The 56,685-nt window shown below is 71.2% G+C and carries 55 protein-coding genes (2 of these 55 cut by a window edge); 31 read left to right on the top strand and 24 right to left on the bottom strand.

Annotation, left to right across the window (positions count from 1 at the left end):
• Both AB0K15_RS06415 and AB0K15_RS06410 read left to right on the top strand, forming a co-directional pair.
• Positions 1-247 carry the 3' portion of an MFS transporter gene (locus AB0K15_RS06415; protein ID WP_364046227.1) on the top strand. It extends 1,103 nt beyond the left edge of the window, so the window shows 247 of its 1,350 coding nt (coding positions 1,104-1,350); its start codon lies beyond the left edge, outside the window; it ends in the stop codon at positions 245-247.
• Positions 247-1,011 carry an N-acyl homoserine lactonase family protein gene (locus AB0K15_RS06410; protein WP_364046225.1) on the top strand — a complete coding sequence of 255 codons (765 nt, stop codon included), beginning with the start codon at positions 247-249 and terminating at the stop codon, positions 1,009-1,011. The genes AB0K15_RS06415 and AB0K15_RS06410 overlap by 1 nt, the downstream gene beginning before the upstream one ends.
• A gap of 5 nt (positions 1,012-1,016) precedes the next feature.
• Here AB0K15_RS06410 and AB0K15_RS06405 read toward each other — a convergent pair whose 3' ends face one another.
• Positions 1,017-1,673 carry a TetR/AcrR family transcriptional regulator gene (locus tag AB0K15_RS06405; RefSeq protein ID WP_364046223.1) on the bottom strand — a complete coding sequence of 219 codons (657 nt, stop codon included), beginning with the start codon at positions 1,671-1,673 and terminating at the stop codon, positions 1,017-1,019.
• A 94-nt stretch (positions 1,674-1,767) separates the two neighbouring features.
• Here AB0K15_RS06405 and AB0K15_RS06400 point away from each other — a divergent pair, with 94 nt between their 5' ends.
• The gene (locus tag AB0K15_RS06400; protein ID WP_364046221.1) at positions 1,768-2,700 is read left to right on the top strand and encodes a shikimate dehydrogenase; all 933 of its coding nucleotides are present in this window, start codon (positions 1,768-1,770) and stop codon (positions 2,698-2,700) included.
• Positions 2,687-4,522 (top strand): TIM barrel protein, encoded by a 1,836-nt coding sequence (locus tag AB0K15_RS06395; protein ID WP_364046219.1) that lies wholly within the window; start codon positions 2,687-2,689, stop codon positions 4,520-4,522. Before AB0K15_RS06400 ends, AB0K15_RS06395 begins: the two co-directional genes overlap by 14 nt.
• A 6-nt stretch (positions 4,523-4,528) precedes the next feature.
• Here the strand turns inward: AB0K15_RS06395 and AB0K15_RS06390 are convergent, their stop codons facing one another.
• Positions 4,529-5,701, bottom strand: coding sequence for a citrate/2-methylcitrate synthase (locus AB0K15_RS06390; protein WP_364046217.1), 1,173 nt, complete (start codon positions 5,699-5,701; stop codon positions 4,529-4,531).
• Positions 5,702-5,893: 192 nt separating this feature from the next.
• Here AB0K15_RS06390 and AB0K15_RS06385 point away from each other — a divergent pair, with 192 nt between their 5' ends.
• The 7 genes from AB0K15_RS06385 to AB0K15_RS06355 all read left to right on the top strand — a co-directional run bounded on the left by AB0K15_RS06385 (position 5,894) and on the right by AB0K15_RS06355 (position 12,256).
• Entirely contained in the window at positions 5,894-6,964 is a 1,071-nt protein-coding gene (locus AB0K15_RS06385; RefSeq protein ID WP_364046215.1) for an isocitrate/isopropylmalate family dehydrogenase, read from the top strand.
• Between the two features lie 35 nt (positions 6,965-6,999).
• Positions 7,000-8,331 carry an MFS transporter gene (locus AB0K15_RS06380; RefSeq protein WP_364046213.1) on the top strand — a complete coding sequence of 444 codons (1,332 nt, stop codon included), beginning with the start codon at positions 7,000-7,002 and terminating at the stop codon, positions 8,329-8,331.
• Entirely contained in the window at positions 8,328-9,068 is a 741-nt protein-coding gene (locus AB0K15_RS06375; RefSeq protein WP_364046211.1) for an MBL fold metallo-hydrolase, read from the top strand. The genes AB0K15_RS06380 and AB0K15_RS06375 overlap by 4 nt, the downstream gene beginning before the upstream one ends.
• A complete protein-coding gene (locus AB0K15_RS06370) occupies positions 9,068-10,105 on the top strand; it encodes an Ldh family oxidoreductase (RefSeq protein WP_364046209.1) in 1,038 nt (345 codons plus the stop codon). The genes AB0K15_RS06375 and AB0K15_RS06370 overlap by 1 nt, the downstream gene beginning before the upstream one ends.
• Before the next feature lie 5 nt (positions 10,106-10,110).
• The gene (locus tag AB0K15_RS06365) at positions 10,111-10,944 is read left to right on the top strand and encodes an amidohydrolase family protein (protein WP_364046207.1); all 834 of its coding nucleotides are present in this window, start codon (positions 10,111-10,113) and stop codon (positions 10,942-10,944) included.
• Between the two features lie 94 nt (positions 10,945-11,038).
• Entirely contained in the window at positions 11,039-11,836 is a 798-nt protein-coding gene (locus tag AB0K15_RS06360) for a thioesterase family protein (protein ID WP_364046205.1), read from the top strand.
• A gap of 99 nt (positions 11,837-11,935) precedes the next feature.
• On the top strand, positions 11,936-12,256 hold the full coding sequence (locus AB0K15_RS06355) for a hypothetical protein (protein WP_364046203.1): 321 nt from the start codon (positions 11,936-11,938) through the stop codon (positions 12,254-12,256).
• A 3-nt stretch (positions 12,257-12,259) separates the two neighbouring features.
• Here AB0K15_RS06355 and AB0K15_RS06350 read toward each other — a convergent pair whose 3' ends face one another.
• From AB0K15_RS06350 to AB0K15_RS06340, 3 genes are read right to left on the bottom strand one after another with little or no spacing between them, the layout of a single operon-like run.
• Positions 12,260-13,447 (bottom strand): NAD(P)/FAD-dependent oxidoreductase, encoded by a 1,188-nt coding sequence (locus AB0K15_RS06350; protein WP_364046201.1) that lies wholly within the window; start codon positions 13,445-13,447, stop codon positions 12,260-12,262.
• 17 nt (positions 13,448-13,464) lie between these two features.
• Entirely contained in the window at positions 13,465-14,400 is a 936-nt protein-coding gene (locus AB0K15_RS06345) for an alpha/beta fold hydrolase (protein ID WP_364046199.1), read from the bottom strand.
• 14 nt (positions 14,401-14,414) lie between these two features.
• The gene (locus AB0K15_RS06340; RefSeq protein WP_364046197.1) at positions 14,415-15,377 is read right to left on the bottom strand and encodes an ABC transporter substrate-binding protein; all 963 of its coding nucleotides are present in this window, start codon (positions 15,375-15,377) and stop codon (positions 14,415-14,417) included.
• 234 nt (positions 15,378-15,611) lie between these two features.
• On the opposite strand from AB0K15_RS06340, the gene AB0K15_RS06335 reads away from it, so the two are divergent.
• Genes AB0K15_RS06335 through AB0K15_RS06325 form a run of 3 tightly spaced genes read left to right on the top strand, consistent with a single transcriptional unit; the run spans position 15,612 to position 17,948 of the window.
• The gene (locus AB0K15_RS06335; RefSeq protein ID WP_364046195.1) at positions 15,612-16,430 is read left to right on the top strand and encodes an ABC transporter ATP-binding protein; all 819 of its coding nucleotides are present in this window, start codon (positions 15,612-15,614) and stop codon (positions 16,428-16,430) included.
• Positions 16,427-17,194 (top strand): ABC transporter permease subunit, encoded by a 768-nt coding sequence (locus AB0K15_RS06330; RefSeq protein ID WP_364046193.1) that lies wholly within the window; start codon positions 16,427-16,429, stop codon positions 17,192-17,194. The genes AB0K15_RS06335 and AB0K15_RS06330 overlap by 4 nt, the downstream gene beginning before the upstream one ends.
• Positions 17,184-17,948: an ABC transporter permease subunit gene (locus AB0K15_RS06325; protein WP_364046191.1), complete on the top strand. Its 765-nt coding sequence runs from the start codon at positions 17,184-17,186 to the stop codon at positions 17,946-17,948. The genes AB0K15_RS06330 and AB0K15_RS06325 overlap by 11 nt, the downstream gene beginning before the upstream one ends.
• A 77-nt stretch (positions 17,949-18,025) precedes the next feature.
• Here AB0K15_RS06325 and AB0K15_RS06320 read toward each other — a convergent pair whose 3' ends face one another.
• Both AB0K15_RS06320 and AB0K15_RS06315 read right to left on the bottom strand, forming a co-directional pair.
• A complete protein-coding gene (locus tag AB0K15_RS06320) occupies positions 18,026-18,634 on the bottom strand; it encodes a MarR family transcriptional regulator (protein ID WP_364046189.1) in 609 nt (202 codons plus the stop codon).
• 49 nt (positions 18,635-18,683) lie between these two features.
• Entirely contained in the window at positions 18,684-19,220 is a 537-nt protein-coding gene (locus AB0K15_RS06315; protein WP_364046187.1) for a MarR family transcriptional regulator, read from the bottom strand.
• Positions 19,221-19,341: 121 nt separating this feature from the next.
• Between AB0K15_RS06315 and AB0K15_RS06310 the strand changes: the two genes are divergently transcribed.
• From AB0K15_RS06310 to AB0K15_RS06300, 3 genes are all read left to right on the top strand, one after another.
• Positions 19,342-19,905, top strand: a complete 564-nt coding sequence (locus AB0K15_RS06310; protein WP_364046185.1) for a flavin reductase family protein — start codon at positions 19,342-19,344, stop codon at positions 19,903-19,905.
• Complete coding sequence (locus AB0K15_RS06305; protein ID WP_364046183.1) at positions 19,902-21,380, top strand: 4-hydroxyphenylacetate 3-hydroxylase N-terminal domain-containing protein; 1,479 nt, start codon at positions 19,902-19,904, stop codon at positions 21,378-21,380. Before AB0K15_RS06310 ends, AB0K15_RS06305 begins: the two co-directional genes overlap by 4 nt.
• Before the next feature lie 140 nt (positions 21,381-21,520).
• Positions 21,521-22,336 carry a class I SAM-dependent methyltransferase gene (locus AB0K15_RS06300; protein ID WP_364046181.1) on the top strand — a complete coding sequence of 272 codons (816 nt, stop codon included), beginning with the start codon at positions 21,521-21,523 and terminating at the stop codon, positions 22,334-22,336.
• A 174-nt stretch (positions 22,337-22,510) separates the two neighbouring features.
• On the opposite strand, the gene AB0K15_RS06295 is transcribed toward AB0K15_RS06300, so the two are convergent.
• From AB0K15_RS06295 to AB0K15_RS06275, 5 genes are read right to left on the bottom strand one after another with little or no spacing between them, the layout of a single operon-like run.
• Positions 22,511-22,858, bottom strand: coding sequence for a cupin domain-containing protein (locus AB0K15_RS06295; protein ID WP_220239106.1), 348 nt, complete (start codon positions 22,856-22,858; stop codon positions 22,511-22,513).
• Between the two features lie 31 nt (positions 22,859-22,889).
• Positions 22,890-23,528 (bottom strand): DUF2848 family protein, encoded by a 639-nt coding sequence (locus tag AB0K15_RS06290; protein WP_364046179.1) that lies wholly within the window; start codon positions 23,526-23,528, stop codon positions 22,890-22,892.
• On the bottom strand, positions 23,525-24,334 hold the full coding sequence (locus tag AB0K15_RS06285; protein ID WP_364046177.1) for a carbon-nitrogen family hydrolase: 810 nt from the start codon (positions 24,332-24,334) through the stop codon (positions 23,525-23,527). The genes AB0K15_RS06290 and AB0K15_RS06285 overlap by 4 nt, the downstream gene beginning before the upstream one ends.
• Positions 24,331-25,248, bottom strand: coding sequence for an ABC transporter substrate-binding protein (locus AB0K15_RS06280; RefSeq protein WP_364046175.1), 918 nt, complete (start codon positions 25,246-25,248; stop codon positions 24,331-24,333). The genes AB0K15_RS06285 and AB0K15_RS06280 overlap by 4 nt, the downstream gene beginning before the upstream one ends.
• A gap of 47 nt (positions 25,249-25,295) precedes the next feature.
• Positions 25,296-26,654, bottom strand: coding sequence for an MFS transporter (locus tag AB0K15_RS06275; protein WP_364046173.1), 1,359 nt, complete (start codon positions 26,652-26,654; stop codon positions 25,296-25,298).
• 355 nt (positions 26,655-27,009) lie between these two features.
• Between AB0K15_RS06275 and AB0K15_RS06270 the strand changes: the two genes are divergently transcribed.
• Positions 27,010-28,551 (top strand): UbiD family decarboxylase, encoded by a 1,542-nt coding sequence (locus tag AB0K15_RS06270; protein ID WP_364046171.1) that lies wholly within the window; start codon positions 27,010-27,012, stop codon positions 28,549-28,551.
• 39 nt (positions 28,552-28,590) lie between these two features.
• Here AB0K15_RS06270 and AB0K15_RS06265 read toward each other — a convergent pair whose 3' ends face one another.
• Positions 28,591-28,884, bottom strand: a complete 294-nt coding sequence (locus tag AB0K15_RS06265; RefSeq protein WP_364046169.1) for a putative quinol monooxygenase — start codon at positions 28,882-28,884, stop codon at positions 28,591-28,593.
• A 153-nt stretch (positions 28,885-29,037) separates the two neighbouring features.
• Between AB0K15_RS06265 and AB0K15_RS06260 the strand changes: the two genes are divergently transcribed.
• From AB0K15_RS06260 to AB0K15_RS06245, 4 genes are all read left to right on the top strand, one after another.
• The gene (locus AB0K15_RS06260) at positions 29,038-29,679 is read left to right on the top strand and encodes a helix-turn-helix domain-containing protein (protein ID WP_364046167.1); all 642 of its coding nucleotides are present in this window, start codon (positions 29,038-29,040) and stop codon (positions 29,677-29,679) included.
• Positions 29,676-30,374 carry a HipA family kinase gene (locus AB0K15_RS06255; RefSeq protein ID WP_364046165.1) on the top strand — a complete coding sequence of 233 codons (699 nt, stop codon included), beginning with the start codon at positions 29,676-29,678 and terminating at the stop codon, positions 30,372-30,374. Before AB0K15_RS06260 ends, AB0K15_RS06255 begins: the two co-directional genes overlap by 4 nt.
• An 88-nt stretch (positions 30,375-30,462) precedes the next feature.
• Positions 30,463-30,954 (top strand): DUF3037 domain-containing protein, encoded by a 492-nt coding sequence (locus AB0K15_RS06250; RefSeq protein WP_364046163.1) that lies wholly within the window; start codon positions 30,463-30,465, stop codon positions 30,952-30,954.
• Between the two features lie 61 nt (positions 30,955-31,015).
• Positions 31,016-34,303, top strand: coding sequence for an error-prone DNA polymerase (locus tag AB0K15_RS06245; protein ID WP_364046675.1), 3,288 nt, complete (start codon positions 31,016-31,018; stop codon positions 34,301-34,303).
• A gap of 126 nt (positions 34,304-34,429) precedes the next feature.
• Here the strand turns inward: AB0K15_RS06245 and AB0K15_RS06240 are convergent, their stop codons facing one another.
• From AB0K15_RS06240 to AB0K15_RS06215, 6 genes are all read right to left on the bottom strand, one after another.
• On the bottom strand, positions 34,430-34,819 hold the full coding sequence (locus AB0K15_RS06240; RefSeq protein ID WP_364046162.1) for a VOC family protein: 390 nt from the start codon (positions 34,817-34,819) through the stop codon (positions 34,430-34,432).
• On the bottom strand, positions 34,816-35,568 hold the full coding sequence (locus AB0K15_RS06235; RefSeq protein WP_364046672.1) for a metalloregulator ArsR/SmtB family transcription factor: 753 nt from the start codon (positions 35,566-35,568) through the stop codon (positions 34,816-34,818). Before AB0K15_RS06235 ends, AB0K15_RS06240 begins: the two co-directional genes overlap by 4 nt.
• Positions 35,569-35,646: 78 nt before the next feature.
• A complete protein-coding gene (locus AB0K15_RS06230; RefSeq protein ID WP_364046669.1) occupies positions 35,647-37,710 on the bottom strand; it encodes a bifunctional polysaccharide deacetylase/glycosyltransferase family 2 protein in 2,064 nt (687 codons plus the stop codon).
• A gap of 71 nt (positions 37,711-37,781) precedes the next feature.
• A complete protein-coding gene (locus tag AB0K15_RS06225) occupies positions 37,782-38,264 on the bottom strand; it encodes a hypothetical protein (protein ID WP_364046160.1) in 483 nt (160 codons plus the stop codon).
• A 719-nt stretch (positions 38,265-38,983) separates the two neighbouring features.
• Entirely contained in the window at positions 38,984-40,030 is a 1,047-nt protein-coding gene (locus tag AB0K15_RS06220) for a M20/M25/M40 family metallo-hydrolase (protein ID WP_364046158.1), read from the bottom strand.
• Positions 40,031-40,146: 116 nt separating this feature from the next.
• Complete coding sequence (locus tag AB0K15_RS06215) at positions 40,147-40,812, bottom strand: nitroreductase (protein WP_364046156.1); 666 nt, start codon at positions 40,810-40,812, stop codon at positions 40,147-40,149.
• Positions 40,813-40,967: 155 nt separating this feature from the next.
• Here AB0K15_RS06215 and AB0K15_RS06210 point away from each other — a divergent pair, with 155 nt between their 5' ends.
• Entirely contained in the window at positions 40,968-41,234 is a 267-nt protein-coding gene (locus AB0K15_RS06210) for a hypothetical protein (protein WP_364046154.1), read from the top strand.
• 7 nt (positions 41,235-41,241) lie between these two features.
• Here AB0K15_RS06210 and AB0K15_RS06205 read toward each other — a convergent pair whose 3' ends face one another.
• The gene (locus tag AB0K15_RS06205; RefSeq protein ID WP_364046152.1) at positions 41,242-42,633 is read right to left on the bottom strand and encodes an MmgE/PrpD family protein; all 1,392 of its coding nucleotides are present in this window, start codon (positions 42,631-42,633) and stop codon (positions 41,242-41,244) included.
• 52 nt (positions 42,634-42,685) lie between these two features.
• Entirely contained in the window at positions 42,686-43,417 is a 732-nt protein-coding gene (locus tag AB0K15_RS06200) for an FCD domain-containing protein (RefSeq protein WP_364046150.1), read from the bottom strand.
• 170 nt (positions 43,418-43,587) lie between these two features.
• Between AB0K15_RS06200 and AB0K15_RS06195 the strand changes: the two genes are divergently transcribed.
• The 7 genes from AB0K15_RS06195 to AB0K15_RS06165 are packed head-to-tail and all read left to right on the top strand — an operon-like array spanning position 43,588 to position 52,455.
• Positions 43,588-44,112, top strand: coding sequence for a MaoC family dehydratase (locus tag AB0K15_RS06195; RefSeq protein WP_364046666.1), 525 nt, complete (start codon positions 43,588-43,590; stop codon positions 44,110-44,112).
• Positions 44,109-45,341: a CoA transferase gene (locus tag AB0K15_RS06190; protein WP_364046148.1), complete on the top strand. Its 1,233-nt coding sequence runs from the start codon at positions 44,109-44,111 to the stop codon at positions 45,339-45,341. Before AB0K15_RS06195 ends, AB0K15_RS06190 begins: the two co-directional genes overlap by 4 nt.
• Positions 45,326-46,492 carry an acyl-CoA dehydrogenase family protein gene (locus AB0K15_RS06185; protein ID WP_364046146.1) on the top strand — a complete coding sequence of 389 codons (1,167 nt, stop codon included), beginning with the start codon at positions 45,326-45,328 and terminating at the stop codon, positions 46,490-46,492. The genes AB0K15_RS06190 and AB0K15_RS06185 overlap by 16 nt, the downstream gene beginning before the upstream one ends.
• Positions 46,486-47,340, top strand: coding sequence for an aldolase/citrate lyase family protein (locus tag AB0K15_RS06180; protein ID WP_364046144.1), 855 nt, complete (start codon positions 46,486-46,488; stop codon positions 47,338-47,340). The genes AB0K15_RS06185 and AB0K15_RS06180 overlap by 7 nt, the downstream gene beginning before the upstream one ends.
• Positions 47,337-49,448 carry a hydantoinase/oxoprolinase family protein gene (locus AB0K15_RS06175; protein WP_364046142.1) on the top strand — a complete coding sequence of 704 codons (2,112 nt, stop codon included), beginning with the start codon at positions 47,337-47,339 and terminating at the stop codon, positions 49,446-49,448. Before AB0K15_RS06180 ends, AB0K15_RS06175 begins: the two co-directional genes overlap by 4 nt.
• On the top strand, positions 49,445-51,259 hold the full coding sequence (locus tag AB0K15_RS06170; RefSeq protein WP_364046140.1) for a hydantoinase B/oxoprolinase family protein: 1,815 nt from the start codon (positions 49,445-49,447) through the stop codon (positions 51,257-51,259). Before AB0K15_RS06175 ends, AB0K15_RS06170 begins: the two co-directional genes overlap by 4 nt.
• Before the next feature lie 2 nt (positions 51,260-51,261).
• On the top strand, positions 51,262-52,455 hold the full coding sequence (locus AB0K15_RS06165) for an amidase (protein ID WP_364046138.1): 1,194 nt from the start codon (positions 51,262-51,264) through the stop codon (positions 52,453-52,455).
• 181 nt (positions 52,456-52,636) lie between these two features.
• On the opposite strand, the gene AB0K15_RS06160 is transcribed toward AB0K15_RS06165, so the two are convergent.
• Positions 52,637-52,897 carry a hypothetical protein gene (locus AB0K15_RS06160; RefSeq protein WP_364046136.1) on the bottom strand — a complete coding sequence of 87 codons (261 nt, stop codon included), beginning with the start codon at positions 52,895-52,897 and terminating at the stop codon, positions 52,637-52,639.
• A 122-nt stretch (positions 52,898-53,019) separates the two neighbouring features.
• On the opposite strand from AB0K15_RS06160, the gene AB0K15_RS06155 reads away from it, so the two are divergent.
• Complete coding sequence (locus AB0K15_RS06155) at positions 53,020-53,409, top strand: hypothetical protein (protein ID WP_364046134.1); 390 nt, start codon at positions 53,020-53,022, stop codon at positions 53,407-53,409.
• 178 nt (positions 53,410-53,587) lie between these two features.
• Here AB0K15_RS06155 and AB0K15_RS06150 read toward each other — a convergent pair whose 3' ends face one another.
• Together AB0K15_RS06150 and AB0K15_RS06145 are read right to left on the bottom strand one after the other, a co-directional pair.
• On the bottom strand, positions 53,588-55,207 hold the full coding sequence (locus AB0K15_RS06150) for an ATP-binding cassette domain-containing protein (RefSeq protein WP_364046132.1): 1,620 nt from the start codon (positions 55,205-55,207) through the stop codon (positions 53,588-53,590).
• Positions 55,208-55,294: 87 nt separating this feature from the next.
• Positions 55,295-56,685, bottom strand: the 3' portion of a protein-coding gene (locus tag AB0K15_RS06145; RefSeq protein WP_364046130.1) for a catalase. The gene runs 127 nt beyond the window's last position; 1,391 of the gene's 1,518 nt are visible here — the last part of the coding sequence; its start codon lies beyond the right edge, outside the window; its stop codon occupies positions 55,295-55,297.

The following is a 56,685-nucleotide window of genomic DNA, read 5'->3' as shown; positions in this document are numbered from 1 at the left end:
GCTGTCGGGCACCGCGATCGGCACGCAGATCGGCTTCGCCATCAGCGGTTTCCTGCCGAGCGTGGCGGCGGCCGTCGCCGGGGACGGCAAGGGCGCGTGGCTCGGCGTCGCGATCTTCACCGCGGGCCTGTGCGTGGTCAACGCGATCGCGGTGGCCACCGGACGCGAGACCTACCGCGTCCCGACCGCGTTGCTCGGCCTGAAGAACGCGCCGGCGCGGCAGGCGAGCGAGGTCGGCGTCCAGTAGTGAGCACGTTCGAGGTCCACGCCCTGTGCTACGCCCGGCGCGAGGGAGTCCGCGGAGACCACTTCCTGGGCCACGGCACGGATTCCGCCGAACCGCACCCGACGGCGTACTTCGTGTGGCTCGCCGTCTCACCGGAACACACGGTGCTCGTCGACGCCGGGATGCGCCCGGAGCGCGCGGCGGAGGTGCCCGGGCTGGCGTACACCGACCCGGTGGACCTGCTCGCGGAGTTCGGTGTCGAGCCCGCGGGCGTGGACCACGTGGTGCTCACCCACCTGCACTACGACCACGCCGGCCGGGCGAGCGCCTTCCCCGACGCGACTCGCGTCGTCCAGCAGTCCGAAATGGACTACTGGACCGGGCCGTGGGCCGAGCGCATCACGCGGGAACGCTGGCTGCTGGACGAGGTCGAGCTGCCCCGGCTCCGAGCCCACGCGCGGCTGCGGCTCGTGGACGGCGACGCCGACGTCGTGCCGGGCCTCAGCGTCCACCTCGTCGGCGGGCACACCGCCGGCACGCAGGTGGTGCGGATCGCGACCGCGGCAGGCCCGGTCGTGGTCGCCTCCGACGCCAGCCACTTCTACGAGAACCTCGAAGCCGACCACCCGGCGCCGCTGCTGCACTCGGCCACCGGCGTATACGGCGGCTTCGACCGCATCCGGGAGCTGGCCGGGTCGTCGGGGATCTTCCTGCCCGGCCACGACCCGCGCGTGCTCGACCGCCACCCGACGGACGCCTCCGGCCGGATCGCGAGGATCGCGTGAGCGGCTCAGTTCGCGGTCAGGTAGCTCACGAGCAGGTCGCCGAGCATGCGCCGGTGGTGCTCGCGCGTGGCCGGGTCGAGCAGGTCGCGGCCGAAAATCGCGTTGAACGTGTAGCGGTTCGCGGTGCGGAAGACGCAGAAGGCGCTGATGGCCATGTGCACGTCGAGCGCGTCCACGTCGTCGCGGAAGAGCCCGGCCGCGCGCCCGCGTTCGAGGATGCGGGTGAGCACGTCGAGCGCCGGGTTGGCGAGCGTCGACAGCGTCGTGGAGCGCGCGATGTGCTCGGCGCGGTGGATGTTCTCGATGCTGACCAGCCGCACGAAGCCGGGGTGGGACTCGTGGTGGTCGAAGGTCAGCTCGGCGAGCTGGCGGATCGCGTCGACCGGGTCGAGGTGGTCGACGTCGAGCTCCTGCTCCAGCGACCGGATCACCGTGTAGGCCCGCTCCAGCACCGTGACGAAGAGCTGGTCCTTGCTGGTGAAGTAGTAGTAGATCATCCGCTTGGTGGTGCGGGTCTTCGCCGCGATCTCCTCCACGCGGGCGCCGTCGTAGCCCTTCTCGGCGAACTCCGCGGCGGCGACGTCGAGGATCTCGGCCTTGGTCCGCTCGGCGTCGCGGGTGCGGTCTTTCCCGGCGGCGTCTTCCGGCGACGGTGCGGCCACGGACGTCCCTTCTCCCTCCGGACGGATCTCGTCCCACTCTAGGCCGCTCGGCCGTTGTCCCGCCCGGCACCACCGGCACGTCGAAAGGAAACCTGTGTACCCAGCCACGGTCGTGGACGCGGTCCGCGAGCACGCCCGCCGCTCCGGCCCGGGCGCCGTGCTCGCCGGGCTCGTCGGTTCGGGCATCGGCCCGTCGCTGAGCCCGCCGCTGCACGAGGCCGAGGCGCGCCGGCTCGGCGTGCGGCTCGCCTACGGCCGCTTCGACCTCGACGACTGGGGGCTGCCCGCGAGCGCCGCGGGCGAGGTGGTGGCGGCCGCGCGCGCCGCGGGCTACGCCGGGCTCAACGTGACGCACCCGTGCAAACAGGTCGTGCTGGACCACCTCGACGAGCTTTCGGCCGACGCCGCCGCGCTCGCCGCCGTGAACACCGTGGTGTTCCGCGAAGGCACCGCGGCCGGGCACAACACCGACTGGTCCGGGTTCGCCCGCGGCCTCGAAACGGGGCTGCCGGGCGTGCCGCTGGGTTCCGTCGTGCTGCTGGGCGCGGGCGGCGCCGGAGCGGCCGTGGCCCATGGTCTGCTGACGCTCGGCGCGGGCCGGGTTCGCGTGCTCGACCTGGACACCGCACGGGCCGAGGCACTCGCCGCGGCACTGCGGGCGCGGTTCGGCGCGGAGCGGGCTTCGGCCGGCGGTTCGGTGGCGTCGGCGCTGGCCACCGCCGACGGCCTGGTCCACGCCACCCCGGTCGGCATGGCCGCACACCCGGGCCTGCCGCTGCCCGCCGGGCTGCTCGATCCGCGGCTGTGGGTCGCCGAGGTCGTGTACCGGCCGTTGGAGACGGAGCTCGTGCGCGTCGCTTCCGAACGCGGCTGCCGCGTGCTCGACGGCGGCCGGATGGCCGTCTTCCAGGCCGCCGACGCACTCGCGTTGTTCACCGGCGCCGAACCCGACGCCGCCCGCATGCGGCGCCACTTCGACCGGCTCGCCGCCCCAGGGGAAAGGGAACCCGCTGATGTCCTCGACTGAAACCCGCGCCCTCGGAAACCGCCGCGCGATCGCCACCGTCTGCCTGTCCGGCACGCTCGAGGACAAGCTGACCGCCGCCGCGGCCGCCGGGTTCGACGGCGTGGAGATCTTCGAGAACGACCTCCTCGCCGCACCGTGGTCGCCGAAGCAGGTGCGCGAGCACTGCACGGACCTCGGCCTGACGGTGGATCTCTACCAGCCGTTCCGCGACTTCGAAGCCGTGGCGCCCGCCGTGCTCGCGGCGAACCTGCGCCGCGCCGAGCTCAAGTTCGACGTGATGGAGCAGCTCGGCGCGGACACGATGCTCGTGTGCTCCTCGGTGTCCCCGGACGCGGTCGACGACGACGATCTCGCCGCCGAACAGCTCCACGTGCTGGCCGAGCGCGCCGCCGCTCGCGGGCTGCGGATCGCGTACGAAGCCCTGGCGTGGGGCCGGTTCGTGAACACCTACGAGCACTCGTGGCGGATCGTGCGCCGGGCCGCGCACCCCGCGCTCGGGCTGTGCCTCGACAGCTTCCACATCCTGTCCAGGGGCAGTGATCCCGCCGCGATCCGGACGATCCCGGGGGAGAAGCTGTTCTTCCTCCAGCTGGCCGACGCGCCGCGGCTGGAGATGGACGTGCTGCAGTGGAGCCGCCACCACCGGCTCTTCCCGGGCCAGGGCGCGTTCGACCTCACGGCCTTCACCGGCCACGTGCGCGCCGCCGGCTACGACGGGCCGCTGTCGCTGGAGGTGTTCAACGACGTGTTCCGCCAGGCCGACCCCGGCCCGGCCGCCGTCGACGCCATGCGATCGCTGCTGGCACTGGAGGAGTCGCTCGGCGCGACGACGTTGCCGGCCGCCCCGGCGCTGAGCGGGCACGCGTTCACGGAGATCGCCACGGCCGGTGCCGAGGTCGGGCAAGCGCTGGCGGCACTCGGTTTCGCGCACGTCGGGCAGCACCGGACCAAACCCGTCGCGCTGTGGCAGCAGGGTGGGGCGCGGATCCTCGTGAACTCCGCCGTGCCCGGCGACGCGGGCGACGAGAGTGCCTCCGTGGCCGCGCTGGCGGTGGAGAGCGCGGACCCGGTGGCCTCGGCGGACCGTGCGCAGCGGCTGCTCGCACCGGTGCTGCCGCGCACCCACAGCGCGGGAGAGGCCGACCTGTCCGCGGTCGCCGCGCCCGACGGCACCTCGGTGTTCTTCTGCCGTACCGGTCCCGGCGACAGCTGGCTCGACGATTTCGCCGCGGTGGCGGGAAAAGCCGTCGGTGCCGGCATCACGGGCGTCGACCACGTGTCCCTGACGCAGCCCTTCGACCACTTCGACGAGGCCGCGCTGTTCTACCGCGCGGTGCTCGGCCTCGAACCCGACCCGGTCACCGAGTTCGCCGCGCCGTTCGGTCTCGTGCGCAGCCGCACGGTCACCGGCGGGACCGAGAGCGGCACCGTGCGCGTCGCCCTGGACTCCGCCCTGCTGCGCCGCGGCGACTGGGCCCCGGGCGTGCGCGAACCCCAGCACGTCGCCTTCACCACGGACGACGCGCTCTCCGCCGCCCGCGCGATGCGCGACCTCGGCGCCCCGCTCCTGCCGATCCCCGGCAACTACTACGACGACCTCGACGCCCGCCTCGCCCCGCCACCGGACCTGATCGACGCCCTGCGCGCCCACTCCGTTCTCTACGACCGCGACGAACACGGCGTCCTGCTGCACTTCTTCACCGAAATCCTGGGCGGACGGGTGTTCTTCGAGGTGCTGCAGCGCATCGACGGCTACGCGGGCTACGGCGCCGTCAACGCTCCCGTCCGCATGGCCGCCCACCGCCGCGGCCGCCTCGGCTGAGTGTCCTCACTGGACGGTGTAGGTCTCCAGCGAGTGCGCGATCCACCCCGCCGTGCGGGCGATCACGAACACCGCCTCGCCGGCGCCCTCGGCCATGCCGTGCACGAAACACAGGGCGCCCAGCGCGAACTCGACGTTCGGCTCGAGATCACGCCGGCGGCGGACGAGGTCGATGGCCGCCTCGACGATCGCGAGCCGTTCGGGGTCGGCGGGCGCTTCGGCGAGCAGGCGCAGCAGCTCCGACGCGCGGGGATCGGCACTGCGGTAGCGCGGCTGCCCGAAACCGGACAGCCGGTCGCCGCGCAGGAGGCGTTGTTCGAGCACCCGCGAAACCGAGGCGGGCGAAGCGATGTCACCCAGCCAAGCCTGCACCGCGAGTGACGAACCACCGCCCAGCAACAGTCCACTCGCGACACTCATGCCCGCGAGCACGGCCGAGTACGGGTCGGCTGCCTTGGCCGCGGCCTCGCGTACCGCGCGCGTCGACGGGCCGAGGCCGTGGTCGGCGAGCAGGACCAGGGCGGCCGAGAGCACCGCGAGCCGTTCCGGCGTCGCGGGTTCCGCGGTGAGCCGGCCCCACAGCCGCTCCGCGATGGGACGGCCACGCTCGCACACCGCGCCCGGCTGGGGCAGCGACTCCACGAACGCGGGCGCCATCGTGCGCGCCGCCGAGAGCACCGACGGCACGGACAGGTCGTAGCGGAACGAGTCGCGCGCGCCGAGCAGCGTCGCGGTGACCTTGAGCCGGTCGAGCGGAAGACTGCCGGCCGGCATGGTGTCCTGAAGCCGGTGGATGGCGGAGATCAGCTCCGGTTCGAGGTCCCGCGCGGGCGCCACGTCAGGCTGCTCCCACAGCAGCTCGGCGACCTCTTCGTACGAGGCCGTGCGCGCGAGCTCCACGGCGTCGCGCTCGCGGTAGAGCAGCGTGTCGCCGTCGAGGCGCGCGACCTGGCTGGTGTCGGCCGAGACCGCGGGCTCGTCGTCGTGCAGGAGCGTGCGCGTGCCCTTGCGCTGCCCGAAGCCCTCGACCTCGCTGCGCGAGAGCCAGCTGCGCCGGTCGCGGGGGAGCCGGTGGCGTTTCAGCAGGCCACGGCTGATGTAGGCGTACACCGTGCTCTGCTTGACCCCGAGGACGTCGGCTGCCTCGGCGATCGACAGCACCTCAGTGTCGGTGCTCACGACTGGTGACCCCTCTCTTGCGGTGATCTCGTGCCGCGCTGACGATTCGCGGCGAGTCTAGTGACCACCAATGCTTGTCACGGAACAGAAACATCGGGTTGACAACGGATTCCGGACAGGCCTACGGTCTCGTCGTTCTCGTCAATGTTGATGCTCAATGTTGATTATATTGATTTTCGAGGTGGAGCGCCAGTGCAGGTTCACGACATCGCCGTCATCCGAGGGGACGGCATCGGTCCCGAGCTGGTCGACGCCGCGCTCACCGTGCTGGGCGCGGTCACGGCCAAGGGCGGCTTCGAGCTGCGCTACACCGACGTCGACGCCGGCGCCGACACCTACCGCCGCACCGGCGTGGCCTGCTCACCCGAAGACCTCGAATACCTGCGCACCGCCGTCGCGGCCACGCTCAAGGGCCCGGTCGGGCTGCCCGACGTGCGATTCCCCGACGGTACCGAGGCCGGCCTGCTCGGCGGCATCCTGCGGATCGGGCTCGACGCGTACGCCAACGTCCGCCCCGCGCTCCTGCTGCCCGGCGTCACGTCGGCGCTGGGCGGGGTGAAGGCCGGCGGCATCGACTACGTCATCGTCCGCGAGAACACCGAAGGTCTCTACGCCTCTCGCGGCAAGGGCGTCGGCAACCGCTGGGCCGTGTCCGACACGCTCATGACCACCCGCGAAGGCACGCTGCGCATCTGCCGGCGCGCGTTCGAGCTCGCGGCCGCCCGCGGCGGCGCGCCCAGCGACGGCAAGCACCGCGTGACCTGCGTGGACAAGAGCAACGTGCTGCGCAGCCACGCGCTGTTCCGCGAGATCTTCTTCGAGGTCGCCGCCGACTTCCCGGACGTCGAGACCGAGGTCCTCTACGCCGACGCCGCGGCCCAGGCCCTGGTGCTGCGCCCCGGCGACTTCGACGTGCTGGTGATGGAGAACTTCCTCGGCGACGTGCTCAGCGACCTCGGCGGCGCGACCGTCGGCGGCATCTCGCTGTGCGGCTCCGGCAACATCGGCGACGTCAGCGCGTACTTCGAGCCCATCCACGGCAGCGCGCCCTCGATCGCCGGCAAGGGGCTCGCGAACCCGATCGGGCAGATCCTCGCCGCCGCGATGATGCTCGACCACCTGCACCACACCGCCGAGGGTGACCTCGTGCGCGCGGCCGTCGCCGGTGCGCTCGAGGACGGCGACATCGGCATCCGGCCCGACGGCTCGGCGACGGGCGGCCCCGCGGCCGTCGCGGAAGCCGTCGCGGCGCGGCTCACCTGACTCCTTTCCCGATGAAGAGAACGGAAACACCCGTCATGAACACCGAGCTCGAGTTCACCGGCGCGCGCCGGCGCCGCATCATCATCGCGGCGTCGGCCGGCAACTTCGCCGAGTGGTACGACTGGGGCGTCTACGGCGTGGTCGCCACGATCATCGCCGCGAAGTTCTTCCCCGGCAACGATCCCGCCGTGGCGCTGCTCAACACCTACGCCGTGTTCGCGCTCGGCTACATCGCCCGCCCCATCGGCGGCATCTTCTTCGGCTGGATCGGCGACAAGTACGGCCGCCGCCGTGCGCTGTCGATCTCGATCCTGTTCACGTGCTTCGGCACCGCGCTCATGGGTGTGCTGCCCACCTACGCGCAGATCGGCCTGCTGGCACCGGTTCTGCTGCTCGTGTGCCGCCTCGCGCAGTCGATGGGCGCGGGCGGTGAGTACGCGAGCGCGATCAGCTTCGTGTTCGAGCACAGCCCGGCCGCCAGGCGCGCCCGCAACGTGAGCACGCTGATCGCCACCACGTTCATCGGGATCCTTTGCGGATCGCTGCTCGCGCGGGTGTTCTCGAGCGTGCTGACCAAGGACGAGTACCAGACGTTCGGCTGGCGCATCCTGTTCCTCGTCGGCCTGCCGCTGGCCGCGTTCGGTGTGTACCTGCGCTCGAAGGTCGAGGAGAGCCCGGAGTTCGAGCTGCTGGTCAAGGCGCGCGAGAAGGCGAAGGCCGCCGCCACCCCGCTGCGCGACGCCCTGCGCCTGCACTGGGTGCCGATCGTCGTCTTCATCGTCTGCACCGCGAGCTATGCGCTGCTGAGCACCACCATCACGTCGTTCCTCACCACGTTCCTCATCAACGTCGGCAAGCTCGACAGCACCGAGGCTTACAACGCGACGATCGTGAGCAACGTGCTCGTCATCGCCGGCACGCTCGTGATGGGGCCGGTGGCGGACAAGATCGGGCTGCGCAAGGCGTTGAGCCTCACCGGGCTCGTGGTCGCGATCCTCGCCGTGCCGTCGCTGGCGCTCGCCGCGGGCGGCGGGGTCGGCGCCTTCACCGGCGGCGCGCTCATCGGCGCCTGCAAGGGCCTGCTCGCGCTGCCGGCGCTGCTCGCGATCAGCCAGATCTTCCCGACGGCCGTGCGCGTCACCGCGGGTGCGCTCGCCTACAACGTGGCGCAGGCCGTGTTCGGCGGCACCGGCCCGATCATCGGTGTGTGGCTCAACGACGTGACCGGCGGCCCGTACGGCCTCGGCGTGTACCTGGCGGCGCTGGGCCTGGTCACGGCGGTCGTCTCGTTCTACGCCCGGCGGACCTTCGACCACGACGAGGCCGTGGTCCCCGCGTCCGACGTGGTCTCCCCGGAGGCGCGGTGAACATCCTTCCGCTGACCCAGGGTTATCCCGGCAAGAGCACGCAGCACGGCGGGCTCGGCTGGAGCAGCGTCACCCTCGTGCGCCACGGCGAACGGCTGATCCTGGCCGACACGGGCTCGTTCGGAATGCGCTCTCTGCTCGCGCAGCGGCTGGCCGCCCACGGCGTGGAACCGGGCGAGGTCACCGACATCCTGCTCACGCACGCGCACTACGACCACGCGGCGAACTACCTGCTGTTCCCGTCGGCCACCGTGTGGGTGGGCGCGGCGGAGCTGGAGTGGGCCGCGGGGCGCGAGCCGGGGTTCGACCCGTTGCCCGAGCTCTACGCCGCCGACCTGGCGAGCAACCCGCGGACGCGGCGGGTGAGCGAAGACGGCGAGATCTTCCCCGGCGTCGAGGCGTTCGCCGCGGCCGGGCACACACCGGGCTCGCTGGTGTTCCGGGTGGACGGCTCCGTGCTGTTCAGCGGCGACGCGGCGAAGAACCGCGCGGAGCTGCTGGGCGGCGATGTCGACATGACGCTCGACCGTGACGCGAGCCGCGCGTCCGTGCACAAGATCCTCACCCTGTGGCGGGAACACCCGGACACGCTGCTCGTGCCGGGCCACGACGTGCCGATGCTGTGGCACGGCCGCCCCGTCTACACGGACACCCGGCGAGCCGGGATCCGTTCGTGGTTCGGCGAAGATCTCGCCGCGACCACCGAGTTCGACCTCACCGAAGGAGACGACCACTGATGACCGGCGACACCCAGATCACCGCCGAGGACCTGCGCGGGCTGGCGGCCCGCGCGCTGGCGGGGAACGGGATGTCCGAAGAGGACTCCGCGCGCGTCGCCGACGTGCTGGTGCTCGCCGACCTCTTCGGCATCCGCACGCACGGCGTCGCGCGGATCCCGCAGTACCTCGACCGCGCGCGCCTCGGCGGCGTCGACCTCCACGCGAAGGTGGCGGTGGACCAGGTCGCGCCGGCGTTGTCGCGAGTGGACGGTGCCAACGGCATCGGGCCGCTGGTCGGCTCGCACGCGCTGGACGCGGCGCTGGCCTCGGCCCGCGCGACCGGCCTGGGTGCGGCCTTTGTCCGCGGCAGCAACCACTTCGGTCCGGTGATGCCGTACCTGTTCCGCGCGGCGGAGCAGGGGTTCGCGGCGATCATCGCGAGCAACGCGACCACCACCATCGCGCCGTGGGGCGGCCGCGAGGCCCGGCTGGGCAACAACCCGCTCGGCATCGGCGTGCCCACGCCCGGCGGCGACCCGGTGCTGCTGGACATCGCGATGAGCGTGGCGGCGCGGGCGAAGATCCGCGCGGCCGCGGCGGCGGGCGAGCCGATCCCGGACACCTGGGCCACCGACCGCGACGGCAAGCCGACGACCGATCCCGAGGCGGCGCTGGACGGGTTCCTGCAGCCGCTGGGCGGGCACAAGGGCTACGGCCTGTCGGTGATGGTCGACCTGTTCGCCGGCGTGCTCTCGGGTGCCGGCTACCTCACCCGCATCAGCTCGTGGAGCGTCGATCCGGAGCGGCCGCAGAACCTGGGCCACGTGTTCTTCCTGATCGACGCGGCGAAGCTCGTGCCCGGCGCCGAGCTGGCGTCCCGGATGGACGATTTCGCTTCGATCCTGCACACCACGCCGCCCGCGGACCCGGCGCAGCCCGTGCGGTTGCCGGGTGAGTTCGAGCTCGCGCGCTACCACCGGCAGCTGCGCGACGGCGTGCCCGTGGACGACGACGTGCTGGCCCGGCTGTCGGAGTTCGCGGGCGCCGCGCGGTGACGGTGGTGCCCTCCGGTTCGTGCGACTGTCACGTGCACGTCTTCGACCCGCGGTTCCCCTACGCCGGGGACCGGGCCTACACGCCCGGCCCGGCGAGCGGCGAGCAGCTGGACGAGCTGCACTGGCGGCTCGGCGTGAGCCGGGCGGTGCTCGTGCAGCCGAGCCCGTACGGCACGGACAACTCGTGCCTGCTCGCGCAGCTGCGCGTCCGGGGCGACCGGGCGCGGGGTGTCGTGGTGTTCGACCCCGCTGCTCCGGCGCCGCTGGGGGAGTGGCACGCCCTCGGCGTGCGCGGGGCGCGGGTGAACCTGGCGACGTTCGCGGTCGACGACCCGGCCGTGGCACTGGCGCCGCTGCGCGCAACCGCGGCGGCCATCGCGGACCTCGGCTGGCACCTGCAGGTGTTCACGGAGCTGTCCGTGGTCGCGGCGCTGGCCGACGACCTCGCGCGGCTGCCGGTGCCGGTCGTCCTCGACCACTTCGCGCTCGCTTCTCCCGACGTCGATCAGCCCGGGCTGCCCGAGCTGACCGACCTCCTGCGATCCGGTGCGGCGTACGTCAAGCTCTCTGCGCCGCACCGGATTTCCACCGCTGCCGACCACGCCGACGTCGGGCCGCTCGTGGACGCTTTGGTCGCCGCGGCTCCGGACCGGTTGCTGTGGGGCACCGACTGGCCCCACACCGGTGGCCGGCTGCGCACTCCGGGCAACCGCCTCAGCGTCGAGCCGTTCGAGCCGATCGACGACGCGCGGGCGCTGGCCCGGCTGCTCGACTGGACCGGCCCGGACGTGGGACGGCGGATCCTCGTCGACAACCCGGTTGGGTTGTACGGGTTCTGACGGGGGTGGTCTCCGTCTCACTCGACGGGCGCGCAGCGACCGGGCGAGCTAAGTTGCGCGGAACAACCCTCTGCCCGGCGAGGAGGCGGTCCCGGTGAGCACGACGACCTTCGCCGCGGTGTCCGCCGTCAAACGGCGGTCGCCCGGTGGTTTCGACGCGGACATCAGCCCGCAGTGGACCATCGGCGGCAAGCCCAACGGTGGCTACCTGCTGGCGCTGATCGCGCGCGCCGCCGTCACCGAGCGCGAGCACTCCGACGTGCTCGCCGCCAGCGCCCACTACCTGCGCTCACCCGACCCGGGCCCGGCCGAGGTCGAGATCGAGACGCTGCGCACCGGCCGCGGTTCGAGCCAGGTGCGCGGCCGCCTCGTCCAGAACGGCAAGCCCGCCGTCGAGGCCCTGTTCACGGTCGGCACGCTCGCCGAGGGAGAGCCGTACTGGCAGGACGGCCTGCCCGACCCGCGCTTCGACGTCGAGTCCCCGTTCCGCGCCCCGGGCACCACACCGCTCGGCCTGCCGGTGGCCATCATGGACGAGATCGAGGTACGCCTCGACCCCGCCGGCGCCCGCGTCTTCAGCGAAGGCCCCTCCGGCCACGGCGAGCTCCTGGGCCGCCTCGCCCTGCCCGGCGGCGAAGCCTTCGACCCGGTCAGCCTCCTGTTCGCCGTCGACGCCTTCCCGCCGGCGACGTTCGACATCTCCCCGAGCGGCTGGGTGCCCACGCTCGAGCTCACGGCCTACGTCCGCGCCCGCCCGGCCCCCGGCCCGCTCCGCGTGCTCCACCGCGCCCACCTCATCACCGACGGGCGCGTCGACGAGTCTTGCCACGTCTGGGACAGCACCGGCAAGCTGGTCGCCCAGGGCACCCAGCTCGCCGGCATCCGCCTCTGACGAATTACGACGTTCGGCCGCCGAAATGCCGACTTCCGGACGATCGGCGGCCGGCTTCCCCTGTGATCGGATAAAAGGTCCGAACCAGGGGAGGGTGCGGTGCACATCAGAGCGAGACGCCGTTCGATCGACTTCGACGGCCGGAAGATCACGCTGAAGATCGCGGTCAAGTACGGGGTGTCGGGATCGGACCGGAAGTACGAGTTCCCCGCGCGCAGCCTCACCGGGTTCAGCCACCAGCCGGCCACGGCGTGGAAGCGTGGTCGGCTGGAGTTCGAGGCGCCGGCCCTTCCCTCCGCGATCGTCACGGACGTGCCGCTGTTCGCGGATAAGCTTCCCGGCAACGTCTTCGAGTACGGCTACGGCGACGAAAAGCGCGTAAGCGCTTTCGTCGCCGCAGTGAACAAAGCCCGAGGTTGACCCTCAGCCGAGGGACTCGGCCCGTGCCACGCTGTTGAGCAGGGACGAGTTCATCAGGAACTTCAGCTCCAGCTCCGCATCGTCACCCAGGGCCGCGAGTTCCGCCAGGCGTTCCTTCCGCCGCACCGGGTCCTTCTCCTCCAGGCGGCGCTTGTTCGTCACGGTCTGCTGCTGCACGAACTCGATGTTCACCGTGCGGCGGCGCAGGTCGTAGCGGTCGAGGACCTTCTCGTCGGCCGAGGAGGCGAAGGCGTGCAGCGAGGAGGCCAGCTCGACGGCGTCGTGGATGCCGCAGTTGAGGCCGAGGCCGCCGATGGGGTTGTTGACGTGGGCGGCGTCGCCGGCGAGGAAGACGCGGCCGGAGCGGAAGCTGGCCGCCACGCGCTGGTGGACGTTGTACAGCTTGCGGTGCACGAGCTGGTCCGCGGGGTTCGCCGAGAGCGCCAGGCCCGAAAGCCGGGCGCGGGCGCCTTCGTCGCCGACGGCTTCCTCGTCGGTTTCGCCCACGGTGGTGGGGAAGACGGCGCGCCAGCGGCCCTTGCCGTCGTCGCCCGCCACCTTGAAGAGGTTGACCCACTCGCGCGGGTCGGCCCAGTAGTTGCGGTAGCTGCAGTCCAGTTCGGACTGGAAGTCGAACAGCGTGGTGAGCACCAGGAACCGCTCGGGCCAGGTGTAGCCCTCGAACTCGATCCCGAGTGCCTTCCGCACGGTGCTGCGGCCGCCGTCGGCGCCGATCACGTAGTCGGCGGTCACCGGGCCCTCGGACGTGTGCACGGTGGCGGAGTCCGCGTCCTGCGTCACGCCCGTCACCGCGGCGCCGAACCGGACGTCCACTCCGGACAGCCGCTCCAGCACCATGTTCACGATCTTGTGCTGTTCGATCTGGACCACGAACGGATACGGCGTCACGTCGCGCAGCACGTCGTGGTCGAGCCGCGCGATGAGCGAGCGCTCCGGCCGGTCCCAGAAGTCGAAGTACCGCGCGACGAGCCCGCGGGCGACCACGTCGTCCATCAGGCCCAGCTCGCCGAGCATCGCCAGGGTCGAGGGGTGCACTGTCGCGGCTCGTGGGGCGTCCTCGACGGCCTGCTCCGCTTCCAGCAGCGTCACGTCGAACCCCCGCCGGGCGGCCGCGAGCGCGAACACCGCGCCCACCGGACCCGCGCCGACGACCACCACGCTCTGTCCCATGTCTTCGTCAGTTCCTTTCAGCCGAGTTTCGCGAGCCAGCCGGCCACGGTGTCCACAAGCGACTCTCCCGAGCCGTCGAAGCGGTGCCCCTCCGTGCCTTCCGGCGAGGGCAGCGACACCGACGTGACCGACGGCGAGATGCCCTGCTCCAGTGCCGCCTCCAGCCAGCCGGGCTCGAAGTCGTGGATCACGGTGTCGTGCTGGTCGCGCACCATGAGGATCGGGTTCGGCACGCGGGCGATCCACTCGATGCTGCGCGCGCCCGCGGTGCCCGTGCGCCGGTAGGTGAGGAAGTGCTGCGCCGTCACCGGAACCGTGCGCCCGCCGAGCCACGACATCTGCGTGGACAGCGTGCGGCCGAAGTCGCCGGCCTGGGCGGCCGCCACGGCCTCCTCGGTCAGCGCGCGGTAGGTGGCCTCGTCGTTGATCAGCAGGTGGCGCGACTTCCACGGCAGGTCCGCGAACATCCCGGTCAGCGCGATGCCCGCGGTCTCCGGGTGCCAGTGCGTGGCCGCGAAGTACGAGACCTGCGACGTGCCCAGGCTGTGCCCGTGCAGCACGATCTTCGAGTAGCCGAGCGACCGCGCGGTCCAGTACGCGGCCTCGATGTCGCGCACCGTGGCGTAGAAGTTGTCGGTGTTCACGGCGTCGCCCGACTGGCGGGTGTTGATCGCGAGCACCGGCACGCCGCGGCCGCTGAGGCCGAGGGCGAGCGTGCGCACCGGCAGGCTGCCGATGCTGCCGCCGCTGCCGTGCACGCTCAGCACGAGCGGTGCGTCGGGCAGCGGCTCGGCCGGCACCAGGTGCGCGGCCGGGCCGGACCGCCCGTCGAGCGAGGTGATCTCGTAGTACCGCAACGAAACGCCGTCGGGCGCGTGGAAGTCGAGCAGGGACTCCGGCGTTTCCGCGGGGCGGTAGGTGACCGCGGCGGCCGTTCTGTCCAGATCGGACACGTGAGGTACTCCCGTCACTTCGAACCGGTGTAGACGAGCTTGCTGTAGTCGACCGTGCCGCCGAAGCCGCCGAACTGCTTCATGGCGTCGCCCCAGATCTTCAGGTCGTCCTGCGAGACCTCGGTCGTGAACTCGCCCAGCGGCGACTTCTTGGCCTGCTCGGGCGTGACCTTGGTGTAGGCGGCCAAGGCGGCGTAGGCCTTGTCGTTGTTGGCCTTGATCCACTGCGCCGCGTCCTGCAGCCCCGCCTTGAACCCGTCCGCGAGCTGGGGGTTCGCCGCGGTCCAGTCCTTCGACGCGATCCAGTACGTGCCGCCGACGTAGTTCGGGCTCAAGGCCCGCTCCGGGTCGCCGAGGCTGCGCATCCCGGCCTGCTTGCCGACCGTGATGAACGGGTTGATCACCTCGACGGCGTCGACCTGGCCGGCCTTCAGCTCGTCGATCATGTTCGGCGTCGGCACCTGCACGAACTGCTCGGCCGCGGGGTCCACGCCGTTCTTCGACAGCCACGCCTTGGTGGCGATGTTGATGTTTCCGGTGAGTGTCGGCGAGCCGATGCGCTTGCCCTGCAACTGTTTCACGTCCGTGATGTCCGGGCGCACGAAGATCTGCACGCTCTGGTCCTCGGGCGAGTCGCCGTTGTTGCCCGACACGGCCACGAGCGGCACACCGGACGAAGACGCGCGCAGCATGATCGGCGCGACGCTGAACCCGAGGTCGTACTGCTTGCCCAGCAGCGAGGGCACCAGCGTGATGTCGTTGAGCGTCGTGGTCGAAACGCCCTTCACGCCGTGCTTGGCGAAAAATCCCTGTTGCTCGGCCACGAGCACCGCGAGCGAGTCGTTGGTGTTGTTCAGCGCGATGCGGATCTTGCCGTCGGACGACGACGTGGAACCACCGGAACCGCCGCAGGCGGACACGGCGAGCGCGGCTGCCAGGAGCGCGGTGGCCAGCGTGGTGATGCGGGTGCCCCTCATGACGCCTCCGTAGGAGTGGGGGGATTGGGGATCGGGGAGATATTCACTATCCGAAGTAGTTGAGCAGAGACAGTAACTCAAGTTAGCTAATCTCTCAATGGTCCAGCTCAGAACGTTGGTAACGGCCTTGTTAAGCCTGGATCGCAGACCAAAAAGCACTACTCAAGTCATTGACGTGTGGAAGGTTAGGCGCCCATCATGGCCAACGCCAGCCCTGAAGGAGGTCCCGATCCCGTGACCGTAGAAGCCACCGCGCCGGCCACCGAGACGGCGGATGCGTTTTCCTGTTCGAAGCTCTTCGTCGAGTACCGCACGCGCAACAAGGTGCTGCGGGTGCTCGAGGACGTCGGTTTTTCCTGTGCCCAAGGGGAGTTCCTCAGCATTCTCGGGCCGTCCGGCACCGGGAAGACGACCCTGCTGCGGATCCTCGCCGGGCTCCTCTCCCCGGGGGAGGGCTCGTCCGTGCGGTTCCGCGGGAAGGAGATCACCGGCCCGCCCGCCGGCGTCGGCATCGTGTTCCAGAACTACGCCGCGTCGCTGCTGCAGTGGCGCACGGTGGAGCGCAATGTCGCGCTGGGCCTGGAAGGCCGCACGAGCAAGGCCGAACGCGACGAACGCGTCCGCGAAGCGCTCGAGCTGGTCGGTCTCGCCGACCGCGGCAAGGACTACCCGTGGCAGCTCTCGGGCGGCATGCAGCAGCGCGTGCAGATCGCTCGCTCGCTCGTGATGCGCCCCGAGGTGCTGCTGATGGACGAGCCCTTCGGCGCGCTCGACGCGATGACCAAGGCGCAGCTGCAGGACGAACTGCTCAAGGTCGCCGAGGTCACCGGCGCGACCGTCGTGTTCGTGACCCACGACATCGACGAGGCCGTGTACCTGTCCGACCGCGTGCTCGTGCTCGCCGGCCGTCCGGCCACGGTCGGGCGCGAGCTGCGCATCGACCTGCCGCGCCCGCGCGACCAGGTGGCGACGAAGGAGCTCCCGGCCTATCTCGCCGCTCGCCACCGCGTGTACGAGGCGCTGCGGGCGGAATCCGAGGCAGGGGCCGAATGAGGCGTTTGATCGGGTTCGCGGTGCCGGTGGCCGTGATCCTGCTGTGGCAGCTGGTGAAATCGATCGGGCTGCTGCCCTACGACAACATCCCGGCCCCGTCGGACATCTGGTCGTCCACAGTGGACCTCGCTTCGTCCGGCGAGCTGCTCACGAACACCGCGCACACGCTGGAAGCCTGCCTCGGCGGCTGGGCGCTGGGTTCGGTGCTGGGCCTGCTGCTCGGGCTGCTGCTCGGCCTCGTCCGTCCCGCGTGGACGTACGGCATGGCCTCGGTGGAGGTGCTGCGCGCGCTGCCCGCGATCTCGTTCGTGCCGATCGTGGTGATCCTGCTGGCGCAGACCGTGGAGATGGAGATCGTGATCGCCGCGTGGGTCGCGATCTGGCCCGTGGCGATCAGCACGATCGACGGTGTCCGCGGCGTGAACCCGGTGCACCAGGACCTCGCGCGCAGCCTCGGTCTCTCGCCGGTGGCCAAGGTCGTGAAGTTCGCGCTGCCCACGGCGCTGCCGAAGATCGTGGTGGCGCTGCGGCTGAGCCTCTCGGCCGCGCTGGTGCTCGCCATCGTCGCCGAGATCGTGGGCGACCCCGAGGGCATCGGCTACGCGCTCGTGGAGCAGCAGCAGTCGCTGCGCCCGGCGGCGATGTTCTCCTACATCCTGCTCACCGGGGTGCTCGGCATCGTCCTCAACTTCATTCTCGTGTGGACACTCCGGTTCGTGCCGGGTGCCCGTCAAGCAGCCAGGGGAGCCGACGATGCCGCGTAGAACCCGCAAGTCCGGGGTCGCGCCCCTGCGCGGCCTGCTGCCGCTGGCCCTGGTACTCGTGCTGTGGCAGGTGATCGGCGACAGCTCGAGCACCTTCTTCCCGCCGCCGGCCGCCTGGTTCAGCCAGACGTGGGAGCTCACCTCCGGCGGTGCGCTGGTCGACGGGCTGCTCGCCACGCTCGAGACGTTCGTGATCTCGTTGCTGGCCGCCACCGTGCTCGGCGCGGTGCTCGGCCTCCTGATCGGCCACTTCCCGCTGGCCGAACGCTTGCTCGGCCCGATCCTGGAGTACTTCCGGTTCCTGCCGGGCGTCGCGCTCGTGCCGCTGGCCGTGCTGCTCGTCGGCTACACCGAGTCGATGAAGCTCTACGTGGTGGTCTTCGGCGCCCTGTGGCCCGTGCTGCTGCAGGTGCGCCAGTCGGCGAAGTCGGCCGACGTCGTGCTCTCCGACGTGGCTTCGACGCTGCGGCTCGGGAAGTTCGCGGCGTTCCGCAAGATCCACCTGCCCGCGATCGTGCCGGGCCTGCTGCTGGGCGTGAAGATCGCGGCGCCGCTGACCCTGGTGCTGGTGCTGGTGGTCGAGATCAGCACGCAGGTGTCAGGGCTGGGCAAGCTGATGGAGACCGCGCAGCAGAACTTCCAGTCGGCTCAGGTCTACGGGCTCGTGGTCGTGGTCGGGCTGGTGGCGCTCGTGATCAACATGCTCGTGTCGGGGATCGAAGGGTTCCTGCTGCGGTACCGCCCGCAGAACTGACGAAGACCGAGGGGCTCCGGTCCGGTGTGGACGCACCCGGGCCGGGGCCTCTTTCCCGTTCGCGGTCCGGCCGAGGGTCAGTGGTGGTGGGCGTGCGCGTGGTGCCCGGCCGCGGTGAGCAGCAGCGCCAGCCGCGGGTCGGAGTCCAGCCCCAGGTAGAACGAGAACGTGGCCAGCGCGCCGAACTTGCCCTCATCGGTGAGCTGGTGCTGGAAGTGGTTCACGTGGTGGTGCACGGCGTTGTCGATGGTGCGCAGCACCTCGATGCCGGCTTCCGACGCGTGCACGGCGATGACCCGGCGGTCGTCGGGGATGCGGGCGCGGTGCACGAGCCCCTTCTCCTCGAGCTGGCGGATCAGGCGCGAGGCGAGCGCGGGCGCGATGTCGAGCCGCTCGGCGACCTTGTTGACCGGCAGCGGACCCTCGGCGCCGAAGATCTGCAGCAGCGCCTGGTGCTGCAGCGGCTGCAACCCGCCCGCGATGGCTTGCTCGTCGAGCAGCCGAAGGATCTTGCGCAGCACGAACCGTGCGTGGGCGATCGCCTTGACATGGTTGGCGAAGTCGAGGTCGCTCGACGCGACCGCGCCCTTGCCCCACAGGGCGAGCAGCTGGGCGGTCTCGTCCTCCACCGTGTCCCCCTCCCAGTGCCCGGTTGACCGATGCCGGCCGAAGACGTCATCGGTCAAGATGACACCTTCAGGTCAATGACCTGAGGACACTATATCAGGGAAGGGCTCAGGAATCGGCGGCCGCGCGGATGGCTTCGGCGATGGCCGAGTCGGGGTCGAGGCCCACGTAGAACGCGAAGATCGACAGAGCCGACAGGCGTTCGTCCTCGGTCAGCTGGTGCTGCAGGAAGGCGACGCTGTGGTGCACCTCGTTGTCGATCTCGGCGAGCTTCTCCGCGCCGGCGGTGGTGGCGACGACGTTGGTCGCACGCCGGTCGCTCTCCGAGGCCTCGCGTGTCACCAGGCCAAGTTCCTCCAGTCGGCGCACCATGCGCGAGGCGAACGCGGCGGCCACGTCGAGCCGGGCCGCCAGCGTGCTCACGGTGATGCCGCGGGCCTCGTTGGACCCGTACACCTGCAGGAGTGCCTGGTGCAGCAGGGGTTCCAGGCCATGGGTCTTCGCCTGCTCGTCCACGATCCGCAGCACGCGGCGGGTCACGTAGCGCGCGTCGGCGATGTTCTTCACGTACGCCTGGAACTCGCGGCTGCGCTTGGCGTCGCCGATGTCGGCCCACTTCGTGTAGGCGCGCATTGCGTCGTTCATGGGGGTGGGTTTCCTCTCGGACGAGCGCGGCGGCGGGCGAACCCGGCGATCATACGTCGCACGGTTTTAGTTGACTAAAGTAAGGTATTCTTGTTAGCCTTCTGGCCCAGGAGGTCACCCCATGGCTCTGCACCCCGCGGACAGTGATCCCAGCGGATTCAAAGCGGCGCTCGGTTCTTTCGCGGCCAGCGTCAACGTCATCACCCTCTGGGACGCGGCCGGTCGCCCACTCGGCATGACCGCCACCGCGTTCTCGTCGGTGTCTGTCGATCCGCTCATGATCCTGGTCTGTGTCAACCGTTCCACCCGCACCTACGAGCGCATCGCCGAAACCCGCCGGTTCGGCGTCAACATCCTCGGCTCGCCCGCCCGCGAGATCTCGGACCACTGCGCCCGCCCGGGTGCGGACAAGGCCCTGCCCGAGGAATGGCTCACCCGCCGCGAAGGCTGGCACAGCCCGGCCCTCTCCGGCGCCCTCGCGTTCCTGGACTGCGAAATCGACCAGGACGTGCACGCGGGCACGCATGCCGTGCTCATCGCCACCGTGGGCGGCATCGGGCTCAGCTCGGCGCTGCCCCACCACGAACCGCTCCTGCACTTCCGGGGCAGCTACCGGCAGTTGCAAGCAGGAGTCCACCACCCGCGGCCCCGGCCGCTACCGATCGCACTGGAGGAATCGGCGTGACGCGTTCCGGCAAGGACTACGTCGAAGGACTGCGCGACAATCGGCGGGTATTCGTCGACGGCGAATACGTCTCCGACGTCGCCGCGCACCCCGCGTTCAAGGGGGCCGTCGAGTCCATCGCGCGCGTGTACGACTTCGCGCACGACCCGGCCAACGCCGCGGAGATGACGTTCCCGTCCCCGACCACCGGTGCTCCGGTGAACCTGTCGTACCTCATCCCGCGGGGCGAGGACGACCTGCGCCGCCGCCGTGTGGCACTGCGCAAGACGGCCGAGGCGACGTTCGGCCTCATGGGCCGCGGGCCCGAGCACGTCGCGGGCTTCCTGGCCGGCTGGGCGGGCCGCTCCGACGTCTTCGCGGCGGGCGGGCAGCGCTTCGCCGACAACGTCACGAAGTTCTACGAATTCGTGCGCGACAACGACCTCTACTGCTCGTACGCGATCGTGCCGCCGCAGATCGACCGCAGCAAGCCCGCGCACCAGCAGGCCGACCCGCACCTGTACGCGGGCGTGAAGGAGGAGCGCGAGGACGGCATCGTCATCGCCGGCGCGCAGATGCTCGGCACGGGCGCGGCGATCTCCGACTACCTCGTGCTCAGCTGCATCGTGCCGCTGCAGCCGGGTGACGAGGACCAGGCGATCTCCGTCGCCGTCCCGATCGGCGCCGAGGGCCTGAAGATCTACTCGCGGCGCAGCTACGCCGAAGGCGCCACGAGCGTGTACGACTACCCGCTCGCCACGCGCTTCGACGAGACCGACTCGCTCATCGTGTTCGACGACGTCTTCGTGCCGTGGGAGCACGTGTTCGTGCTCCGCGACCGCCAGATCACCAGCGACCAGTGGAGCCGCACGCCGGCCCACCTGCTGGGCAACAACCAGGCCCAGATCCGCTTCTCCGTGAAGCTGGACCTGCTGGCGGGCCTCGCGCTGCGCGTGGCGCGCATGAACGGCTCGGACAAGTTCCCGCCGGTGCGCGGTGTGCTCGGCGAGCTGGCCGCCCACGCGGCCATGGTGTCCGGTCTGGTCTACGCGCAGGAGCAGAACTGCGAGCTCGACGAGAAGGGCGTGGCCTGGCCCGGGCGCGAGGAGTGCTACGCGACCATGACGCTGCAGTCGGACTTCTACCCGAAGCTGCTGCACCTGGTGCGTGACCTCGTCGGCGGCGGCGTGATCCAGCTGCCGTCCTCGGCCGCCGACTTCGGCAACCCCGAGGCGCGCGCCGACTTCGAGCGGTACGTGCAGTCGCCGGGCCACCCGACCGTCGAGCGCGTGAAGCTGCTCAAGCTCGTGTGGGACCTCGTCGGTTCGGAGTTCGCGAGCCGCCACCAGCAGTACGAGATGTTCTACGCCGGCGCGCCCTTCCTCGTGAAGTCGCGCATGAGCCAGATCTACGACTTCGCCCGCGCGGAGGCTCTCGTGGACGGCGCGCTGGCCGGCTACGACCTCGGTGGCCGCACGGAGACCGTGCAGGCGTAAGCGAGGCAGACAGACCGCGGGGCGCCCGGCGAACGCCGGGCGCCCCGTTTCCATGCCCGCACGAAGGCACGGCGCAGTCGAGTGCAGCCGCTGCGGCGAGCACTAACTTGGGCAGAAGCCGACAGAAGGGGCCAGGTCCGGTGAGCGACGAAGGGCAGTTCGCAACAGACCTCTACCAGGGCACCGCCGAGTACTACGACCGCTACCGGCTGCCGTATCCGGCGTCCCTGCTCACCCATCTGGTCGCCGGCACCCACCTCTCCGGGCGCGGAAGGCTGCTGGATCTGGCCTGTGGGACCGGCCAGCTCGCCTTCCCGCTCAGCCGGCACTTCGCGGAAGTGTGGGCCGTGGACCAGGAACGGGACATGATCGAAACCGTTCGCGTCAAGGCGGCTGACGGCGGTGTGGAGGATCTTCGGCCCCTCGCCTCCAGCGCCGAGACGTTTGAGGCACAGCCGGACCACTTCGAGCTGGCCGTCGTCGGCAACGCCTTCCACCGGCTGGAGCGCGACCTGGTCGCCCGCCGGATACTCCGATGGCTCGTTCCCGGCGGATATCTCGCGTTGTGCTGGTCGTCCTCGCCCTGGGCGGGCGGGGAAGACTGGCAGCGATCACTCGCAGCCACCCTGCAACGATGGCAACGAGAACTCGGGGCCGAGCACAGGATTCCCGAACGCACGGACCGCGCGCGCCGGCGCCGGCCCGATCCCGAGGTTCTGTCCGCGGCCGGGTTCGAGGTCTGCGGCCGCCACGCCTTCACGGCCAAGCACCACTGGACCCTGGCCGAACTCACCGGCCACATCCGCTCCACCTCGTTCCTCCCGCCCGCAGTCATCGGCGACCGGGCCGCCGCATTCGATGCCGACCTTGCAGCCACCCTCCGCCCCCACGACGACGGCGGAGTCTTCACCGAGACCGTGAGCTTCGCCTACGACCTCGCCCGCAAGCCCGGCTGAGTCCGCCCACAGCACACCCACGCAACGCTACAAGGCGCAGTGTGCGCCGACTCGAGCCAAGTCGGCGCCCCGTTTCCCTGCCCGCACGAAGATGGCGCTCGCTGCACCGTGAAGACGAGAAAGGGCGCCCGGCCAAGGCCGGGCGCCCTTTCTCGTGTGTCCGCTGTGGACGGTTCAGCTCGCGCGGTAGCGCACCTCGAAGGTGAGGCAGCCTTCCTCGCTCGTCCACGGGCCGTGCTCCATGCCCGGCGGGCGGCAGGCATAGTCGCCGGCCGAGAAGGTCTTGCCGAGGCGCGTGTCGTGGAACGAGCCTTCGAGGATGTAGACCTCTTCCCAGAAGTCGTGCACCTGCACGCCGTTCGGGGTGGTGTCCGTGCCGGGCTCGAAGCGCAGGATGCGCGTCGCGACGCCGCTGTCGCCGTCGGCGGCGAGGATGCGTTCGGTCAGCTGCGGCACGACGCCCGCGCAGGGCGTGAACTCCACCGTCTTGGCGGGGAAGAACTCGTGTTCCGGTTTGGCCATGGGGTTTCTCTCTCCTCGGGTACGGGGGGTGTCAGGACACCGAGTAGGCGTGGGTGAGCTCGGGGCCGCCGGGCAGGGCCAGCGACAGCGTCCAGGCCTTCCCGGGCACGAACTTGCCGTCGAGCAGCGTCAGGGTGCCGCAGAACATCACCAGGTCGCGCTCGGCCGGACGGTCGAGCAGGGCCAGCACGTCGGTGGGGATGCGCAGGGCGCTGAGGGGTCCGTACTGGTAGCGCACGCCGTCCACAGTGGATTCGGCGATGATCGCGTCCCAGTCGGGGTCGTCGACCGGGATGACGGTGGTGCCCAGCGGCTTCGGGCAGGCCGCTTTCGAGTCCTTGACGCTGGAGGTCTCGATGTCGCGGTCGGTGTGGTCGGAGCCCACGGTGAGGTAGAGCTTGCCGCCCGCGCGCACGAGCACGGGCTCGACCTCGCCGGAGGTGTTGGTGCCGTCGACGGAGATGGCCGCGGCCTGCGTCGCCAGCGCCGCGTCGAGCTCGTAGAACGCCGGGACGGAGTCGGGCGGCGGCACGCCGATGGCGGCGAGCTCGTCGATGTGGTGCTTCACGGCGGCCTCGTCGCGGCCGGTGTAGCCCGCGACCACGAGGTCGAAGTCGGCGACCGCGACGGTTTCGCCCGTCCCGGCCACGGTGAACGTGAGTGCGGTCATGCGTGCGCTCCTCGGATGGTCAGTTCGCGGTAGCTGGGGAGCCGGTCGTCGAGCACGGGGAACTGCTCGCGCGTGGCGGGGACGACGCCGGGATCGACGTCGCACCAGGTGATCCCCTCTTCGGTGCCGGCTTCGGCGAGCACGGTGCCCCACGGGTCGACGACGCGGCTGTGCCCGCCGAGCTCGACCCCGCCCTGGGTGCCGGTGGCGTTGCACGCCACCACGAGCACCTGGTCCTCCACGGCGCGCGCCGTGGTGAACAGGCGCCAGTGCGCGAGCCGCGCCGCGGGCCACGCGGCCGGCACGATCACGATCTCCGCGCCGGCGTCGACGAGGCAGCGCCACAGCTCGGGGAAGCGCAGGTCGTAACACGTCGTGCCGGCGACCGCGCCGAACGGCGTCGCCACCGCGGACACGTGGTCACCGGGCTTGAGCAGCTGCGCTTCCTTCGACTCGTAGCCGAACACGTGCACCTTGCTGTAGCTGTGCACGAGCTCGCCGCTCGGGTCGAACAGCACGGCGGTGTTGCGCAGGGCGCCGTCGGGCAGGCGCTCGACGAAGCTGCCGCCGTGCAGGTACGCGCCCGTCTCGCGGGCGAGCTCACCGAGCCGTGCCAGCGACGGTCCGTCGGCCGGTTCGGCGTCGCGGGCGTAGTCGTCGAAGGCGAAGTACCCGGTGGCCCACAGCTCGGGCAGCACGATCAGGTCGGCCGAGGCCGCCGAGCGGACGAGCCCGGCCACCCGGTCGAACCGGGCGGCGACGGGCTCGTCCTCGGGGCTGCCGATCTGGACGAGGGCGATCTTCACGAGGCCTGCCACAGCTCGCGGGCGCCCGCGGCGACGATGTCGTCGTAGGACAGCTCGCGGTCGGTGAGCCCCGTCGCGCGGGCGAACCCGGCGAGCCCGGCGGCGGCCTCGGGGGAGATCGCCGGCTCGTAGAACGGCCCGTCCCGCTCGATCAGGCCGGCGATGAGGCCGGCCTCCATCTCCGGGAACAGCGCGGTGCCGACCCGGGTGGCCAGCGACGGGTCCCGGCGCAGCTCGCGCTGGGCCCGCAGCACACCGCGGGTGACGGCGGCCACCTCGTCCGGGCGTTCCGCGGCCGTGCGGTCCGTGGTCATGAGCGCCGGGAACGTGTAAAGCGAGTGGGCGGAGCCGTCTCGGCGGGCGTCCACCACGACCTTGCCGACGCCGCGCTGCACCGCGACCTCCGTGCCCATGCCGTTGGCCCAGAAGGCGTCGATCCGGCCTTCTTCCAGGGCCCGGGCCGCCGTGACGCCGAAGGAGACGTCGCCGGCGACGCCCGCGACCGGGGCGATGGTGACGCCCGCCCCGGCCAGGTCCACGCCTTCGGCCTCGAGCAGCCGGCGCAGGCCGAGGTCGGGGCCGGGCGCGGCACCGATGCGGACGTCGTGGAGCTTGGCGAGGGTCTCGCGGGTGACGTCGAGGTCGGGCCGCACCACGAGGAACCAGTACATGTTCTGCGCGAGCGCGGCCAGCAGCTTCTGCTCGCCCCAGGCGGAGTCGGCGTAGAGCGGGGCGTGGGCGCACCCGGCGAGGTAGTCGATCCGCCCCTCGCGAAGGGCGATTGCTGCGTCGGTGACGGGGAACAGGAGCTCCCACTCCACGTCGAGACCCTCGTCGCGAAGGTATCCGAGCTCCACAGCCGCGATGGCGGGGAAGTAGGAGTTCGAGACGAGGTCGGGCACGGCAAGGCGCATGGTGGCCTTCCTGGTCAAATTAACAGTACTCAAGTAATGTACTTAGCTTAGTATTTTGGGTCAAGCTGGCGCGCCAGGGGCGCCGGTTGCGGCGTCTTGACGGCCCGCAGGATCACCACGGTTATCGAACACAGCACCGCCGGCACCGCGAAGACCAGGAAGTACACCGGGAAGGGCAGCGAGGCAGCGAGCAGGTAACCGCCGATGAGCGGGCCGAGCAGCCCGCCGAGGCGGCCGATGCCCAGCGCCCAGCCCAGACCCGTCGCGCGGGCCTCCGGGCCGTAGGTGGCCATCACGAGCGTGTGCACCACGTTCTGGCCGCCGATGATGAACGCGCCGGCCAGCGCGTTGAGGATGTACAGCGCGACGACCGACGACGCGAACCCGAAGAGCACGAGGCACACCCCGCCCGCGGCGAACGCGATGGAGAGCGCCACGTACTGGTTCATGCGGTCGAGCACCCAGCCGAGCACGAACCCGCCGATCGTGGCCGCGGCGGCCTGCTCGATCGCGTAGGAGTAGCTGCCGACCAGCGACAGGCCGTGCTTCACGAGCAGCGACACCATCCAGAAGTCGAGCGCGTAGACCACGAACTGCAGGAACAGGTAGAGCAGTGAGAGTGTGAGGGTGGAGTTGCGGTAGTGCGGGGACCACAGCGTGCGCAGCTGGATCTTGCCGTTCTCGGTGCGCGGGCCGGTGAAGAACGTGGCCGGGTCGGCGGCCTGCGCCGCCGGCCAGATCGCCGGGAAGACCTTCTTGACGGTCGCGAGCGCTTCGTCGTACCGGCTGCGCGTCGCGAGGAACTGCGGCGTTTCGGGCACGAACCAGGCGATCAGGGCCGCGACGATCAGCGCCGCGTAGGAGATGTGGAACAGCGGCCGCCAGCCGAAGTCGGGCACCAGCAGGGTGGCGGCGATGGCGGCGAGCACGAAGCCGAACGTGAAGCAGCCGGCGGACACGGCGGTCATCCTGCCGCGCCGGCGCAGGGGCACGTACTCGCCCAGCATGGCGATCGTCGCGGGCAGCACGCCGCCCATGCCGATGGCGGCGCAGAACCGCAGGATCGCGAACTGGGTGTAGTCGCCCGCGAACCCGGCCGTGCCCATGAACACGGCGAACACGGACACGCCCAGCACGAGCATGCGTTTGCGCCCGAAGCGGTCGCCGAGCGCGCCGAGGCCGACGGCCCCGATGAACAGGCCGATGAAGGTGAAGGACGCCAGCCACCCCGCCTGCACGGGCGAGATGTGCCATTCGGCGACGATCTTGGGCAGTGCGTAGGACAGGGACTGCAGGTCGTAGCCGTCGAAGATCACCGCGCTGCCGCCGATCGCGGCTATCGCGAGGACCCGGCGGGGCATCGGGGTTTCGGTGAGGATCTGGTCGAACGTGGCAGCGGGTCGCATCCGCGCTCCTCGGCCCGGGCGGCATCCAGCACCACGACACTCACCGGCGAGTGCGGGAGGGGGACGGGTGCCGCGGGTTGATGGGGGGATTTATTTAACTTTAGTACCTGACTTGACAGCCGTAAATGATGCGGGAGACGATAGGTCGCGCCCAGGGATGTGTCAACGGCGAACTACGGGAGCGGTCAAGGCGATGTGGACTCTCACCGGCGCGGAAATCCTTCCTGGCAAGGAGAATCGTGATCGTGCCGTGTCCGGGCCCTGGTGGCTCCGTGGTGCGGAACGCGTTTGTTAACGGCCTCCGTAACAAGGAGTCCGTGAGTTCTTCCCGTCGACGAAAGAGGAACCGACAGCCGTGAACGACTACCCCTACGGTGACCTCCGGGAGTACCTGGCCGAGCTCGACCGCCGCGGGCTGCTGGTGCGCGTGACCCGGCCCGTCGACAAGGACACCGAGCTGGTTCCGTTGGTGCGCCTGCAGTTCCGCGGGCTGCCGGAGGCCGAGCGCAAGGCGTTCCTCTTCGAGAACGTGACCGACGGGTCCGGGCGGCGCTACGACGGCACCGTGGTGATGGGGGCGTTCGCGTCCTCGCGCGCCGTCTACACCACGGCGCTGGCCGCGAAGCCCGACGAGGTGGCCGGGCGCTGGGCCGCGGCGCTCGCGAACCCCGTGGAGCCGGTGGTGGTCGAGAGCGGGCCGTGCAAGGAGAACGTCCTCACGGGACAGTCCCTCCTGGACGCCGGGGGCGTCGACGGGTTCCCGCACCCGATCTCGACGCCCGGCTTCGACCCGGCGCCGTTCCTCACCGCGCCGTACTGGGTCACGAAGGACCCGGAGGACGGCACCTACAACGTCGGCATCTACCGCGGCATGGTCAAGGGCCCGGACCGGATCGGGCTGCAGATGGACACCCCCACGCAGCACATCGCGATCCACCTCGCCAAGGCGCGGCGCCTCGGCAAGAAGCTCGAGGCCGCGATCGTGCTCGGCGCGGTGCCCGCGGTCGGGTTCGCCGGGGCGCAGAAGATCCCGTTCGGCGTGAGCGAGTACGCCGTGGCCGGCGGCCTGATGGGCCGCCCGCTGGAGGTGGTGCGCTGCGAGACCGTGGACCTCGAGGTGCCCGCGCACGCGGAGATCGTGCTCGAGGGCGAGATCGACCCGGAGCACTTGGAGCCGGAGGGTCCCTTCGGTGAGGCGAGCGGCTACATGGGCCCGCAGACGACGTCGCCGGTGTTCCGCGTCCGCTGCATCACCCACCGCACGACACCGGTCGTGCAGGCGTTCATCAGCGAGTTCCCGCCGAGCGAGTCGACGCTGATGCGCAAGATCGCGTTCGAGAACGTGTACCTGCGGTTCCTGAAGCAGGCGTGCAACATCAACGCGGTGCAGCGCTTCGTCACGCACGAGAGCGGCACGTGCAACATGTTCTTCGTCATCCAGCTGAAGAACCCGACGCCCGGCCAGGCGCGACAGGCGCTGTACGCCGCGTCCGGGTACGAGGCGTCGATGGGCAAGACGATCATCGCCGTGGACGACGACGTCGACCCCGAGGACCTCAGCGCCGTGGTGTGGGCGATGAGCTTCCGCATGCAGCCGGCGCGCGACGTCACCGTGCTGCCGGGCAAGCTGCCGCGCCTCGACCCGTCGGCCGCGGAGGACGGCAGCCTGTCCTCGGCGCTGCTGATCGACGCCACGCGCAAGCGCCCGTACCCGCCGACCTCGTTGCCGGCCAAGGAGTTCATGGACCGCGCGCAGGACCTGTGGCAGGAGCTCGGCCTGCCGGAGCTGTCGCTGGCCGAACCGTGGCACGGCTACGAGCTGGGCGAGTGGTCCGACGCCGACCGGCACCGGGCGGCCGAAGCGGTGCAGGGTCGCTACGCGACGACCGAGGAGTGACGCTGTGTCCGCGGTGGGCCCTCGCGGTCCACTGTGGACTTACTCGGCGACGTCGAAGAGCTCCACGGCCCGGTCGTCCAGCAGGGGCACGATGCCGTCGAGGACGAGCCGCTTGAAGTGCTCCGTCTCGCGGTGCTCGGCGAACGCCTCCCGCGAGACGTAGCGCTCCAGCAGCACCACCGATCGCGGGTCGTCGAACGAGCGGTAGACGTCGAACGCCAGGTTGCCCGGCTCGGTGCGCGCCGCCTCCGCCAGCTGCGGCACCAGCGCGGCGACCTGGTCCTCCTTGCCGGCGGACACGGTGTAGCGGGCGATCACCTGGAGCTGGGGCATGCTCGGTCTCCTCGCGGTCGGGTGTAGTGATGGCTTCAGTTCCGGGGCGGACTGTAGCCGAGGTGCTGGCCGCGCGGGCCGGTTCTGTGGCCTGCCTCGCGTGAGTTGATATTAAAGTCGACTCCAAATTTGGAGCGTGCCATAATCTGACGCGTGGCCGGACTGAGGGAACGCAAGAAGCAGCAGACCGCGCGCCGGATCTCCGACGTCGCGATCGGGCTGTTCGTCGAGCGCGGCTTCGGCGAGGTGACGATCGCCGAGGTGGCCGAGGCAGCCGACGTCTCGGAAGGCACCGTCTACAACTACTTCCGCACCAAGGAAGACCTCGTGCTGCCGCCGGACGAGGCGTCGCCGAAGCGGCTGGCCGACATCGTGGCCGAGCGCGCGGCCGGCCAGTCCGCCGCCCGCGCGGTGCTCGCGCGCCTGCGGGAAGAGGTCCGCGCCCGGGAGCGGACTGTGGGGCTCACACCCGGGTTCGGGCGCGTGCTGGCGCTGATGCTGGCGACGCCGTCGCTGGCCGCGCGGCTCGGGGACCTCGCGGGGCAGATGGTCGACGAGCTCGCCGTCCTGCTCGCGGCGGAGACCGGCGCGGCGGCGGGGGATCCGGTGCCGCGGCTGGTCGCGAGCCAGATCGGCTGGCTGCACTCACTCGTGTTCGGGGAGATCGGCGCGCGCACCGTGGCGGGTGAGGCGCCCGACGCCATCGCCGGTGTGGTCGAGGAGCTGCTGGACACCGTCGAAGACCTGCTCGGCGAGCGGGTGCTGGGCTACGCGGTCCGTGAGGAGGACGCATGATCGAGCGGGTGCGGCTCACACGCTACGTCTCGCCGTTCCGGGAGGGCGGCTCGCTGCCCGGCCTGATGGAGGCCGACGACGAGGGCACCTACGTGGTCAAGTTCCGCGGCGCCGGGCAGGGGCCGAAGGTGCTGGTGGCCGAGGTGCTGTGCGCCGGGATCGCCGGGCTGCTCGGGCTGCCGGTGCCGCGGCTGGTCGAGGCCGAGCTGGACGCGGCGTTCGGCCGGCTCGAAGGTGACCAGGAGGTGCAGGAGCTGCTGCGCGCGAGCACCGGGCCGAACCTCGGCGTCGACTTCCTGCCGGGCGCGTTCGACTACTCGGTGCGCGCGTTCCCGGTCGACGCGGAGTTCGTGAGCCGGGTGCTGTGGTTCGATGCGCTGGTCAACAACGTCGACCGGTCGTGGCACAACCCGAACCTGCTGTGGTGGCACCGCGAACCCGTGCTCATCGACCACAGCGCTGCGCTCACGTTCACCACAACTGGGCGGGCGCGAGTGCCTATCCGACACGGCCGTACGTTGCGAGCGAGCACGTGCTGCTCGGGTTCGCCTCCGATGTGGACGCGGCTGACGCGGCACTGGCTCCGTTGCTGGACGAGGACGCGCTGCGCGCGGTCACCGCCGCGGTGCCCGACGCCTGGCTCGTCCCGGAACCGGGGTTCGGCAGCGCCGCGGAGCTTCGGGAGGCGTACGTGACCCAGCTGTCGCACCGGCTGCGCGCCCGCGACGCGTGGCTCCCGCCGCTGCGCGAAGCGGCGCGCGTGGCAGACCTGGCGGCTCGCCCGTGAGCGACGAGTACGAATACGCGGCTCTTCGCGTCGTCCCCCGGGCCGACCGCGAGGAGTCCATGAACGGCGGCGTGCTCCTCTACTGCCGCGCGCGCAAGTTCCTCGCCGCCGCCGTCGACCTCGACGCCCGGCGCCTGCACGCCCCCGATCCCACCGCCGACGCGGACACCGTGCGCGCCCTGCTCGCCGCCATCGCGGCCGGCTGCGCCGACGCCCCCGACGCGGGCCGCCACTTCCGCTGGCTCACGGCACCCCGCAGCACGGTCGTCCGCGCGGGCCCCGTCCACACCGGCTTCGCGGCCGACCCGGCCGCGGAACTGGACCGGCTGCTGACGGTGCTGGTCCGCCCGCTCGCCCGAGGGCCTCGAAGCGGCACCGGGGGACCGGTCCTCGCCACGAGTCGAGGTATGGTGCTGTTCGAACACCTGTTCCCATCCCGGGTTCGGGTCCGGACACGCTGTCTCCCCGCGGCGGTTTCACGCGAGTGAGGACAGTGCGGTGGACCAGCAGGACCAGCAGCACCGGCGAGGCGGCTTCAACAACCCCCTCATGCGGTGGTCGGAGCTGGAGCGGATCGCGGCGGGACGGGCGCCCGTGCGGGGCGACGGCGGGGACTCGCCGGCGTGGTCGCGCAAGCGGGAGGGGTACCGGGCGCCCGAGCGGTTGCGGCCGTGGGCGGACGTGGAGGTGGACGGGCCGCGGGTGCCATACGCGGAGCTGCACCTGCATTCGTACTTCTCGTTCCTCGACGGCGTCGCGTCGCCGGAGGCGCTCGTCGAGGAGGCGGTGCGGCTGGGGCTCGACGCGCTGGTGCTCACCGATCGCGACGGGATGTACGGCGCCGTCCGGTTCGCCGAGGCCGCGCGTGAGATCGGGGTGCGCACGGGGTACGGGGCGGAGCTGTCGCTCGGCCTGCCGGCGCCGCAGGGCGGGGTGGCCGATCCCGTCGGCACGCACCTGCAGGTGATCGCGCGCGACATCAAGGGATACGGGCGCCTGTGCTCGGTCATCTCGCGCGGGCAGCTGGCGGGGGAGAAGGGCCGGCCGGTGCTCACGCTCGACGACGTCGCCGACGAGCTGCATGGCCACGTCCTCGTGCTCAGCGGCTGCCGCAAGGGCGCGGTCCGCGGCGCGCTCGCGCGGGGTGACGACGCGGGCGCGGCCGTGGCGCTGCGGACGCTCGCCGAGCGGTTCGGCCGGGAGAACGTGGCCGTCGAGCTGCTGGAGGAGGGCCTGCCCCTCGACGCCGTCCACAACGACCGCCTGGCCGCGCTGGCCAAGGACCTGCGGCTGCCGACGGTGGCGTCGAACAACGTCCACTACGCGCGCCCCGAGCAGGCGCGCCACGCGGCGGCCGTCGCGGCGATCCGGGCGCGCCGCTCCGTCGACGAGCTGGAGGGCTGGCTGCCCGCCGACGGCACGGCGTTCCTGCGCAGCGGCGCGGAACAGGCCGGCCGCTTCGCGCGGTACCCGGGCGCGGTGCAGCGGGCCGCGCTGCTGGGGGTGGAGTGCGCGTTCGACCTCGCCCTGGTGGCCCCTGAACTGCCGCCGTTCGCCGTGCCCGCGGGGTTCGCCGACGAGGACGACTACCTGCGCCACCTGACGTTCGAAGGTGCCGCCGCGCGCTATGGTGGCCGCGCGGACAATCCCGAGGCCTACGCCCAGCTCGACCACGAGCTCGCGGTGATCCGGCAGCTCGGGTTCCCCGGTTACTTCCTCGTGGTGTGGGACATTGTCAGATTCTGCCGGGAAACGAACATCCTCGCCCAGGGCCGGGGTTCGGCCGCGAACTCCGCGGTGTGCTTCGCGTTGCGGATCAGCCACGCCGACCCCGTGAAGTGGGGGTTGCTGTTCGAACGTTTCCTCGCCCCCGAACGCGACGGCCCGCCGGACATCGACGTCGACATCGAGTCCGACCGGCGCGAGGAGGTGATCCAGTACGTCTACGCGAAACATGGTCGTTTTCACGCGGCGCAGGTGGCGAATGTCATCACTTATCGTTCGCGTTCCGCCATCCGCGACGCCGCCAAGGCGCTCGGGTACTCCACCGGCCAGCAGGACGCGTTCGGCAAGCGGGTGGACCGGTGGTCGTCGGTCGCCAGCGGCTCGACACCGGGGGAGCAGGGCCACGAGATCCCCGACGACGTGCTGGAGTGCGCCGCCTGGCTGGAGGACACGCCGCGGCACCTCGGCGTGCACTCGGGCGGGATGGTGATCGCGAAGACGCCGGTGTCGGAGATCGTGCCGGTGGAGTGGGCGACGGCGGCCGACCGCAGCGTGCTGCAGTGGGACAAGGACGACTGCGCCGCGATCGGGCTCACGAAGTTCGACCTGCTGGGCCTCGGCATGCTGTCCGCGCTGCACTACATGATCGACCTCGTCGCCGAGCACCACGACGTCCACATCGGACTGCACGACCTCGACCTCGCCGACCCGGCCGTGTACGACATGCTGTGCGAGGCCGACGCGGTCGGGGTGTTCCAAGTGGAGTCCCGCGCGCAGCTCGGCACGCTGCCCCGCCTGCGGCCGAGGAAGTTCTACGACCTCGTGGTGGAGGTCGCGCTCATCCGGCCGGGGCCGATCCAGGGCGGGTCGGTGCACCCGTACATCCGCCGCCGTCGCGGCGAGGAGGAGTGGTCGCACGCGCACCCGTTGCTGGCGCCCGCTTTGGAGCGGACCCTCGGCGTGCCCCTGTTCCAGGAACAGGTGATGCAGATGGCGCGCGACGTCGCGTCGTTCACCGCGGCCGAGGCCGACCAGCTGCGCCGGGCCATGGGGGCCAAGCGCTCCAGCGAGAAGATGCGGCGGCTGGCGGGCCGCTTCTTCGAGGGCGCCGCGGCCAACGGCTTGCCGGCCGACCTCATCGCCCGGATCTTCGAACAGATCCACGCCTTCTCCGGCTACGGTTTCCCCGAGGCGCACTCGATGTCGTTCGCGCTGCTCGTGTACGCGTCGGCGTGGTTCAAGCGCTACTACCCGGCCGCTTTCTGCGCCGGCCTGCTGCGCGCGCAGCCCATGGGCTTCTACAGCCCGCAGTCGCTCGTCGCCGACGCGCGCCACCACGGCGTCGTCACGCGCTCGCCGGACCTCAACCTCTCCCTGTCGCACGCGACGCTGGAGTCCTGTCCGGACAGTACCGGCGGTGTCGCGATCCGCCTGGGGCTCGCCGGCATCCGCTCGGTGGGCCAGGACGTGGCCGACCGCGTCGTCGCCGAGCGCGACGCCGGCGGCCCCTTCGCCTCCATCGGCGACCTGACCGAACGCGTCCAGCTCGCCCGCCCGGTCGTCGAATCCCTCGCCACGGCAGGCGTTTTCGGCGACCGCCGCTCGGCGCTGTGGGCCGCCGGCCCTGCGTCGGCCACGCGGCCCGACCACCTGCCCGGCCTGTCGCTCGGCCACCACGCGCCCCCGCTGCCCGGCATGACGGCGTTCGAACTGGCGACCGCCGACCTGTGGGCCACGGGTATCACGCCGGACCGCCACCCCGTCTCGTTCCTGCGCACCCACCTCGACGCCCTGGGTGCCCTCCCGGCCGCCTCGCTCCTGTCGGTCCCCGACGGCACCCGCATCCGCGTCGGCGGCGCCGTCACCCACAAGCAACGCCCCGCCACCGCCGGGGGCATCACGTTCCTCAACGTGGAAGACGAAACGGGCATGATCAACGTCATCGTGTCCGTCGGCGTGTGGCGCCGCAACCGCCGCCTGCTGCAGAACCACTCGGTGATCCTGGTGCGCGGCATCGCCCAGGTGGGCCAGGGCACCGTCTCGGTGGTGGCGGACCACCTGGCGGCCCTGGACCTGAAGGGGCTGGCCGGGAAGTCGAGGGACTTCAGATGAGGCCCGAAGCACCTGCCAGGACGGTTTCGGCCCTCGCCGGCCCTGCGGTTGCGTCGGCCGCCGCGCGAGCGCGGGCGGGTTGCCGGCGGCCGTGGTGCGTGGCTCGCCTCGGGAGAATCGGGGCGATCAGCCTCGTGGCTGGAACAACTCGACCGGGTTTCCCGCGGGGTCGTCCAGCACGATCTGGTGCCCTCCGGGGCCGGTGACGACCTCACTGCGGAACTCGACACCCGCCGCGCGCAGCCGCGTCACCTCGGCGTCGATGTCCTCGACGATGAGGTGGATGCGGTTCCAGCCACCCGGGCCGGGTTTCGTGCCGTCCGGCATCGCCCTCCCGGCCGAACTCGTGGGGCCACTCAGCAGCAGCCGCAGGTTCCCGCGGGTCACGTCGGCGAACGCCGGGGCGAAGTGCGTCCGCACGGTGAACCCGAGGTGAGTGGTGTAGAAGGCGATCGCGGCGTCGACGTCGTCGACGAGGTAGCGCACGCTCACCAGGGTTTCCAGGTCGGTACTCATGGTCGGCTCTCCTCGGCATCGGTGAGGGACAGCGGCAGGAACCGGATGCGGGTGTCCAGCTCCGCGGCAGTGCGCTGGAACGCGGGCAGGGTGTCCCCGCCGGGATCGGGCTCACCGGCCGGATCGGGCAGGCTCCAGTGGATCGTCACCGGCCGCCCGGGGAACTCCGGGCGGACCTCGCGGACCCGATCACACAGACTGATCACCCAGTCGAACCGCCTGCCGCGCACGGAATCCAGGTGGGTCGGCTCGTGCTCCAGTGTGAGGCCGTACTCCGCGGCCACGCGCACCGCGTTGGCGTGCAACGGTTTCGGGTGACTGCCGGCACTGGCCACCTCCACCGCGCCCCGCGAACGGTGCCGCAGCAGCGCCTCCGCCAACGGGGAACGCCCGCTGTTGCCCGTGCACAGGAACAACACCCTCGCGCGCCGCGAGCGGTGGGGACCGAAGCCGCCCGACGGTCCGATCCCCGGGTGCAATGCCGCCCCGGCCTCGGCCCACGCGTCCGCGCACCGCGCCAGGTCCAGGTGGTAGTAGCTGTCGCGTCCGTCGAAACTGCTCCGCCGCGCGGTCACCAGCCCCGCCGACCGCAACTGCCGCAGGTGGTACGACACGAGGTTCTGCGGCTGCCCGACCGCCGCCACCAGTTCCCGCACGCGCCGATCGCTGCCGGCCAGCTCGCGCGCCAGCCGCCAGCGCACCGGATCGGCCAGCAACCGCACGAACGCCGGGAGGCCGTCAGACGACAACACCACCCGAAAATACATCAACCCAGATTGATAAATCTACCCCTCGTCGAGCGGCTGTCCGCGTCGCGGCGCGGACCGTCAGCGGCCGGCATCGCGGCCGGAAGGATTCGCCGCGTCGAGGGTGAGGCCCGTGCGGTGCAGCTTGTGCCAGGGCAGCGGTGCCCCGGCGAGTGCGGTCACCACCGACTGCACGACGACGAGGTACATCAACTGCCGGTACACGAACTGCTGCAACGGCAGCAACAGCAGCGAACGCACGCGCTCACCGTCGAGCCGGAACGCGATCATCGCGGGAATCGCCTGCAGCGCAAGGAAAACCAGCCAGTACCCGGCGACGGTGACCCAGTCGGAGGTGAGGATTCCGAAGATCGCCGCGGCATCCACCAAAGGCGCCAGTACCGGCAGCAGCACCTGGAACAGCAGCAGATACGGCAGCCCTCGCCGGCCCAGGCGGCCGGCGGCACCTCGTTCGAGCACCGCGCGGCGGTGCTTCCACACCGCCTGCAAAGTCCCGTAGCACCACCGGTACCGCTGCTTCCACAGCTGCCCGAGCGTGGCCGGTGCCTCGGTCCAGGCCCGCGCTTCCTGCTCGTAGACGACGCGCCAGCCGGCGCGTTCCATGGCCATGGTCAGGTCGGTGTCCTCGGCCAGTGTGTCGAGGGGAATGCCGCCGAGCCGCAGCACCGCGGACCGGCGAAACGCGCCGATGGCCCCGGGAACCGTCGGCATGCACTCCAGCACGTCGTAAAGCCGCCGATCCAGGTTGAACCCGATGACGTACTCGATGTGCTGCCACTGCCCGAGCAGGCTGCGGCGATTGCCGACCTTCGCGTTGCCCGACACCGCCCCGATCCCGGGGTCGGCGAAGTGCTGGACCAGCGTGCGTACCGTGCCGGGTTCCAGCACCGTGTCGCCGTCGACGAGCACCACCAATTCCGTGCGCGCCGCGGCGATCCCGGTGTTGAGCGCCGCGGCCTTCCCCGCGTTCGCCTGCCGGATCAGCTGGACGCGCCGGGAGACGTACCTCTCCACCAGCTCGGCGGTGCCGTCGGTCGAGCCGTCGTCGACCACGATCACCGCGACCCGATGATCCGAGGCGAGCACCGAGCGGATCGTGGCTTCGATCCCGGCCCGCTCGTTGTAGGCGGGGATGATGACGGTGGCCGGTGCGGTGACGGCGCCGAGTTTCGCCGACCGCCGCCGCCGGACGTGCACCGCGGTCGTGATCAGCATGACCACGGTGCGCAGTCCCGCGAGCACACTGGCGACGATCAGCAGCGCGGCCAGCAGATCGGCGACCACGTTGCTGGTCTGCACGGCCCCGATCAGCAGCCAGCCGGCCGCTATTTGGCCGAAACCGGCGGGGGCACCGGCCGAGGCGAGGCCGACCGCGTCGCTCACCGTGCCCAGTCGCCAGCCCTGGGCCTGCAACGCCGGGATCAGCCGGTCCAGCGCCGCCACGGTCTGGGAACGGTCGCCGCCCGCGTCGTGCATGAGCAGGACGGTTCCCCGATCGTCCTTCGGCATCGAGTTCGCGACGATCGCCGCGACGCCCGGCCGTTGCCAGTCTTCGGAGTCGGTGTCGGAGAGCACGGCGATCTTGCCGGCGGCGCCGATCCGCTGGATCGAACGCCAGGCCGGATCGTCGACCGAGGCGGGGGTGGCGGAATACGGCGGGCGAACCAGCGCCGGGGACACCCCGGCCCCACCGGCCACGGCGAGATCGGTGAAGCGCAGCTCGAGCTGAGTGCGCAGGTCACCCTCCGAACGGAGATCGACGTGCGTGGCCGTGTGGTTGCCGATGTCGTGGCCGTGGGCCGCGATTTCTCGCACCAGCCCCGGGTACTCGGCCGCGTGCGCGCCGGTGACGAAGAAGGTGGCCTTGACGTGGTAACGATCGAGGACCGCGAGAATCGCCGGCGTCCAGGTCGGGTCGGGCCCGTCGTCGAAGGTCAGGGCGAGTGTCTTGTCCGCGGGACGCCGCACGTCCGGCGCGCCGTTGCGGGCATCGATCAGCGAGCCACCAGTGCGCACGCTGTCGGGCACATTCGCCGTGGTCGACTGCGGCGCGGTCTCGTCGCTGTGGAACCCGCCCAGAACCACGGCGTGCAGCGCGAGCAGCCCGACGACGGCCACCAGCACCGCGATCAACAGGAACCAATGCGCACGCGGGGCCGGGGCGGGTCTCCGGAGCCGGTGCCGGCTGGCGGCCATCAGGGCCGCGGCTTCTTGCTGACATCGGGCTTACCCGGGGGCGTTTCCGGTGCGTGGGTACTGCGGTGCTCGGTGCCCGGAACCGGTTTCGACGCCGTGGTGGCGGGCAGCTGCGCGGCGGTCGTGCTCGCGGATCGCTCCTCGGTGCCGACCGGGCCGGCGCCGGCACTTGTCGTCGTGGTGTCACCGCCGGTTTCCGATGCCGAGCGGTCGTCGGTCGCGGTGCTCTGGTCCGGTGGGTTCGGGGGCGTGGTCGCGACGTAGGTGGGCTCGGGTCCGAGCGGCGCGATCGGGATCAGCAGCGGCGAGGGAACCGGGGCACCGAGCAAGGCGGCAATCAGAACCGCGACGTAGCCGATGGTCAGGACCCCGCCGCCGATGGCCACCCGCCGGAGAATCTTCCGACGCCGCCCCGTCGCGTCCACGAACACCGGCGGCTCCGTTGCCGCGCCCGCGGCACCGTCATCCGCGAGATCGACCAAGTCACGCATGTTTCACTCCATCGGCGGGGAGCACCACCTAAACACACCACAATCGGTGAGCGAAGCACGATCCGCGTTCACGCATTCGAGGTCACACCGCCGGTCTCGGCAAACCCGCACAGCGCCGCCTCAAAGGGGCAGCTCACGCCGCCGACCCCGTGTGGCCCGGACAAGCCGACACCAGGTACAGGTCGGGGCCGGCAGACCGAAGAGGACGCCGGCTGCGGGCCGACGCCCACGCCGCGGCGGGTCCCCCGGTCCGGTCACGAGTGATCGCGCCCGCGGCGGCCGCGGTGAACCGGGGTCAGCCTCGCCATCCCAGCGCCCGGCGAACGGGCGGGCGAGCGCGGCGGCGCGCAGCACCCCGAGGATCGGGCCACCCGTCCAGGATCCCGGGCGTGCCTTCGACCTCGCGATCATCCTCGGCGGGGTGATGTTCTTGAGCGACCCGGCCGCCGCTTTCGGATTGCGGCCACGCGGCCGGCCCGCGTTCACGCGGCCGCACGCTGACGGCCCGACGGCGCCTGCGCGCTTGGCGCCTCCGCGTTGAACCCGCACCTGGGCCGCCCGTCGCCCGCGGCGCGGGGGATGGGCTCCCTGGCCGACCCGGCTCGCGTTCGCGCGGTACTCGGCCAGGGGAGGTTCACCGCCGTGAACATCCGACCGGCCGAAGTGCTCATGCATTACAGCCACGACGCCACCGGCGCGGCCGGCTTCCCTCAGCGGGGGAGTGGCGCGTCCGTGGTCGCGAAGTGGGCGACCGTCCCGGCGATGGCGGAGAGGTAGTGGCTCAGGACCACGCGGTTGACGTTGGCGAGACCGTCGCAGGCCTGGTGGTAGCAGGGGTCGTACCGCTCGTCCGCCGCGCCGCCCCAGTCCTGGGCCTGCGCCGCGGTTTTGTCCTTGTGGTCACCGTTTTCCGCGCCGCCGGAGGGAATGTCGGCGTCGACGAACGCCGTTTCGTCGTCGCCGACGAACTCGACGATCTCCGGCCGCACTCCCGTCTTCGCCAGCTGGCCGGCGAGGACGGCGGCGACGGTGGCCGAGCCGGACGGGCCGGTGGCGGACTCGTCGTCGCCCACCCCGCCCTGGGCGAAGTAACCACCATTGGGTGAGGCCACCATGTCCACGTTCAGGTAGAGCGCGATCTTGTCGCGATCGTCGGCGGAAAGGCCGCGCACGTAGGATTTCGAGCCTTGGGAACCACTCTCTTCGGAGCCGAAGAACGCGAACCGGACCGCGTTGCGCAGTGGCGCCGAGGGCCCCAGGCGGCTCGCGATCTCCAGCAGCGTCGCGACGCCGGAGCCGTTGTCGACGATGCCCGGGCCGTCCCGCACCGAATCCAGGTGCGCCCCGATCACCACCACGTGGTCCGGGTCGCCGGTGCGGGTCTGCGTGACGACGTTGCGCATCGTGGCACGCTCGCGGCCGCGCTGGCTGGACGCCTCGTAGGTCGGCGTGCCCACGTCGTAGCCGGAGCCGCGGAGGGCGCCGACGACGTAGTCGACGCTCGCGTCGTAGCCGGGCCCCGGCGAAGCCCGGTTGCCGCCGTTCTCGTCGGCGATCTTCTGCAACGCGGTGAGGTGGACGACCGCGCCGGCATCGGTGACCGAGCTCTTCAGCTGCTGAGCCACCGGGCCGTCCACCGCCGTGACATTCGGTTCCGGTGGCTCCTCGGCCGGGGACGAACAGCCCGCGGCCACGACGCCCGCGATCACCACGAGGGTGAGTCCTGTGCGGGGCAGGGCCCGTTTCAGTGACCGCATCACCGTCGCTCCTCATCCGGCTCGCGCCTGTCTCGAGGATGTGCCTCTTCCGAACCCCATCGTCGCGGACCCGCGCAGCCGTGGCACCGCACGGCGAAGGTGATTGTTGCGGCGGCTCACCCCTCGACGAACGTCACCGTCTCCTCGAGCGGCGCCCGCCCCGCGCGGCCGAGGTCGACGGACGTGTCCTCGTGGCCGATGGACATGCCGCAGAACAGGACGAGGTCCGCCGGCGGCGAGACGATCCCGGCGACGGTCTTGTGGAGCTTCGCCCACGCCATCTGCGGGCAACTGTGCAGGCCTTCGGCGCGCAGCAGCAGCATGACGGTCTGCAGGAACATCCCGGCGTCGGACCACTGGGGCCGGCCCATGGTGAGGTCGAGGTAGCAGAACAGGGCGGCCGGCGCGCCGAAACAGTCCCAGTTCGCCGCGGCGGCGCGCTGGCTCAGCTCGACGTCCTCACGGGAGATGCCGAGCGCGCCGTAGCGCTGCTTCCCGAAGGCGGCGCGCCGCTCGGCATACGGCGACTTCAACGTGGCCGGGTACTGCTCGTACTGGGCCTCGTCCCACGGATCCCCGGCCGCGATCCGCTCGCCGGCGCGCTTCTTCAGCTCCGCCAGCGGCGCACCCGTCACCACATACACGCGCCACGGCTGCAGATTCGACCCGGACGGCGCCGCGGCGGCCGCCGTGAGGACGCGCCGAAGCACTTCCGGCGCGACCGGCGCGTCCGTGAAGCCCCGCACCGCCCGTCGGCTCGTGACTGCCTCGTAGACGTCCATCGACCCCGCCCATTTGGTATCTAGTGAGATAGTATCAGTCAATACTATCTCGGAGGCGGTTGCCGACCGGGTGAGGGCGCTTACGCGATCACCGCGATCCGCCGGTTCATACTGTGCTCGTGAGTGACTGTTCGTGGCCTGAGCACGGAGACCGCGTGGCCGAGCGGGCGCGCGCCACCTGGGATGTCGCTGTCACACGACTGCCCGTCGGCGCCCGGATCACGGGCTCGGTCGTCGCGCGTCAGCCCTTCGGTGTGTTTTTCGCGGTCGACGAGGTGCCTGGCGCCCTCGCCCTGGCCGAAGTCACCAGTCTTCCGGGCGGCGGTGAGCTTCCGGTTCTTTCGGCTCGCGTCACAGGCGAGGTCCTCGGGCACCGGCACGAGAACCACCAGATCCACGTCCGAGTCACCCGCGTGGACTGATCCACCGTCACTCGACGCGCGAGCAGGCCTCCCCGAACTCCAGTGCCGGGGTCGTGTTGTCGGTGCCGAGGCTCAGCACGGCGGAGCGAACCCGCGCGGCAGTCGCGTCGTCGACGACCAGGGCCATGTTCGCTGCGTACTTGGCCGCGATGTCCTCGGCGGACAGTGGCCGTTCGGCATGGCCGCGGTTCACCTGCTCGCGCCGGGACAGCCGGCGGCCGTCTCGCAGCGTGACCTCCACCGCGGCCGAGTAGGCCTCCGGGAAGCGCGATTGCGGGTCGTCCGCGAAGTCGACCCGGTCGGCGACCGCGTGGATGGCGGGGTCGGCGAGGGAGTCGTCGGTGAACTCCGCCAGCGTGAGACGGCCACGGGTCAGGCAGGCGCCCGCGATGTACGGCACGCTGAACTTCGCGTCATAAAGGTCGCGCGGGCGGCGTTTGCGCTCGGCGGGCTCGAAGACGGCCGCCGCGGCGGTGGGGTGGATGAGGCAGCGGATGTGCTCGACGTCGTCGGCCGTGAAACCCTCCGCGGCGCGCAGGGCCAACAGCGCGTCGGCGAAACCGTGGCTGAAGTGGCAGCTCGGGAACGGCTTCACGCCCGTCGTGAGCAGTTCCCAGCGGGTGCCGAGGTCGGCGGTCAGCGCGTCGGGGTCCCAGGAGCGGCCACCCAGGTGCGTGGCATAGAGCCCGTAGCGGCCTTCGTAAACCCGCCCCGGCCCCGGCCAGCCCGCGCGGGCGAACGCCGCCGCCGTCAGGCCCGAAGCGGCGGCCCAGCCCGGGTGCAGGCGTTTCGTCCACGCGCCGTCCTCCAGGAACTCCAGGATTCCCGACGCCATCGAGCCCACGACCTCCTGCGCGCCCGCGATCCCGGCGGCGTCGAGGCCACCGAGCTTCGCCGCTGCCACCGCGGAGCCGAACGCGCCGGCGACACCGGTCGGGTGGAAACCCGTGTCGTGGAATCCGCCGTGCGCCGCCAGCCCGACCCGGGCGCTCACCTCGATCGCCAGCACGTACGCCACCAGCAGCTCCCGCGTCGTCCGCCCGGCCGCGATCGCCGCGGCCAGCGAAGCGGGCAACGCCGACGCCGACACGTGCACGATCGAGCCGATGTGCGTGTCGTCGAAGTCGTGGCCGTGCACGAGGATCCCGCCCAGCATCGCGGCGTCGCGCGCCGGCAGGCGATCGGGAAGGGCGAGCACGGGCTGGTCGCCGGAACCGAGCAGGGAGAACGCCTCGCGGGCCTTGTGCGCGAACGGTTCGTCCGCCGCGCAGAACGCGAGCCCCACCGCGTCGAGGGCGAGGTGGCGCGCCTGCTCGACGACGGCGGCGGGCAGGTCTTCGAACTGGACGCCGGCGGCGAACTCCCCGAGCCGGCCGGCGAGCGTGGTGGTCGGGTGCATGCCCAGCAGTGTGCAGCGCCTGCCGCGCCACCGCAAGGCATATGTCGGACGTTTAGTCTTCCATCTTCTCGTACAACGGCCGCAGGCTGTGCAGGTGCTCGCGCGTGAGCCGCTCGGCCGCGTCGGCGTCGCCATCGGCCACGGCGCGGTGGATGTCGACGTGGTCGGCGTCGACCTGGTCCCACACGTCGCGTGGGATGCGGTCGCGGTGCAGCCGGCCGCGCAGCACGGCGTTGATCGGCCGGCACATCAGGTGCAGCAGCGGGTTGCCGGTGATCGCGACCAGCGTCGTGTGGAAGTCCCAGTGCACGACGAACCCGCTCGACGGCGCCAGCGCCGACGTGCTCGCCGTTGCCCCGGCCAGCGCCTCCAGGTCCGCGGCGTCGGCCCGCGAAGCCGCCAGCCGCGCGGCAAGCGGTTCGAGGATCAGCCGCGCCTCGAGCAGGTTCTCCACGGTCATGCCCTGCGCGTTCACCAGCAGTCCCAGCGCGCCACCCAGGTTCTCGGCGACGCTCAGCGCGTCCGGGCTCGACACGAACGTCCCGCCCGTGGCCCCGCGGGTGGTGTCGACCAGGTGCTGGCTCGCGAGCAGCCGCAGCGCTTCGCGGACGGTGCTGCGGCTGACCCCGAACAGGCGCGCCAGCTCGGCCTCGTTGGGCAGCCGCGCGCCGGCGGTCAGCTCCCCGGTGAGGATCTGGTCCTTGAGCTGGTCGGCCACCTGGCGGTACGCGGCCTGAACCCGGCGCACCCGCAGGCCGGCCTGCGTGCCGGCGGTCTCGCTCATCGGTTTCCCCTCGGTTCGAAAAGCTTGGTCCCCGAAGCGTAGGACATCGGGAACCAGCGCGGCACCAGCTGAGCGATTTAAATGTCTGAGGTATTGCCAACGGCAGGTCCGATGCGCATACTTCAGCGCAGATTCCCACCCGCCGACTCCCCGGAGGTGCCGTTTTGACGGTGCACGACGGCCGGCAAGGGCGCTACTACGAGGACTTCGCCGTGGGCGACGTCTACCGCCACCCGCTGGGTCGCACGATCAGCGAAGCGGACAACACGTGGTTCACCTTGCTCACCATGAACACCCACCCCGCGCATTTCGACGCGCACTACGCCGAGCGCACGCCGTTCGGCCGGATCCTGGTCAACTCGGGGCTCACGATCGCGATGCTGCTGGGCCAGAGCGTCTCCGACATCAGCCAGCGGGCGATCGCGAACCTCGCGATGACCGACGTGCGGCTGACGCACCCGGTCTTCGTCGGTGACACGCTCTACGGCGAGTCGATCTGCACCGCGAAGCGCGAGTCGGCCTCGAAGCCGTACGCGGGGCTCGTGTCCGTGCACACCCGCGGCCTCAACGGCGACGGCGACGAATGCCTGTCGTTCGACCGCACTGTGCTGGTGTACAAGCGATCCGAGGCCGACGCCATCGATTCCTTCCCGACCGCGAAGTCTGGACCACTGACACTGGGGGACCGCGCATGACCCGCCCCCTGCCGCTCTCCGACGTCCGGGTGCTCGCCGTGGAGCAGTACGGTGCCGGCCCGTTCGGCTCCGTGCACCTGGCCGACCTGGGCGCCGAGATCGTGAAGATCGAGGACCCCGGCACCGGCGGCGACGTCGGCCGCCACACCCCGCCGTACGCCGAGGACGGCGATTCGCTCTTCTTCGAGGCCTTCAACCGCAACAAGCGTTCCGTGGTCCTCGACCTCACCGACCCCGCCGGGCGCGAGGTCTTCGAGGAGCTGGTGAAGGTCAGCGACGCCGTCTACTCCAACCTGCGCGGCGACGTGCCGGCCAAGATGCGCATCCGCTACGAGGACCTCAAGCACCTCAACCCGAAGATCGTCTGCTGCTCGCTCTCGGGCTACGGCATGACCGGCCCGCGCAGCGCCCAGCCCGGGTACGACTACCTGTTGCAGGGTTTGGCCGGCTGGATGTCCGTGACGGGGGAGCCCGACGGCCCGCCCACCAAGTCGGGGCTGTCCATGGTGGACTACACCGGCGGGATCGTGGCCGCGCTCTCGATGGTCACGGCCATCCACGCCGCCCGCCGCGACGGCGTCGGCACCGACTGCGACGTGAGCCTCTACGACACCGCGGTGGGCATGCTCACCTACCTCGCGACCTGGCACCTCAACCGCGGCTTCGAACCCGGGCGCACGCACCACTCCGCGCACCCGAGCCTGGTGCCGTTCCAGAACTTCGAGACGGCCGACTCGTGGGTCGTCATCGGCTGCGCGAAGCAGAAGTTCTGGGACCGCCTCGTGACGGCCCTCGGCTCTCCGGCGTGGGCCGCCGACGAGCGGTTCTCGACGCCCGCCGGCCGCTACGCCAACTCGGCGGAATGCCTGGGGCACCTGGAGAAGGAGCTTCTCACGCGCACAACGGCCGAGTGGCTGTCCGTGCTCGAACCGGCCGGCGTGCCGTGTGCGCCGATCAACACCATCCCGCAGGCTTTGGTGGAAGAACACACCGTGGCCCGGGGTCTCGTGGTGACCACCGAACATCCGCGGTTCGGTTCCGTGCACCAGGTCGCGTCGCCCGTGCGCGCCGGCGAGCCGCGAACCGACCACCACCGTGCTCCGCTGCTCGGCGAACACACCGCCGCCGTGCTGGGCGAGCTGCTCGGCACGTCCGAAGCGGACTACCAGGCGCTCGCGAGCCGGGGCGCTTTCGGAACGGACAGGAGCGCGCCGTGGATTTCACACTGAGCCCCGACCAGGAGCAGTTCCGCGCGATACTGCGCGACTTCGTCGACTCGGAGATCGTGCCCGTCGCGCGCGACTGGGAACACGAGGGCCGCTACCCGGCCGAGATCGTGGCGAAGATGGCCGACCTCGGCCTGTTCGGCCTGATGATCCCCGACGCCTACGGCGGCGGCGAGGCCGACTTCGTCTCGTTCACGCTGATGTTCGAGGAGATCTCACGCGGCTGGATGGGCATCGCGGGCATCCTCGGCAGCCACTCGCTCGCGTGCTGGATGCTCGCCCACCACGGCACCGCCGAGCAGAAGCAGCGCTACCTGCCCGAGCTGGCGACCGGGCAGCGGCGCACGGGCATCGCGCTCACCGAGCCCGACGCCGGCACCGACCTGCAGGGCATCCGCACCACCGCGACCCGCGACGGCGACAGCTACGTGGTCAGCGGCACCAAGATGTGGATCACCAACGCCCGTCACGCCGACCCGTTGCCCGTGCTGGTGAAAACCGACCGCACGACGACACCGGCGCACAAGGGCATGAGCGTGCTGCTCGTCGACGCGGACTCACCGGGCTTCCAGGTCACGCGCGACATCCCGAAGCTCGGCTACAAGGGCACCGAATCGTGTGAGGTCGTGCTCGACGAGGTCCGTGTGCCGGCGGCGAACCTGCTCGGCGGCGTCGAGGGCCGCGGGCTGCAGCAGGTGCTCTCGGCACTGGAGGTCGGCCGCCTCAACATCGCCGGCCGCAGCCTCGGCATCGCTCAGCGCGCGTACGACGAGGCCCTCGCGTACTCCTCGCAGCGCAAGGCGTTCGGCAAGCCGATCGCCGAGTTCCAGGCCACGCAGATCCGCCTCGCCGAGATGGCGACGCAGCTGCAGGCCGCACGGCTGCTCACCTACTGGTCGGCGTCCTCTTTGGACCGCGGTGAACGCTCAGACCTGCAGACGGGCATGGCGAAGCTGTTCGCCTCCGAGGTGGCCTTGCAGGCCGCGCAGGACTCCATGCGCGTGCACGGCGGTTATTCCTACTCCACGGAGTTCGAAATCGAACGCCTCTACCGCGACTCGATCCTCATGACGATCGGCGAGGGCACCAGCGACGTGATGCGCACCGTCATCGCGAAATCGCTCATCGCGGGCAAGGGCCGGGTCGGGTGGTGACCCGCAGCGGGCTCTTCTGTCCCGGCGACCGCCCCGATCGCCTCACGAAGGCGGCGGCGGTGGCCGACACGGTGATCGCCGACCTCGAAGACGCCGTTGCGCCGCAAGCAAAAGCCGGCGCCAGGGCGGCGGTCGCCGGGTGGCTGCGGGAACGGCCGGACCTCGCGCCGCGGACGTGGGTACGGGTCAACAACGACCACCACCTCGAGGCCGACCTCGACGCCGTCACCATGCTGGGCATCGCCGGCGTCGTGCTGCCGAAAGCCGAGCTCGCGGGCATCGCGCAGGTTGCCGCCCGCACCGAAACCCCCGTCTTCGCCCTGGTGGAGACGGCGAACGGCCTGCAGGAGCTGCCCGAGCTCGCCCGCCACCCGGCCGTGGCCCGGCTCGGGCTGGGTGAGTACGACCTCGCCGCCGAGCTCGGCACCGCCGCGCCGGGCCTCACCGAGAACACCGGGCCGCTCGCCTGGGCACGGGCCCGGGTCGTGGTGGCCGCCGCGGCGGCGGGTCTCGCCCCGCCACCCGCTGCCGTGAGCGCGGAACTCGACGACCCCACCGGGTTCCGCGCCGACACCCTGGCGCAGCAGCGCGCCGGGTTCTTCGGCCGCCTGTGCGTGCACCCCGCCCAGGTCGTCCTCACCCACGAGGTCCTCGTCCCCACCCCCGAGGAAGTCGCGAACGCGCGGGAAGTCCTGGGTGCGCTGGAAAACACCGAGAACACCGAGCACACCGGGGTCGCTGTGGTCGCGGGACGGATGGTCGACGCGGCCGTCGTCCGCCGCGCCCGCCGCGTGCTCGCCCTGGCCACGGCAGCCGCCGATCAGCTGATCAAGGAGGACCAGCAGTGAAACGCATCGGAGTCGACGTCGGTGGCACGTTCACCGACCTGATGTACTGGGACGAGGACGGTGCCGTCGCGGTGCACAAGGTCCCGTCCACCCCGCACGACCCGGCACTGGCCACGATGGACGGGGTGCGGCAGCTGAGCGACCGCCTCGGCATCGCGGTGTCGGACCTGGACCAGTTCCTGCACGGCACCACCGTGGCCACCAACATCGTGCTGGAGCACAACGGCGCGGACGTCGGCCTCATCACCACCGAGGGCTTCCGCGACATCCTGCACATCGCCCGCAAGAAGCGGCCGCTGAACTACTCGTCGTACCAGGACCTGCCGTGGCAGAAGTGGCAGCTCGTGCGCCGCCGCAACCGCCGCGTGGTGCCCGAGCGCGTCGACTCCTCCGGCGCGGTTCTCGTGCCGCTCGACGAGGCCGCCGTGCGCGAGCAGGTCCGCGTGCTGCGCGACAACGGCGTGCAGGCCATCGCGGTGTGCTTCCTGCACTCCTACCGCAACCCCTCCCACGAGCAGGCGGTGAAGCGGATCATCGAGCAGGAGTACCCCGACGTGTTCGTCTCGCTCTCCAGCGAGGTGGCGCCGCAGTACCGGGAGTACGAGCGTTTCTCCACCACCGCGCTCAACGCGTTCGTCGGCCCCAAGGTCTCGCGTTACGTCGACAACCTCGCGAACACGACCCGCGCGGCCGGTGTGCGCGGCGAGGTCGGCCTGATGACGTCGGCCGGCGGCCTGATCACCGCGCGCGGCGCCGTGGACAACCCGGTGCTGCTGCTCACCAGCGGAGTCGTCGCCGGGCTGCTCGGCGGCTGCGCGATCGGCGAGGCATCCGGTTTCCCGAGCGTGATCACGCTCGACGTCGGCGGCACCTCGGCCGACATCGGCGTGGCCCCCGACGGCAAGCTGCGCATGAAGCACCTGCTCGACACCCGGATCGGCGACTACCACGCCATGGTCCCGATGGCCGAGGTCGACACCATCGGCGCGGGCGGCGGTTCGATCGCGTTCATCGACGAGGGCGGCATGTTCCGCGTCGGCCCGCGCAGCGCCGGCGCGACGCCCGGACCCGCGTGTTACGGCCGCGGCGGCACCGAGCCCACGAGCACCGACGCGATGGTCGCGCTCGGCTGGCTGCGCGCCGACAGCTTCCTGTCCGGCACCATGGAGGTCGAACCGCAGCTCGCGGTGAAGGCGATCGACGAGCACATCGCCGAGAAGCTCGGCACGTCCGTGAGTCACGCCGCCATCGGCATCTTCCAGATCGCCGCGCACGCGATGACCGAGGCGATCAGCCTGCACTCGGTGCGCAAGGGCTACGACCCGCGGGACTTCTCGCTCGTCGCCGAGGGCGGCGCGGGGCCGCTGTACGCGTGGCACATCGCCGAGCAGCTCGGCATCCCGCGCGTGATCGTGCCGCACCACCCCGGCATCGCGTCGGCGATGGGCCTGCTGGCCACCGACATCCGCAGCGAGACCCCGGCGACGGTGTGGACCTCCTCGGCCGACCCCGACCTGGAGCGCATCGCCGCGGAGTTCGACCGGCTGACCGCGCACGCGGTCGAGCAGCTCGGTGCCGACGGCCTCGCGCCCGAGGACGTGGTGATCGAGCGCAGCCTCGACTGCCGCTACATCGGCCAGGGCTACGAGCTGCGCGTGCCCGCGCCGTCCGGCGAGATCGACGCCGGCTGGGTGGCCCGGGCGGCCGCCGCGTTCCACGATGTTCACGAACGAACGTATCTGCAGCGGTTCGACGACAAACCAGTTCACCTGGTGAACGTGCGCGTGACCGCCGTCGGCAAGGTCGGGCACGTTCCGCTGGCCGACGTCGAGGCGGGCGGCACCGACCCGTCGGCCGCCGTGAAGACCACCACCGACGCGGTGTTCTGGTCCGGCGCGGGGGAAGCCACGCCGTTTCCCACCAACGTCTACGACCGCGCGCTGCTCAAGGCGGGCAACGTGCTCGAAGGTCCCGCGATCGTCGAGCAGTTCGACTCCACGACCATCATCGGGCCCGGTCAGCGCGCCACCGTCGACCGTGTGGGCCACCTCGTCATCGACACCGCCGCGGCGCAGCCCGGCCGAGCCATCGAAGGAGGCCAGCGGTGACCGCTCTGGACCCCGCCGGCGTTTCGCTCGCCGGAGTCGCCCCCGGCGACTTCACGACCGTCGACGTCGACCCGATCACCCTGCGCGTGATCGGCGGCGCGCTCAACTCCATCGCCAAGGAGATGGCCCAGATCCTCTACCGGATGGCGTATTCCAGCCTCATCCGCGAATCGGAGGACCTCGGCGCCGGCATCTTCGACGCCAACGGGCGCGAGCTGTGCGAATCCGACTCGACGCCGATGCACTGCGGCTCGATCCCGGCCTACATCCGCGGCATCAACCGCAAGCTCGCCGGCACCTACCGGCCCGGTGACGTGGTGCTGCACAACCACCCGTACCACGGCGCGGCGCACTCGCCCGACTACGGGATCATGATCCCGATCTTCTTCGGCGGCAAGCACATCGGCTTCGCCGGCTGCACCGGGCACGTGTCCGACATCGGGGGCAACTTCCCCGGCCTGTGCATGGACGTGGTCGACGTCTGGGCCGAGGGCAAGCTGATGGACGCCGTGAAGATCTACGACGGCGGCGTGCGCAACGAAGCCCTCATCCAGCACATCCTCGACAACGTGCGCACTCCCGAGCAGAACGCCGGCGACCTCGAAGCGCTCATCGCGTGCGCGCGGCTGGGGGAGCGGCGGTTCCTCGAACTGCTGGAGCGCTACGGCCTCGACGTGGTGATGTCCGCGGCCGACAAATGGATGGACTACTCCGAGGACATGCTGCGCCGCCGCATCCGGGAGATCCCCGACGGCAGCTACGAGGCACCGCTGTCCTTTTTGGACGACGACGGCAAGAACCGCGACGTCCCGCTCAAGGTCGCCGTGACGGTGAAGGTCGAGGGCAGCGACATCGTCGTCGACCTCACCGGCTCCCACGAGCAGGTGCCGACCGCGTTCAACGTGCCGTTCGAGGGTTCGGTGCTGCCGACCGTCGCGTCCGCCGTGCGCACGCTGCTGCTCGACGAGGCGCTCACCGAGGAGTTCGTGCCGCAGAACGACGGCTGCTTCCGCCCGGCGAAGGCGTACGCGCCGGAGGGCACGCTGTTCAACCCGGACTTCCCGGCGTCGTGCTTCGCGCGGTTCTCCCAGATCAACCGGATCTTCGACTCGATCAACCTGGCGCTGGCCGACGTGCTGCCGGACCGGGCCGTCGCGGGCTCGTCGGCGGCGCTGTGCGCGATCGCGTACTCCGGCCTGGCCGCCGACGGGCAGTCGTACTGGGTCTACATCGAGATCAACGAGGGCTCCTACGGCGCGCGCAACGGCAAGGACGGCCTCGACTGCGTCGACGCGCTGATGGCCAACACCCGCAACAACCCCATCGAGGAGCTCGAGCTCAACCACGCGATGCTCGCGGAGCGTTACGAGCTGCGCGACGAGCCGCCCGCGCCCGGCCGGTACCGCGGGGGCATCGGCAGCATCCGGAAGTGGAAGATGCTCACCGACACCTTCATCGGCTCGGAGGCGGACAACCGCACCGACCCGCCGCGGGGTCTCGCGGGCGGGCACGACGGCGTCGCGGGGTCGTTCGTGCGCAACGCGGGCACCGAGCGTGAGGAGCTGCTGTACTCGAAGGTGACGCAGGAGAAGTGCGCCGCCGGCGACACGCTGGAGATCAAGCTGCCCTCCGGCGGCGGTTACGGCGACCCGTTCGAGCGGGACGCGCGCGACGTGCGCGAGGACGTGCTCGACGACTACCTCTCGGCGGCCGACGCCCGCGAGCACTACGGCGTGGTGCTCGATGCGCGCACACTGGCGCTCGACGAGGAGGCGACGGCCCGCGTGCGCGGGCAGCGGACGGGAGGCTGACGGTGGAGACCCGGCTCGAGCTCGTGCGGCGGCTGCGCGCCCTCATCACCGTGCTCCCGGGCCCGGCCGGCGGCACGACCGCGACGGTGAAGGACAACATCGACGTCGCGGGCGTGCCGACCACCGCCGGTTCGGCGTCCTTCGCCACCGGCCCGGCCGAGGCCGACGCCGACGTCGTGCGGTCGCTGCGCGAAGCCGGGTACGCGTTGGTGGGCAAGACCAACCTGGCGGAGTTCGCGATGGGCGCGACCGGCCGCAACGCCGCGTTCGGCGACTGCCTCAACGCGTGGGACCCGGCGCGCATCGCCGGCGGGTCCAGCAGCGGCTCGGCGGTGGCCGTCGCGGCGGGGCTGTCGGAGGTGTCGCTGGGCACGGACACCGGCGGTTCGGGCCGGATCCCCGCGTCGGTGAACGGCGTCGTGGGCGTGCGGCCGACGCTCGGCCGGGTCTCCAACCGCGGCGTGCTGCCGGTGAGCCCGTCGTTCGACACGGTGACGCCGATGGCGCGCGACGTCCGCACGGCCGCGGCGGTGCTGGCGGCGCTCGACGGGGGAGGCGCGGGGCCGGTCGACGCGCTGCTCGGGCCGGGCGTCCTGCCGAGGATCGGCGTGGCGGGCGGGTTCTTCGCCGTCGGCGTCGAGCCTGGCGTAGCGGAGGTGGTGCTGGCGGCCGTCGAGGTGTTCCGCGGGCTCGGCGCGCAGGTGGTGCCGGTGGAGGTGCCGTCGGCGGAGGAGGCGCAGGGGCGGATGCTCGACGTGATGTACCCGGAGGCCGCGGCCGTGCACGCGGCCCGGCTGCGGGACGCGCCCGACAGCATCGACCCGGACGTCCGGCGGCGGCTGCTGCTCGGGCTCGAGGTGCCTCCGGCGCGGACCGAGGCGGCGCGCGCGTGGCTCACCGGGTTCCGCGCGCGCGTGGACGCGGTGTTCACCGAGGTCGACGTGGTCTTGACCCCGACGATCCCGGTGGACGTCCCGCTGCGCGAGGGGGTGGACCTCGCGGCGTCCACGCGGGAGATCGCCCGCTTCACCTACGCGTGGTCGGCGTACGGCGGGCCGTCGTTGAGCGTTCCGGGCGGCGTCCATCCGGCGTCCGGGATGCCGGTGGGCGTGCAGCTGAGCGCGGCGCCGTGGCGGGAAGACGCGCTGCTGGGAGCGGCCGCGGCCTTCGAGGGGGCGCGCGGCCCGCTGCGGTGACGCGGGCGTCCACTGTGGCCGGTGGTGGATTTTTCGCGGACTTGATGTTTACGGGCTGGTACTGGGGTCTATCCGCTGCACATGGCATCGGCGGCAGGGCCCGGCTGCCGAGCCCCAGGTCTCGCCGGTTGAGCATTACAGCCGGCGGGACCGCGCCCCGGGGCGTCTTGTGCCCCGGGGTTCAGCGCACGCGGGTCCGCCGCTTGCGCCTGCGGCGGGCGGCGAGCGCGGCGAGCACCCGCGCCAGGCCGCGTCTGCGCACGACGAAGATCACGGACTCGGCGGCGGGCGGCCTGGCCGGTGCGTCCACATCGTGGAACCGGGCCAGTCCCTCCCGGAACGCCTCCGCGTCGCCACCCGCGTCGGGGTGGTGGGTGCGCACGAACTCCCGGTAAGCGGCCTTTTCCGCGGCTGACCAGGTGCTTCGTGGCTTGTCGGGCACCTGGTCACCTCCGGTCGTCCGTTCCAGCATATGGCCGTGTCTCAACTCGGACGGTTGAACCCTGGAGGCTCTGGGTACCTGCACTGCGCTCGATCGTCGCCCGACAGGGGAGGGGCACCACCATGACGGAGGATTCGCGGCCGCCCGGCGCCGCCACGGCCGTGTTCAACGGCCCGGACACCGCGGAGGCCGCGCGGGTCACGCTGAGGGCCATGCTGGCCCACGTGCCCGCCCCCCTGGTCGGCGACGCCGTGCAGCTCATGGACGAGCTGGTCACCGACGCCACCCGCGATGGCGCCTCCTTCCGCGCCCTGCGTCTCGGCCTGGCCGCCCACCCGCCCCGCCTGCGCATCGATGTCGAACGCGACGAGCCCGACGAACCCTGCACCACCGCGATGTCCCCGGAACGCGTCGAAGGCCGCTTCCTCCTGGAGGAACTCGCGTCGACCTGGTGGTCCCACACCCTCGGCTCGATCTCGGTGACGCGCGCGGAGCTGGCTCTGCCGCGCTGATCAGCGGGCCCGTTCCACCCTTCGCGAGTGTGGCCGGCTCGCTCTCCTGACCCGCGGAAGTGACCCTGCCTGCCCGGCTTGTGCGCTCGCGGTTCGGCGGGCGGCGCCACGGGCCGCAGGTCGCCGCGGTGTCGGCCGCTCGGCCGCAGCGCCGGACGCGCGCCACCGCTGCCGCTGATCAGCGGGCCCGTTCCACTCGCCGTTCGTCCCACACCGGCTCCGGGGTTTCGCGGACCACGCCGTCGGAGCCGAACACCAGGTAGCGGTCGAAGCTGCGTGCGAACCAGCGGTCGTGGGTGACCGCGAGGACGGTGCCTTCGTAGGCTTCGAGCCCCGCCTGCAGGGCTTCGGCCGATTCGAGGTCCAGGTTGTCCGTCGGCTCGTCCAGGAGCAGGGCGGTGGCGCCGCCGAGTTCCAGGAGCAGGATCTGGAAGCGGGCCTGCTGGCCGCCCGACAGGCGGTCGAAGGGCTGGTCGCCCTGGCGTTCGAGCTCGTAGCGCCGCAGCACGGCCATGGCGCCGCCGCGGTCCTTGGCGTGGGTGGTCCAGAGGATGTCGACCAGGGTGCGGCCGGTGAGCTCCGGGTGGGCGTGCGTCTGGGCGAAGTGGCCGGGCACCACGCGGGCGCCGGTTTTCCACAGGCCCGTGTGCGCGACGTCGCCGCCCGCGAGCAGGCGCAGGAAGTGCGACTTGCCGGAGCCGTTGGAGCCGAGCACGGCCACGCGTTCGCCGAAGAAGATCTCCAGCGAGAACGGTTTCATCAGGCCCGTGAGCTCCAGGTTCTCGCACGTCACGGCGCGCAGGCCGGTGCGTCCGCCGCGCAGCCGCATGCGGATGTCCTGCCGGCGCGGCGGCTCCGGCGGCGGCCCGGCCTCCTCGAACTTGCGCAGGCGGGTCTTCGCGGCCTTGTAGCGGGACGCCATCTCGTCGCTGCGGGCGGCGTACTGCTGCATGTCGAGTACGAGCTTCCTGAGCTGCGCGTACTTCTCCGCCCAGCGCCGCTTGAGCTCTTCGTAGCGGGCGAAGCGATCGTCGCGCGCCTCGTGGTAGGTGGCGAACCCGCCGCCGTGCACCCAGGCGTCGCTGCCGGCCGGGCCGGGTTCCACGCTCACGATCTTCTCCGCCGCCCGCGCGAGCAGCTCCCGGTCGTGCGAGACGAACAGCACCGTCTTGCGCGTCTCCGCCAAGCGCGCCTCGAGCCAGCGCTTTCCGGGCACGTCGAGGTAGTTGTCGGGCTCGTCGAGCAGCAGCACCTCGTCCGGGCCGCGCAGCAGCGCCTCCAGCACGAGCCGTTTTTGCTCGCCGCCGCTCAACGTGCGCACGAGCCGCCACTGCGCCTTCTCGTACGCCACGCCGAGCGCGGCCGTGGTGCACACGTCCCAGGTCGTCTCCGACTCGTAGCCGCGCACCTCCGCCCAGTCGCTCAGCGCCTGCGCGTAGTTCATCTGCGCGGCCTCGTCGTCGACGGTCAGCAGCCGCTCCTCGGCCGCGTCCACGGCCGCCGCGGCGGTGCGGATGCGCTCGGGCGACACCGACACGAGCAGGTCGCGCACGGTGCGGTCGTCGCGCACCGACCCGACGAACTGACTCATCACACCCAGCCCGCCCGATACCGTCACCGTGCCGCCGTGCGGCTTCAGCTCACCGGAGAGCAGGCGGAGCAGCGTCGTCTTCCCGGCGCCGTTCGGGCCGACCAGCGCGACGACGGCGCCGTCGGAGACCCGGAACGACACATCGCCGAGCAGCGGCCGCCCGTCGGGCAGCGAGTAGTCGAGGTGCGCGACCTCCAGGTGACCCATGGACGCGCACTCTACCTGCGAGCCCGGCGGGCGCGGCCCGATTTTCCGCCAGGCCGCGTGACCGCCGGAAGTCCGAAGTGGACGGACTCAGGCCTTCCGCTGCATGTCGTTGCGCGCCGGGTTGCCCTGCTCCGCCGCCTTCGGGTCCTTCTCGTCGGCCTTCGCACGCACGCCGGACTCGATGCGGTCGCCGAGGTCCTTGTCCACGTTGTGCCAATATTCGAACGCCCGTTGCAGCACCGGCTCACTGACTCCGTTCAGCAAGTGACCGACGATGGTGGAAACCAGCCGTTCCCGCGCCGCGTCGTCGAGGACCTCGCGCACCATCGTGCCCGCCTGGCCCCAGTCGTCGTCCTCGGCGTGGTCGACGTAGGCCGCGCGCGTGATCTCGCCGTCGGCGTGCCACCCGGCCGGGGTGCCGTAGTGCTCGACGTCGGCGCTCGGGCCGCCCTTCGAGTTCGGCGCGTACACCGGGTCGGACACCTTGGTGTAGCGCATCGCGCCGTCCTTGCTGTAGCTGTGCACCGGCGACTTCGATGCGTTCACCGGCAGCTGCTTGTAGTTCGGCCCGATGCGGTAGCGGTGCGCGTCGGCGTAGGCGAACAGCCGGCCCAGCAACATCCGGTCGGGGCTCGGCCCGATGCCCGGCACGAGGTTGTTGGGCTCGAACGCCGCCTGCTCGATCTCGGCGTGGTGGTCGGTGGGGTTGCGGTCGAGCGTCATGCGGCCGACCTCGATCAGCGGGTAGTCGCCGTGCGGCCACACCTTGGTGAGGTCGAACGGGTTGAACCGGTAGTCCGCGGCGTCGTCGAACGGCATCACCTGCACGTACAGCGTCCAGCTCGGGTGGTCGCCGCGCGCGATGGCCTCGAACAGGTCGCGCGTGTGGTAGTCGGTGTCCGCCGAGGCCATCTGGTCGGCTTCGTCCTGCGTGAAGAACTCCATGCCCTGGTCGGTTTTGAAGTGGTATTTCACCCAGAACCGTTCGCCTTGTGCGTTCACCCACAGATACGTGTGCGAACTGTAACCGTTCATGTGCCGCCATGTGCGCGGAATACCGCGGTCGCCCATCAGCCACGTCACCTGGTGCGCCGACTCGGGCGACAGCGTCCAGAAGTCCCACTGCATGTCGTGGTCGCGCAGGTTGTTGTCCGCCCGGCGTTTCTGCGAACGGATGAAGTGCTGGAACTTCAACGGGTCCTTCACGAAGAACACCGGCGTGTTGTTGCCGACCATGTCGTACACGCCTTCGCTCGTGTAGAACTTCAACGCGAACCCGCGCGGATCACGCCACGTGTCGGGGCTGCCGCGCTCGCCGGCCACCGTCGAGAACCGTGCCACCAGCTCCGTCTTCGTGCCCGGCTGGAACACCGCGGCCTTCGTGTACGGGCTGACATCGGCCGTCACCTCGAACCGGCCGAACGCGCCGCTGCCCTTGGCGTGCGGCTGGCGCTCCGGCACGCGTTCGCGGTTGAACT

Origin of the sequence: Amycolatopsis sp. NPDC049253, from assembly GCF_040678995.1 — a bacterium.
In the GTDB taxonomy this organism is placed as follows: domain Bacteria; phylum Actinomycetota; class Actinomycetes; order Mycobacteriales; family Pseudonocardiaceae; genus Amycolatopsis.
Note: the sequence above shows the minus strand (reverse complement) of the source record. Positions and strands in the feature narration are given on the sequence as shown.

Bases quoted from the DNA above. Each gene is read 5' to 3' on its own strand.
- AB0K15_RS06395 (WP_364046219.1), top strand. From the start codon at position 2,687: ATGTCCTCGACTGAAACCCGCGCCCTCGGAAACCGCCGCGCGATCGCC.
- AB0K15_RS06380 (WP_364046213.1), top strand. From the start codon at position 7,000: ATGAACACCGAGCTCGAGTTCACCGGCGCGCGCCGGCGCCGCATCATC.
- AB0K15_RS06370 (WP_364046209.1), top strand. From the start codon at position 9,068: ATGACCGGCGACACCCAGATCACCGCCGAGGACCTGCGCGGGCTGGCG.
- AB0K15_RS06350 (WP_364046201.1), bottom strand. From the start codon at position 13,447: ATGGGACAGAGCGTGGTGGTCGTCGGCGCGGGTCCGGTGGGCGCGGTG.
- AB0K15_RS06340 (WP_364046197.1), bottom strand. From the start codon at position 15,377: ATGAGGGGCACCCGCATCACCACGCTGGCCACCGCGCTCCTGGCAGCC.
- AB0K15_RS06330 (WP_364046193.1), top strand. From the start codon at position 16,427: ATGAGGCGTTTGATCGGGTTCGCGGTGCCGGTGGCCGTGATCCTGCTG.
- AB0K15_RS06325 (WP_364046191.1), top strand. From the start codon at position 17,184: ATGCCGCGTAGAACCCGCAAGTCCGGGGTCGCGCCCCTGCGCGGCCTG.
- AB0K15_RS06315 (WP_364046187.1), bottom strand. From the start codon at position 19,220: ATGAACGACGCAATGCGCGCCTACACGAAGTGGGCCGACATCGGCGAC.
- AB0K15_RS06310 (WP_364046185.1), top strand. From the start codon at position 19,342: ATGGCTCTGCACCCCGCGGACAGTGATCCCAGCGGATTCAAAGCGGCG.
- AB0K15_RS06295 (WP_220239106.1), bottom strand. From the start codon at position 22,858: ATGGCCAAACCGGAACACGAGTTCTTCCCCGCCAAGACGGTGGAGTTC.
- AB0K15_RS06290 (WP_364046179.1), bottom strand. From the start codon at position 23,528: ATGACCGCACTCACGTTCACCGTGGCCGGGACGGGCGAAACCGTCGCG.
- AB0K15_RS06280 (WP_364046175.1), bottom strand. From the start codon at position 25,248: ATGCGCCTTGCCGTGCCCGACCTCGTCTCGAACTCCTACTTCCCCGCC.
- AB0K15_RS06275 (WP_364046173.1), bottom strand. From the start codon at position 26,654: ATGCGACCCGCTGCCACGTTCGACCAGATCCTCACCGAAACCCCGATG.
- AB0K15_RS06265 (WP_364046169.1), bottom strand. From the start codon at position 28,884: ATGCCCCAGCTCCAGGTGATCGCCCGCTACACCGTGTCCGCCGGCAAG.
- AB0K15_RS06255 (WP_364046165.1), top strand. From the start codon at position 29,676: ATGATCGAGCGGGTGCGGCTCACACGCTACGTCTCGCCGTTCCGGGAG.
- AB0K15_RS06245 (WP_364046675.1), top strand. From the start codon at position 31,016: ATGCGGTGGTCGGAGCTGGAGCGGATCGCGGCGGGACGGGCGCCCGTG.
- AB0K15_RS06240 (WP_364046162.1), bottom strand. From the start codon at position 34,819: ATGAGTACCGACCTGGAAACCCTGGTGAGCGTGCGCTACCTCGTCGAC.
- AB0K15_RS06220 (WP_364046158.1), bottom strand. From the start codon at position 40,030: ATGCGGTCACTGAAACGGGCCCTGCCCCGCACAGGACTCACCCTCGTG.
- AB0K15_RS06215 (WP_364046156.1), bottom strand. From the start codon at position 40,812: ATGGACGTCTACGAGGCAGTCACGAGCCGACGGGCGGTGCGGGGCTTC.
- AB0K15_RS06205 (WP_364046152.1), bottom strand. From the start codon at position 42,633: ATGCACCCGACCACCACGCTCGCCGGCCGGCTCGGGGAGTTCGCCGCC.
- AB0K15_RS06200 (WP_364046150.1), bottom strand. From the start codon at position 43,417: ATGAGCGAGACCGCCGGCACGCAGGCCGGCCTGCGGGTGCGCCGGGTT.
- AB0K15_RS06190 (WP_364046148.1), top strand. From the start codon at position 44,109: ATGACCCGCCCCCTGCCGCTCTCCGACGTCCGGGTGCTCGCCGTGGAG.
- AB0K15_RS06155 (WP_364046134.1), top strand. From the start codon at position 53,020: ATGACGGAGGATTCGCGGCCGCCCGGCGCCGCCACGGCCGTGTTCAAC.
- AB0K15_RS06150 (WP_364046132.1), bottom strand. From the start codon at position 55,207: ATGGGTCACCTGGAGGTCGCGCACCTCGACTACTCGCTGCCCGACGGG.